48 protein-coding genes, 1 tRNA gene, 1 pseudogene and 1 riboswitch (1 of these 51 running past the window's edge) are annotated in these 56,585 nt (G+C 73.3%); of the genes and pseudogenes, 25 read left to right on the top strand and 25 right to left on the bottom strand.

Annotated elements, in window-relative coordinates; genetic code table 11:
• Window positions 1–100 precede the first annotated feature (100 nt).
• Both ACFVIM_RS03100 and ACFVIM_RS03105 read right to left on the bottom strand, forming a co-directional pair.
• Window positions 101–1,318, bottom strand: a complete 1,218-nt coding sequence (locus ACFVIM_RS03100; RefSeq protein ID WP_384297663.1) for an MAB_1171c family putative transporter — start codon at window positions 1,316–1,318, stop codon at window positions 101–103.
• Entirely contained in the window at window positions 1,311–1,883 is a 573-nt protein-coding gene (locus tag ACFVIM_RS03105) for a ParH-like protein (RefSeq protein ID WP_384297666.1), read from the bottom strand. The genes ACFVIM_RS03100 and ACFVIM_RS03105 overlap by 8 nt, the downstream gene beginning before the upstream one ends.
• Window positions 1,884–2,485: 602 nt before the next feature.
• Here ACFVIM_RS03105 and ACFVIM_RS03110 point away from each other — a divergent pair.
• Both ACFVIM_RS03110 and ACFVIM_RS03115 read left to right on the top strand, forming a co-directional pair.
• Window positions 2,486–5,269, top strand: a complete 2,784-nt coding sequence (locus tag ACFVIM_RS03110) for a hypothetical protein (RefSeq protein WP_384297669.1) — start codon at window positions 2,486–2,488, stop codon at window positions 5,267–5,269.
• A 233-nt stretch (window positions 5,270–5,502) separates the two neighbouring features.
• Window positions 5,503–5,988: a GNAT family N-acetyltransferase gene (locus ACFVIM_RS03115; RefSeq protein ID WP_384297671.1), complete on the top strand. Its 486-nt coding sequence runs from the start codon at window positions 5,503–5,505 to the stop codon at window positions 5,986–5,988.
• Here ACFVIM_RS03115 and ACFVIM_RS03120 read toward each other — a convergent pair.
• Both ACFVIM_RS03120 and ACFVIM_RS03125 read right to left on the bottom strand, forming a co-directional pair.
• On the bottom strand, window positions 5,958–7,226 hold the full coding sequence (locus ACFVIM_RS03120; protein ID WP_384297674.1) for an FAD-dependent monooxygenase: 1,269 nt from the start codon (window positions 7,224–7,226) through the stop codon (window positions 5,958–5,960). The genes ACFVIM_RS03115 and ACFVIM_RS03120 overlap by 31 nt on opposite strands.
• A complete protein-coding gene (locus ACFVIM_RS03125) occupies window positions 7,223–8,620 on the bottom strand; it encodes an MFS transporter (RefSeq protein WP_384297675.1) in 1,398 nt (465 codons plus the stop codon). The genes ACFVIM_RS03120 and ACFVIM_RS03125 overlap by 4 nt, the downstream gene beginning before the upstream one ends.
• Window positions 8,621–8,797: 177 nt before the next feature.
• On the opposite strand from ACFVIM_RS03125, the gene ACFVIM_RS03130 reads away from it, so the two are divergent.
• Window positions 8,798–9,442: a TetR/AcrR family transcriptional regulator gene (locus ACFVIM_RS03130; RefSeq protein ID WP_384297677.1), complete on the top strand. Its 645-nt coding sequence runs from the start codon at window positions 8,798–8,800 to the stop codon at window positions 9,440–9,442.
• Window positions 9,443–9,562: 120 nt separating this feature from the next.
• On the opposite strand, the gene ACFVIM_RS03135 is transcribed toward ACFVIM_RS03130, so the two are convergent.
• Entirely contained in the window at window positions 9,563–10,948 is a 1,386-nt protein-coding gene (locus ACFVIM_RS03135; RefSeq protein WP_384297679.1) for an MFS transporter, read from the bottom strand.
• Between the two features lie 353 nt (window positions 10,949–11,301).
• On the bottom strand, window positions 11,302–11,883 hold the full coding sequence (locus tag ACFVIM_RS03140) for a TetR/AcrR family transcriptional regulator (protein WP_384297681.1): 582 nt from the start codon (window positions 11,881–11,883) through the stop codon (window positions 11,302–11,304).
• Window positions 11,884–12,337: 454 nt separating this feature from the next.
• Here ACFVIM_RS03140 and ACFVIM_RS03145 point away from each other — a divergent pair, with 454 nt between their 5' ends.
• Window positions 12,338–13,525, top strand: coding sequence for an agmatine deiminase family protein (locus ACFVIM_RS03145; protein WP_384297682.1), 1,188 nt, complete (start codon window positions 12,338–12,340; stop codon window positions 13,523–13,525).
• A gap of 67 nt (window positions 13,526–13,592) precedes the next feature.
• Here the strand turns inward: ACFVIM_RS03145 and ACFVIM_RS03150 are convergent, their stop codons facing one another.
• The gene (locus ACFVIM_RS03150) at window positions 13,593–14,429 is read right to left on the bottom strand and encodes an alpha/beta fold hydrolase (RefSeq protein ID WP_384297684.1); all 837 of its coding nucleotides are present in this window, start codon (window positions 14,427–14,429) and stop codon (window positions 13,593–13,595) included.
• 57 nt (window positions 14,430–14,486) lie between these two features.
• Between ACFVIM_RS03150 and ACFVIM_RS03155 the strand changes: the two genes are divergently transcribed.
• Both ACFVIM_RS03155 and ACFVIM_RS03160 read left to right on the top strand, forming a co-directional pair.
• Window positions 14,487–14,981 (top strand): MarR family winged helix-turn-helix transcriptional regulator, encoded by a 495-nt coding sequence (locus ACFVIM_RS03155; RefSeq protein WP_384297686.1) that lies wholly within the window; start codon window positions 14,487–14,489, stop codon window positions 14,979–14,981.
• Window positions 14,982–15,408: 427 nt separating this feature from the next.
• Window positions 15,409–16,038, top strand: a complete 630-nt coding sequence (locus ACFVIM_RS03160; protein WP_384297689.1) for a hypothetical protein — start codon at window positions 15,409–15,411, stop codon at window positions 16,036–16,038.
• Window positions 16,039–16,534: 496 nt separating this feature from the next.
• On the opposite strand, the gene ACFVIM_RS03165 is transcribed toward ACFVIM_RS03160, so the two are convergent.
• Window positions 16,535–19,054: an ATP-binding protein gene (locus tag ACFVIM_RS03165; protein ID WP_384297691.1), complete on the bottom strand. Its 2,520-nt coding sequence runs from the start codon at window positions 19,052–19,054 to the stop codon at window positions 16,535–16,537.
• Window positions 19,055–19,233: 179 nt separating this feature from the next.
• On the opposite strand from ACFVIM_RS03165, the gene ACFVIM_RS03170 reads away from it, so the two are divergent.
• Both ACFVIM_RS03170 and ACFVIM_RS03175 read left to right on the top strand, forming a co-directional pair.
• Window positions 19,234–20,118: a GNAT family N-acetyltransferase gene (locus ACFVIM_RS03170; RefSeq protein ID WP_384297692.1), complete on the top strand. Its 885-nt coding sequence runs from the start codon at window positions 19,234–19,236 to the stop codon at window positions 20,116–20,118.
• A 292-nt stretch (window positions 20,119–20,410) separates the two neighbouring features.
• Window positions 20,411–20,779, top strand: a complete 369-nt coding sequence (locus ACFVIM_RS03175; RefSeq protein WP_384297695.1) for a cupin domain-containing protein — start codon at window positions 20,411–20,413, stop codon at window positions 20,777–20,779.
• An 86-nt stretch (window positions 20,780–20,865) separates the two neighbouring features.
• Here the strand turns inward: ACFVIM_RS03175 and ACFVIM_RS03180 are convergent, their stop codons facing one another.
• Window positions 20,866–21,642, bottom strand: coding sequence for a S1 family peptidase (locus ACFVIM_RS03180; RefSeq protein ID WP_384297697.1), 777 nt, complete (start codon window positions 21,640–21,642; stop codon window positions 20,866–20,868).
• Between the two features lie 533 nt (window positions 21,643–22,175).
• A complete protein-coding gene (locus ACFVIM_RS03185; RefSeq protein WP_384297698.1) occupies window positions 22,176–24,113 on the bottom strand; it encodes a BTAD domain-containing putative transcriptional regulator in 1,938 nt (645 codons plus the stop codon).
• A 113-nt stretch (window positions 24,114–24,226) separates the two neighbouring features.
• Here ACFVIM_RS03185 and ACFVIM_RS03190 point away from each other — a divergent pair, with 113 nt between their 5' ends.
• The 9 genes from ACFVIM_RS03190 (at window position 24,227) to ACFVIM_RS03230 (ending at window position 33,623) form a co-directional block, all read left to right on the top strand.
• Window positions 24,227–25,105 carry an alpha/beta fold hydrolase gene (locus ACFVIM_RS03190; protein ID WP_384297701.1) on the top strand — a complete coding sequence of 293 codons (879 nt, stop codon included), beginning with the start codon at window positions 24,227–24,229 and terminating at the stop codon, window positions 25,103–25,105.
• 243 nt (window positions 25,106–25,348) lie between these two features.
• On the top strand, window positions 25,349–26,023 hold the full coding sequence (locus ACFVIM_RS03195) for a hypothetical protein (RefSeq protein WP_384297703.1): 675 nt from the start codon (window positions 25,349–25,351) through the stop codon (window positions 26,021–26,023).
• Window positions 26,024–26,444: 421 nt separating this feature from the next.
• The gene (gene sigK / locus ACFVIM_RS03200) at window positions 26,445–27,038 is read left to right on the top strand and encodes an ECF RNA polymerase sigma factor SigK (protein WP_384297704.1); all 594 of its coding nucleotides are present in this window, start codon (window positions 26,445–26,447) and stop codon (window positions 27,036–27,038) included.
• Window positions 27,035–27,784, top strand: a complete 750-nt coding sequence (locus ACFVIM_RS03205) for an anti-sigma factor (protein WP_384297707.1) — start codon at window positions 27,035–27,037, stop codon at window positions 27,782–27,784. The genes sigK and ACFVIM_RS03205 overlap by 4 nt, the downstream gene beginning before the upstream one ends.
• Before the next feature lie 344 nt (window positions 27,785–28,128).
• Window positions 28,129–29,391 carry an NAD(P)/FAD-dependent oxidoreductase gene (locus tag ACFVIM_RS03210; RefSeq protein WP_384297709.1) on the top strand — a complete coding sequence of 421 codons (1,263 nt, stop codon included), beginning with the start codon at window positions 28,129–28,131 and terminating at the stop codon, window positions 29,389–29,391.
• A gap of 68 nt (window positions 29,392–29,459) precedes the next feature.
• Window positions 29,460–30,182, top strand: coding sequence for a DUF1365 domain-containing protein (locus ACFVIM_RS03215; protein ID WP_384297710.1), 723 nt, complete (start codon window positions 29,460–29,462; stop codon window positions 30,180–30,182).
• Window positions 30,179–31,507, top strand: coding sequence for a class I SAM-dependent methyltransferase (locus ACFVIM_RS03220; RefSeq protein WP_384297713.1), 1,329 nt, complete (start codon window positions 30,179–30,181; stop codon window positions 31,505–31,507). Before ACFVIM_RS03215 ends, ACFVIM_RS03220 begins: the two co-directional genes overlap by 4 nt.
• Window positions 31,504–32,796: a class I SAM-dependent methyltransferase gene (locus ACFVIM_RS03225; RefSeq protein ID WP_384297715.1), complete on the top strand. Its 1,293-nt coding sequence runs from the start codon at window positions 31,504–31,506 to the stop codon at window positions 32,794–32,796. The genes ACFVIM_RS03220 and ACFVIM_RS03225 overlap by 4 nt, the downstream gene beginning before the upstream one ends.
• Entirely contained in the window at window positions 32,793–33,623 is an 831-nt protein-coding gene (locus tag ACFVIM_RS03230; protein ID WP_384297716.1) for a DUF1295 domain-containing protein, read from the top strand. The genes ACFVIM_RS03225 and ACFVIM_RS03230 overlap by 4 nt, the downstream gene beginning before the upstream one ends.
• Window positions 33,624–33,739: 116 nt before the next feature.
• Here ACFVIM_RS03230 and ACFVIM_RS03235 read toward each other — a convergent pair whose 3' ends face one another.
• Both ACFVIM_RS03235 and ACFVIM_RS03240 read right to left on the bottom strand, forming a co-directional pair.
• Entirely contained in the window at window positions 33,740–34,681 is a 942-nt protein-coding gene (locus ACFVIM_RS03235) for a sensor histidine kinase (RefSeq protein ID WP_384297719.1), read from the bottom strand.
• A gap of 226 nt (window positions 34,682–34,907) precedes the next feature.
• Window positions 34,908–34,984: transfer RNA gene (locus tag ACFVIM_RS03240), tRNA-Pro, on the bottom strand.
• A gap of 755 nt (window positions 34,985–35,739) precedes the next feature.
• Between ACFVIM_RS03240 and ACFVIM_RS03245 the strand changes: the two genes are divergently transcribed.
• The gene (locus ACFVIM_RS03245; protein ID WP_384297721.1) at window positions 35,740–36,228 is read left to right on the top strand and encodes a hypothetical protein; all 489 of its coding nucleotides are present in this window, start codon (window positions 35,740–35,742) and stop codon (window positions 36,226–36,228) included.
• A gap of 24 nt (window positions 36,229–36,252) precedes the next feature.
• Here the strand turns inward: ACFVIM_RS03245 and ACFVIM_RS03250 are convergent, their stop codons facing one another.
• The 3 genes from ACFVIM_RS03250 to ACFVIM_RS03260 form a co-directional block, all read right to left on the bottom strand.
• Window positions 36,253–37,272 (bottom strand): ABC transporter ATP-binding protein, encoded by a 1,020-nt coding sequence (locus ACFVIM_RS03250; RefSeq protein ID WP_384297724.1) that lies wholly within the window; start codon window positions 37,270–37,272, stop codon window positions 36,253–36,255.
• Between the two features lie 2 nt (window positions 37,273–37,274).
• A complete protein-coding gene (locus ACFVIM_RS03255; RefSeq protein ID WP_384297726.1) occupies window positions 37,275–38,303 on the bottom strand; it encodes an ABC transporter substrate-binding protein in 1,029 nt (342 codons plus the stop codon).
• Window positions 38,304–38,411: 108 nt separating this feature from the next.
• Entirely contained in the window at window positions 38,412–39,269 is an 858-nt protein-coding gene (locus tag ACFVIM_RS03260) for an ABC transporter permease (RefSeq protein WP_384297727.1), read from the bottom strand.
• 540 nt (window positions 39,270–39,809) lie between these two features.
• Between ACFVIM_RS03260 and ACFVIM_RS03265 the strand changes: the two genes are divergently transcribed.
• Together ACFVIM_RS03265 and ACFVIM_RS03270 are read left to right on the top strand one after the other, a co-directional pair.
• Entirely contained in the window at window positions 39,810–40,268 is a 459-nt protein-coding gene (locus ACFVIM_RS03265; protein WP_384297730.1) for a hypothetical protein, read from the top strand.
• 497 nt (window positions 40,269–40,765) lie between these two features.
• A complete protein-coding gene (locus ACFVIM_RS03270) occupies window positions 40,766–41,962 on the top strand; it encodes an acyl-CoA dehydrogenase family protein (protein ID WP_384297732.1) in 1,197 nt (398 codons plus the stop codon).
• Between the two features lie 397 nt (window positions 41,963–42,359).
• Here the strand turns inward: ACFVIM_RS03270 and ACFVIM_RS03275 are convergent, their stop codons facing one another.
• From ACFVIM_RS03275 to ACFVIM_RS03300, 6 genes are all read right to left on the bottom strand, one after another.
• The gene (locus tag ACFVIM_RS03275; protein WP_384297735.1) at window positions 42,360–42,932 is read right to left on the bottom strand and encodes a GAF domain-containing protein; all 573 of its coding nucleotides are present in this window, start codon (window positions 42,930–42,932) and stop codon (window positions 42,360–42,362) included.
• A complete protein-coding gene (locus ACFVIM_RS03280; RefSeq protein ID WP_384297736.1) occupies window positions 42,929–43,690 on the bottom strand; it encodes an ATP/GTP-binding protein in 762 nt (253 codons plus the stop codon). Before ACFVIM_RS03280 ends, ACFVIM_RS03275 begins: the two co-directional genes overlap by 4 nt.
• Window positions 43,668–44,036, bottom strand: coding sequence for a DUF742 domain-containing protein (locus tag ACFVIM_RS03285; RefSeq protein WP_384297738.1), 369 nt, complete (start codon window positions 44,034–44,036; stop codon window positions 43,668–43,670). Before ACFVIM_RS03285 ends, ACFVIM_RS03280 begins: the two co-directional genes overlap by 23 nt.
• 3 nt (window positions 44,037–44,039) lie before the next feature.
• Window positions 44,040–44,477 carry a roadblock/LC7 domain-containing protein gene (locus tag ACFVIM_RS03290; protein WP_384297740.1) on the bottom strand — a complete coding sequence of 146 codons (438 nt, stop codon included), beginning with the start codon at window positions 44,475–44,477 and terminating at the stop codon, window positions 44,040–44,042.
• A 7-nt stretch (window positions 44,478–44,484) separates the two neighbouring features.
• The gene (locus ACFVIM_RS03295) at window positions 44,485–46,371 is read right to left on the bottom strand and encodes an ATP-binding protein (protein WP_384297742.1); all 1,887 of its coding nucleotides are present in this window, start codon (window positions 46,369–46,371) and stop codon (window positions 44,485–44,487) included.
• A 734-nt stretch (window positions 46,372–47,105) separates the two neighbouring features.
• Window positions 47,106–48,305 (bottom strand): MBL fold metallo-hydrolase, encoded by a 1,200-nt coding sequence (locus ACFVIM_RS03300; protein WP_384297743.1) that lies wholly within the window; start codon window positions 48,303–48,305, stop codon window positions 47,106–47,108.
• Window positions 48,306–48,770: 465 nt separating this feature from the next.
• On the opposite strand from ACFVIM_RS03300, the gene ACFVIM_RS03305 reads away from it, so the two are divergent.
• Together ACFVIM_RS03305 and ACFVIM_RS03310 are read left to right on the top strand one after the other, a co-directional pair.
• Window positions 48,771–49,049, top strand: coding sequence for an acyl-CoA dehydrogenase family protein (locus ACFVIM_RS03305; protein WP_384297745.1), 279 nt, complete (start codon window positions 48,771–48,773; stop codon window positions 49,047–49,049).
• 506 nt (window positions 49,050–49,555) lie between these two features.
• A complete protein-coding gene (locus ACFVIM_RS03310; RefSeq protein WP_384297748.1) occupies window positions 49,556–50,734 on the top strand; it encodes a Glu/Leu/Phe/Val dehydrogenase dimerization domain-containing protein in 1,179 nt (392 codons plus the stop codon).
• A 236-nt stretch (window positions 50,735–50,970) separates the two neighbouring features.
• On the opposite strand, the gene ACFVIM_RS03315 is transcribed toward ACFVIM_RS03310, so the two are convergent.
• Window positions 50,971–51,303 carry a hypothetical protein gene (locus tag ACFVIM_RS03315; protein WP_384297750.1) on the bottom strand — a complete coding sequence of 111 codons (333 nt, stop codon included), beginning with the start codon at window positions 51,301–51,303 and terminating at the stop codon, window positions 50,971–50,973.
• A gap of 130 nt (window positions 51,304–51,433) precedes the next feature.
• Here ACFVIM_RS03315 and ACFVIM_RS03320 point away from each other — a divergent pair, with 130 nt between their 5' ends.
• The 3 genes and pseudogenes from ACFVIM_RS03320 to ACFVIM_RS03330 form a co-directional block, all read left to right on the top strand.
• On the top strand, window positions 51,434–52,096 hold the full coding sequence (locus ACFVIM_RS03320; RefSeq protein ID WP_384297752.1) for an acetate--CoA ligase family protein: 663 nt from the start codon (window positions 51,434–51,436) through the stop codon (window positions 52,094–52,096).
• 55 nt (window positions 52,097–52,151) lie between these two features.
• The gene (locus tag ACFVIM_RS03325) at window positions 52,152–52,772 is read left to right on the top strand and encodes a TetR/AcrR family transcriptional regulator (protein ID WP_384297754.1); all 621 of its coding nucleotides are present in this window, start codon (window positions 52,152–52,154) and stop codon (window positions 52,770–52,772) included.
• Between the two features lie 61 nt (window positions 52,773–52,833).
• A pseudogene (locus ACFVIM_RS03330) lies at window positions 52,834–53,139 on the top strand (carbohydrate kinase family protein); the annotation flags it as partial.
• A 91-nt stretch (window positions 53,140–53,230) separates the two neighbouring features.
• Here the strand turns inward: ACFVIM_RS03330 and ACFVIM_RS03335 are convergent.
• The 3 genes from ACFVIM_RS03335 to ACFVIM_RS03345 all read right to left on the bottom strand — a co-directional run.
• Window positions 53,231–54,022, bottom strand: a complete 792-nt coding sequence (locus ACFVIM_RS03335) for an SGNH/GDSL hydrolase family protein (protein ID WP_384297756.1) — start codon at window positions 54,020–54,022, stop codon at window positions 53,231–53,233.
• Between the two features lie 208 nt (window positions 54,023–54,230).
• A complete protein-coding gene (locus tag ACFVIM_RS03340; protein ID WP_384297757.1) occupies window positions 54,231–55,151 on the bottom strand; it encodes a peptidoglycan DD-metalloendopeptidase family protein in 921 nt (306 codons plus the stop codon).
• 4 nt (window positions 55,152–55,155) lie between these two features.
• A riboswitch (cyclic di-AMP (ydaO/yuaA leader) is annotated at window positions 55,156–55,316 on the bottom strand.
• A gap of 341 nt (window positions 55,317–55,657) precedes the next feature.
• Window positions 55,658–56,585: the end of an alpha-galactosidase gene (locus tag ACFVIM_RS03345; protein WP_384297760.1), read on the bottom strand. The gene runs 1,172 nt beyond the window's last position; 928 of the gene's 2,100 nt are visible here — the last part of the coding sequence; its start codon lies off the right edge, out of view; it ends in the stop codon at window positions 55,658–55,660.

A 56,585-nucleotide genomic window follows, 5' to 3' on the forward strand; every position in this document is an offset into this window, starting at 1 on the left:
CCTCCGTACCCGCCCCCCGCGGGCGGGTCGACGGGCTCGCCCGCCGTACGTACGCGCCCGGCGCGCGTCCATGACGGCCATGGCGCCCATGTCCCGGCCGTCATGGGCGCGCGAACTCCTTGCGCGCCTGGCGCCGGGTGTCCTCCACCGCGCAGGCGCGGGCGAAGGCGGCGGAGACATGGATCAGCCAGGCGGCCTCCGCGTCCATGGTGTCCCCGGCGGGGGACGAGACGGGCGCGGGGCCCGCGCGGTCCCCGTAGCGGCGTCCGGCGCGCGCGGCCTCCAGCGCCGCCGCGAGGGTGGCGGCCTCGACCGTGGCCCGCTCACAGGACGGGGAGTCGGGGTAGCGCCTCAGCGCGACCTCGACCCAGAGATGGGCCCGGGGGTCGACGTACGGGCGCAGCGTGAGATAGCCGTCGCGGATCTCGACCACCCTGCGGTAGAGCGCGAACTCCGCGAGCCCCGGCGCGATCGGCCCCGCCTCCCGCCACGAGACGCCCAGCACGGCGTCGGGTACGACCGCGTGCATCGCGGACCAGAGCGGCTCCAGCGCCCGGAAGTCGCGGTAGAGCCGGACCCAGCGGGCGGGCGCGGCGACGGCGGGGCGCCACCGTGCGGCGGTGGCGCCGAGCACGGCCAGCACCAGCGTGCACGTGCCCAGGGTCACGCCGACCGGCTGGAGCCCCGCCACCTGGCGGTGTCCCCGGACGACCTCGATAACCGCCTCGTACCCCCAGGCGCCCCAGAGCGCCCCGACCACGGCGGCGGCGCTGATCAGCCGCAGGCCGAGCCGGAGCGGCCCGGGTTCGAGACCGTTCACCCGGACATGGACGGGCAGCGCGAACAGCGCCAGACAGACGAGCGTGTACGTGGTGAACACCGCGCCCGAGGCGGCGAGCAGCGGCCACCGTCCCGGCGCGGGCACCAGACCGCCGTCGAACGCGCGGGGCCAGGCGGCGGTGAAGAGGCCCGCGCAGACCAGCAGCGCGCCGCCGGTGATCCACGCGAGCCGGCGCGGGCCGACGGTCCACCGGCCCCGCGAGGCCAGATGGCCCGCCGCGGCGGGCAGAAACGCCAGGGCGACCATCTCCAGGAGCCGGCCCCCGAGGTGGAGGGCGGGGACCACGGCGGGGACCACCCGGTGCGCGGCGTCCACGGTGGTCGGCGCGAGCAGCATCATGCCGGTGCCCATGGCGACGCCGAACCAGCCGAGCAGCCGGACGGCGGGCGCCGCGCCACCGCGCCGCGCCACCGTCAGCTGGTACCCGCCGAACCCGAGGGCGAGGACGGTCGGGAGGTAGGCGAGGACCTCACCCATCGCCGGGTACCACGGCGCCGACGAGCCAGCCCGCCTCACCGTGCTCCGGGCCGTCCCAGCTCGGCCGCGCCCCGTCGCGGGCCGCGCGGTGCAGGATCAGCGAGGCCAGCAGCTCCGCCTCGCGCTCCTGCGGTTCGGAGTAGACGGTCCGGCCCAGCACCCGGCGCACCAGCGCGTCGGAGAGCCCGGGCAGCAGCGCCCGGTGGGCCGACGCGTACACGGTCTCCCCCGCCCTGCGGTCGTGCCCGCACAACAGGTGCGCGGCCTCGTGCAGCAGGATGTGCTGGCGGTGGAAGGCGGTGGTGTCGGCGGCGCAGAGGATGTAGTCGGCGCGGTCGGTGGTCATCAGCAGCCCGCAGGGCAGGGTGTGCCCCACATCGACGGGGAGCACCTCGATGGGCCTGCCCCGCCGCTCGGCGAGCGCGGCGATGAAGGACTCGGAGGTGAACGGCCGGGGCAGCGCCAGCGCTTCGGCGATCCGGCGGGTCCGCCGCCACATACGCCGGCGAGGTCTGCCGCCCGGGACGTCCACGGCCGGGGTACGAGGGGATAAGTGGGCCTTCATGCGCTCGGTTCAACTCCCTTGTGACGGGGGCGGGCCGCGGTGGGGGCGCCCCGGTCACATTGTCCGGGACGCCCGCCGCCTGTGTCCCTCATCCCGGGCGGACCCGGCGGCGGGATGACGCCGCGCCCCTCCCTCGCCCCCGATGGCGGTACATCACCATGAAGGCGCCGCGCGCTCGCCCCGTCAACGCCACACAGGGGGCCGGTTTCGGGCGTCATGAGGGGCGCGTTCGCGCCATGACGAGCGCTGGTGCTGTCCGGACACGGAACGGCGACACCATCCGGCCGCGGAAGACCACGCCACACACACCGTCCCCGGCCACACCTGGCCCGGCCCGCCAAGCGGAGGGAGGCAAGGCCGCCCAAGAGGCTCCAAGCGGAGGGAACCGGGGGCGCGCGGGTCACGGCGGACGGCGGCGGCGGAGCCCGCACGGCGCCGCGGGCACGCGCCTTCTCGCAGATCAGCCGCATGGTGACCGGTTCATGCGCGGAGGCAACCGATCATGCCGGGGCGCCATCTCCCGGTACGGAAAGGCGCCCCCGCGCACACCGGGGCGCCCCGGCACATCCATCGACATCAGCGAGGAGACAACCATCGTGAGAATGGCCTCACGCGCGCTCACGGCCGCCCTGGCGGCCGTCGCGCTGACGGCGGGCGCCGCGCCAGGGCTGGCCCAGGCGCGGCCGGCCACCGAGTCCATACCCGGCACGCTCACCGGAACGGCCACGGCCGCCGGCGAGCGGTTGCCGAAGGGGTGGCGCGTCGACGGCGGCGAGCTGGTCTGGAGTTCCCCGGAAGCGGTGGGCATGGGCGCCTCCCGGGTCGAGTTCCGCTCCGGGGACCGCTTCCTCGGCTTCCCGGCCGCCTCCGAGGACCACCGCACCTTCCGGCTGAGCCTCGCCGGGGTGAAGGTCGGCGCGGTGAGCGAGCTCCAGGTGGTCGCCGGTCAGCGACGGCTGGACGCCGCGGGGGCGGACCAGGCGCCCGGCCAGCGGCGCGCACCGGCCGCGGCCGTGCCGCAGGACCCGCTGCCGCCGAACCCGGTCGATCCGGGCGTCGCGGGGAAGTACCGCACCACCAGCGGTGAGTACACCCTGAAGTCGGTGAAGCTGCCGGGTTACGCCGCGCCGATCGAGATGAAGGCCACCGTCGTCGGACCGACGGACGCGCCGGGCAAACGGCCGCTGGCGCTCTTCCTCCACGGCCGTCACGCCACGTGCTACAAGCCGGGTTCGGACGAACCGGGCATGGAGTGGCCGTGCCCGACGGGCCAGAAGGCGATCCCGAGCTACCGGGGCTATCTGCACGACCAGAAGCGCCTCGCCTCGCAGGGCTATGTCACGGTCTCCATCTCCGCGAACGGGGTGAACGCGCAGGACGCGATGACCGCCGACGCGGGGGCGCAGGCCCGCTCCTCCCTGGTGCGCCAGCACCTCGGCCGCTGGGCCCAGTGGGGCAAGGACCCGGCGAAGGCCCCCAAGGCCGTGCGCGCCGCCGACCCCGCCGACCTGAACCAGGTGCTCCTGGTCGGCCACTCCCGTGGTGGCGAGGGCGTCAACCGGGCGGCCCTCGACAGTGTCTCCCCGCCACCGTCCGCCGAGGAGGGCTACCGGGGCCCGGTGGAGTGGCGGATCCGGGGCACGGTCCTGATCGGCCCCACCATCTTCGGGCAGAACCCCGCCGACGGGGTCCCCTCCATGACCATCCTGCCGGGCTGTGACGGCGATGTGAGCGACCTCCAGGGCCAGATGTACCTGGACGCGACGCGTGGCGTGGGCAAGAGCCGCGCCCTGCACAGCGCGGTCTACATGGTCGGCGCGAACCACAACTTCTTCAACACCGAGTGGACGCCCGGCCAGGCCGAGGCCCCGGCCAACGACGACTTCTGGGACGACGAGGACAACCCGGACGCGGTCTGCTCCGCCAAGGCCAAGACCCGGCTGACCGCCCGGCAGCAGCAGCAGGCGGGCACCACCTACATCGCCGCCGCCGCGCGGCTCTTCCTCGCGGGTGACGACCGGGTCCGTCCGCTCCTCGACGGCTCGGACCGCAGCGCCCCCTCGGCGGGCAAGGCCCGGGTGTACACCCACGCCGTCGGCGGGCACCGCACCCCGGCGATCTCGCCGGACGGTCCCCTCACGGTGACGAACGCCCGGGTGTGCGAGCAGATCACGTCCAGCAACGCGCGGGCCTGCCTCAAGCGGTCCGAGTCCGGTCTGTCGCCGCACTTCGCGTCCTGGGGCGGTGTCTCCGACGAGCCGGGCCGCAACGCGGTCCTGGCCCGCTGGACGAAGCCGGGCACCCCGGTCACGCTGACGCCCCAGCGCTCCTTCTCCCTGGCCGGCTCGGACTCGCTCGCGCTGCGGGTGATCGTGCCGCCGAACACCCGGGGCACCCAGCTCGACGTGGCCCTGACGGACGCGTCCGGCAAGCGGGCGAAGCTCGGTCAGGTCACCGTCGACGGCCTTCCCGGCACCGACATCACGACCGCCCACTGGGCCCGTGAGGTCCGCGTTCCGCTGAAGGCGGCCGTCACCGCCGGTCTGGACCTCAAGCGGGCGAAGGCGCTGGAGCTGACCCCGCGCACCACCTCCGGCCGGTTCTGGCTGGTGGACGCCTCGGGCTGGCGCCCGGGCACCGCGGCGGTGCGCCCCGGCACGCTCCCGCGCGTCGACATCGGCCAGCTCGCGGTGCGGGAGGGCGACTCCGGCACCCGTACCTACACGGTGCCGGTGAAGGTCACCGGCAAGGGCACCGGCACGGTCAAGCTGGCGGTGATGGACCCGGCGACGTACAAGAGCACGGTCCGCACGGTGGCCGTCCGGGCGGGCGCCCCCGTGGACGTGTCGATCGCGGTCAAGGGCAACAACCGCTACAACTACGACCTTCTGCACGAGGTCGCGGCCAAGGCCGTCACCGGCACGGCGATCGGCGGCGCCACCGGCGGGGTGCTCGTCCAGAACGACGACGCCAAGCCGACCATCACCGTGACCCCGGTCGCCGACTCGGTCACCGAGGGCCAGAAGCTCACCTGGAAGGCCACGCTCTCCCGGCCCGCCGACACCTATGTGGAGGCGGCGTTCGCGCTGCTGCCGGTGCGCGAGGGCACCGAGCTGTCGACGAAGGACGTCGACGCGAACTGGCTGGCCGAGCACATCGGCGAGCCCGACCCGGTCCGGCCGCTCTCCGACGGTGACAGCTCTGTGTGGACCTACATCGAGCCGGGCACGAAGAGCACCGAGGTGTCCGTGCCCACCATCACCGACACCCTGGCCGAGTCGGAGGAGTCCCTGCGGATGCGGGTGTACACCTACGACGAGAACGGCGACAAGGTGAAGGGCCCGCTGCTGACGGGCAAGGTCAAGGACGCGGCGCGCCAGCGCTGACGACCGGACACCTCCCCCGTACGCGCCAGTGCTGCCGACCCGCAGCACTCCCGTACATGTCGGCGCTGACAACCGGACACCATCCTCGTCCGCACCGGCGCTGACGGCCGGGCAGCACTCCCGTACCACCTGATCGATGGCACCGGTCCCCGCGGGGGCCGGTGCCATCGGCATGAGCGGCGGCGGCCGAAACCCGGGTGCGCCCCGCCGCCCACCGTGCTACCCACGGCCCCATGGACGACCTCATGACACCCCGGCTCACCCTGCGTCCGCTGACCGTCGCCGACGTCATGGCGCTGATCGCCCGCGCCCCGGCACCGGGGAGCCGCTGGGCACCCGGCTATCCCCTGGACGGCGACATCACGGCGGCGCGGCGCCTGCTGGACCACCCCGGGGAGCATCCGGGGGTCTACGAGATCCGCCACCGCGCGGACGGGTCGGCGATCGGCGGGGTCGGTTTCCACGGCCCCGCCGACCCGTGCGGAGCCCTCACGGTCGGCTATGGGCTGATCCCCTCGGCCCGTGGCCGGGGCTACGCCGCCGAGGCCCTGCGCGCCGTCCTGGCCTCCGCCCGCGAGCGCGGCTTCACCCGGGTGCGGGGCGACGCCGACCACGACAACCCGGCCTCGCACCGCGTGATGGTGTCGGCGGGGATGCGCCGGGTCTCGGCCGACGAGCGCGTGGCGTACTACGAGACCTCCTGGCACCGGCCGTCCTGACACCCGCGCCCCGCGCTCCCGGCGTCGCTCGCGGAGGTGAACTCCGGCAGGGTGAGGGCCGCGTGGGCCGCGGTTCCCGCCGTGGCGGGCCGGGCGCCGAGCCCGCGCAGTCGGGCGTTGCGCCGCTCCAGGTCCCGCGCGGTGGCCGGGACGAGCGCGGCGCCGCCCTCCCGGACCAGGTCCTGGTTCGCGGTCACGAACGCGCGGGTGGTCCGTTCGTAGGCGGCGAACCCGGCGGTGTGGTCCCGGTCGGCGAGGGAACCGGCGAGCATATACGCGCCGACGAGCGCGAGGCTGGTGCCCTGTCCGGTGAGGAACGAGGGCGCGTACGCGGCGTCGCCCACCAGCGCGACCCTGCCCCGGGACCAGCGGGGCATACGGATCTGGCCGACGGTGTCGGCGTACAGGTCGTCCGCGTCGCGCAGGGCGGCGAGCAGGCCGGGGAGCTCCCATCCCGCGTCGGCGAAGACCGAGGCGACCAGGTCCCGCTGGGCCTGCGGGTGACGGGACACCTCGTACGACGGCTCCGGGTGGGCGAAGGTCAGGAGGGCGTGGACCGCGTCGCCGTCCCCCACGGAGTAGAGGGCGGCGGCCCGGCCGGGGGCGTTCCACAGCACCACCTCGCGGCAGCGGCCGAGGGGGGCGGGCAGGGTGAACCCGGCGAAGCGGTAGCCGAGGTAGCGGTGGAATTGCTCCTCCGGTCCGAACACGGACGCCCGGGTGCGGGAGTGCAGCCCGTCCGCGCCGATCACCATGTCGAACGTCCGCGTACCGCCGCCGTGGAAGGTGACGTCGGCCCCGTGACCGGACTGGTCCAGGGTCGCGACGGAGTCGCCGAACACGAACTCCACGTCGTCACGGACGGCGGTGTACAGGGCCTCGGTCAGCTCTCCGCGCCGTACCTCCAGGTCTCCGGCGACCCCGCCGGTGACGAGGTGCGGGTCGACCGAGGCCACCTCGTCGCCGTCCCCTTCGAGGAAGGTCAGCGCGCGCAGCTCGATATGCGCGCCCTGGAGGCGCGGCAGGATGCCCATCCTGCGGACGACCTCCCGTGCGGTGCCGCGGATGTCGACGGGGTACCCGCCGTTCCGCGGCGCGCCCGCCTTCTCCACCACCGTGACGGCGAACCCGTAGCGGTCCAACCAGTACGCGAGGGCGGTCCCCGCGACACCGGCCCCGGATATCAGGACGGTGCGCGGCGCCGTACGGCTGTCTCGCACCGCGTCGGTACGGGTCATTTCATGGCTCCTCTGGTCAGGGTGCGGGCGACGGGCAGGGAGAGCGCCGTGAGGGCGCCCGCGATGACGAAGCCGGTGATGAAGGCCGACGCGGCCGGGACATCGGACCCGGAGGGGGTGGCGGCGGTGAGGATCGCCCCGCTGATCTGCACCCCCACGGCGTAGCCGACCACACGCGTCACCAGGACCAGGCCGGTGGCGATGCCCGTCTCACGCCGGTCGACGGCCATCGCGGTGCCGGTCACCAACGCCGTCACACACAGGCCGTTGGCGAGCGCGATCAGCGCCTTGGCGACGACGAGGTGCCAGACCTCGGTGTGGGCGGCCGCCAGGGCGAACAGGGCGGCGGTCATGAGGACGGCCCCGCCGGTGACCACGGCGCGCGAACCGAGGCGCCGGACCCCGATCCCGCTCAGCGGCCCCGCCAGCGAGGCGGCCACGGCGCCGGGCAGCAGGAAGAACCCGATCTCGGTGGCACCGGCCCCGAAGCCATGGGCTTCACCGTCCACCGCGAACAGCTGCGGGATGAGATGCACCGCCATCGCGGTACCGGCGCACAGGGTGAACGTCAGTACGCACGACCTCCACACCGCAGGGCGTGCCAGCAGGCGCGGATCGACCATCGGCGCGGGCGCACGGCGCTCCACGGCGACCCATCCGGTCGCGAGGGCGGCCAGGACCAGCACGAGGGCGAGCAGTACGAGGGGCCGCGCGCCGATGTCGGGCGCCAGCGCGAGGACGAGCATCAGCGTGACCAGCGTCCCGCTCAGCAGGGCCAGACCGGGCCAGTCGACGCCGTACCCCTGGGGACGGCCCGGCGGATCGTCCGGTAGCAGGGCGTTGACCAGCAGGGTCGACCCGATGACCGCGATCGTCGGCAGCGCGAACATCCAGTGCCGGGAGAGCCCTTCGGCCACCGGCCCGGCCGCGAGCGTCCCCGCCATCCCGCCGCCCACGAACAGTCCGCTGACCGTGCCGATGGCCACCTGGGACGCCCTGGCCGGGAGGTGTTCGCGCACCAGGATGAAGGACAGGGGCAGCGCGCCCACCATCGCGCCCTGGAGTATCTGACCGAGCAGCAGCACCGGCAGGTTCGGTGCCAGGGCGGAGACCAGACCACCGGCGCACACCACCGCCATCAGCCGGATCAGGACCCGTTTCCCGCCGTAGCGGTCGCCTAACGAGCCCGCGACCGGGGTGATGAGCGCGCCGGTGACGAGGAGGACGATGCTGAGCAACGCGCCTTCGGCGGGGCTCATGTCCAGTTCGCGCTGGAGCAGCGGGAGTGTCGGTGTCACCACCGACTCCAGGGCGCCGGTGGCGACCGCCAGCGCGCCGAGGGCGCCGACGGCGGCCTTCCCGGCGCGGACCGGGGGAGCCAGAGTCTCGGTCATACAGGCCCTTTCCGTCATGGCCGGGCGCGGATCGGTCCGGCCGTACGCGTGACGCGCCGCCCCAGGCAGGGGGGTTCCTCAACCGGGGCCGCGGCCGTCCGGCGCGGGGACACCCATGGCTCGCCCGCAACAGAAATTACACTACACCGTGCAGTGTAGGACGGCTACGATAGGACCATGCCGACCACGAAGACGACCACGAAGCCCCTGCGCGAGGGAGCCACCCCGAAGCGGGCCGCCATCCTCACGGCAGCCCGCGAACTCTTCCTCGCCGACGGGTTCGACCGGTCCAGCGTCGACGCGGTCGCCGCCCGCGCGGGAGTGTCCAAGCGGACGGTCTACGACTACTTCGGCGACAAGCGGACCCTGCTGCGCGCGGTCGTCGACGCGGTGGGCCAGTCCCTGGTCACCACCATCCGGCGCACCCTCGACGAGACCCTCAGTGACGTCACCCGGGACGCCGAACTCGAGGAAGCGCTGGTCACGTTCTCGATGCGGATCGCGACCGACATGCTCGACTCGGCGGAGTACGCGACCCTGCGGCGGCTGGTCGGGGCGGAGTCCGGTCATCTGCCGCACCGGGGCTACAACCCCATGGCCGACACCCCCGACGAGGTGATCGCCGCACGGTTCGCCGCCCTCACCACGGCCGGGCTGCTCGACGCTCCCGACCCCCGGCTCGCGGCCGACCAGTTCACCGCGCTGACCTTCGGTGTCGCGCTGGACCGGCTCGGTTCCGCGAACGCCGCGGCGGACTCCCGGGTGCGGCCGCTGATCGTCGAGGGCGTGCGGACCTTCCTCCGCGCGTACCGACCGCGCTGAGGCCGTACGAGGAGAACGCCCCCGATCCGTACGAGGGGAACGCCCGGCGCCCCTCCCCCACGGAGCCCCCGGACGGATACGGAGCCGCCCGCACCGGCACCTGACCGGGCGGGCGCGGGCTCACCCGGCGCGGACCCGCCCGGAGAGCAGCAAGGGCAGCGAGCCCGGTACGAGCAGCAGCGCGAAGGCGAGGGCGTAACCGGTCATATCGTCGACCCCGGCGGCGAGGCCCACATTCAGCGCGGCCGCGAAGAGACCGAGGACGGTGATCTGACCCAGGTTCATCGTGGTCTGCATCGCCCCGCTGGCGTAACCCCGTCGGCCCGGCGGGCTGTGGGAGAGCGACAGCACGACCAGGGACGGCTCCAGCACGCCCATGCCCGCGGCGGCCACCAGCATGGCGGCGCCCGCGGTGAGCCGGGGCACCTCGGGCAGGGTGCCGACGACGGCGATGGCCACCGCCAGCGCCAGCAGCACCGAGCCGATGGCGACCAGCCGGTGCCGGGGCCAGTGCTCCAGCAGCCGCCCCTGGACGAAGGAGGCGGCGGCCCAGATCACCGCGGCGCCCGTGAAGAAGAGTCCCACCGTCACGGCGGGTGCCCCGCGTGCGTCGATGAGCATCAGGGGGACGAACGCCTCGATGGTGAAGAAGGTGCCCGAACCCATGCCGCGCAGCAGCACGGTGGCGGGCAGTCCCCGGGCGGCGCGCCAGGTGCCCGGGGGCAGCAGCCGGGGCGCCAGGACCGCCAGGAGGGCGAGCGCCCCGAGCGCGAAGATCCCGTGCTGCGGGCTCCAGCCGGAGACACCGTACTGCCCGAGGGCCGCGCCGACGCTCACCACGGCCGCGGTGAACAGCGCCGGGCGCGGCGCCTTCTCGTCCACCGGGGCGTCGCCGCCCGCCCAGGCGCGCTTGCGCACCACGACCACCAGCGCGAGTGAGGGCAGCACGGTCAGAGCGGCGAGGACGTAGAACACGGCCCGCCAGGACCACCACTCGGTGACCAGCCCGGCCAGCGGGGGTCCGGTCAGGGACGGGATGACCCAGCTGGTGCTCATCAGGGCCATGGCGCGCGGGCGCAGCCGGTCCGGGTACGCCTCGCCGATCGCGGTGTTGATGGAGACCGCGACCATCCCGGCGGCGAGACCGTCCAGGAACCGTCCGGCGACGAGTTGCCAGATGGTGGTGCTGGAGGCGGCGACGAGCAGGGTCACGACGGTCAGCGCCATGCCCGCCGCGAGGGGACGGCGGGCTCCGGCCCGGTCCGCCCAGTTGCCGCCGAGGACGCCCCCGAGCAGGCTCGCCGCCACGAAGGACCCCGCCACCAGCGGGAACAGGGAGACGCCGTCGAGTTCTCTGGCCGCCGTGGGCAGGGTGGGCACCACCGCGAGCGCGGCGAACCCGGTGAGGAACATGGTGGCGGAGAAGCAGATGGTCGCCACCGCGTAGGGCCGGGAGAAGAGGCCGTCCTGGGGCTTCCCGGGCGGCGCCAGTGTGCCGTCAGCCATCAGGCGGTGCCGCCGGTCATCAGAGGAACACCCTTCGCTCGGTCATGTCAGCACAGGAGGAAGGGCGTTGGCGCGCCCTGCCCTCGAAGCACCCCGAACGTGCCCGGCGCGTCGGCCGCCGCGCCGGTCCAGGGTCGCTGGAGCAACTTAGAAGACCCCTTCGAGTCGGTCAAACAGATTTTCGACCGGCGGTCTGGGCCACGGCGGGTCCGGTGGCGAGGTCCATCGCGTCAGCGCGGCGGATGCCGGGCGACCCGCGCGGGCGGAAGGCGTCGAGGTGCGTACGCGCCCGGTCCCAGCAGGCGCCGATCCCAGCAGGCGCTGATCCCAGCGGGCGCCGATCCCAGCGGGCGTCAGTCCCGCTGGAGCCCGGCCAGTTCGGCGTCGATCGCCCCGCGCATCAACTGCCGCGCGTGACCGATCCGGACGCCTCCGCTCAGCCAGCGGACACTCAGCCCCTCCAGGAGCGCGGTCAGCCGTTCGGCGGCGTCGGCGAGAGCCGAGGCCGGTGCCAGCGGCTCCACCCGGCCCAGCAGCGCGGCGATCTCCTGGACCCAGACCAGCGTGGCCTTGGCCAGGTCCTCCCGCAGCACCTCGTCGAAGACGGCGCTCGCCCTCAGTTCGCCCCAGGCCGAGCTGTTCTCCCGTACCTCCGCGGTGTCCTGGAGCTCCAGCAGCAGGGCCTCCTCCAGCTCCTCGCGGGCGGTGGGCGGCGGGGCGTCCGGGTCACGCCCGGTGGTGTAGCGCTCGGCACGGTCGTTGATGTACTCCAGGGTCTGGCGCAGCACCCCGGTGCGGTCCTTGAAGTGGTAGTAGATCAGGGCGGTGGACACACCGGCCTCGGCCGCCAGCTCCTCCACCCGCAGTCCGCGGACCCCGCGCCGGGCGATCACCCGGGCGGCCGCTTCGAGGATCTGAGTGCTGCGTGACGCCATGACCCGCACCCTACCCGGGCGTTTCGGCCGCGGCGCACACGGTGTGTCCCGGCCAGGGGCGGCCGCCACCAGGGAGAACCGTCCTGGGAGGCGGGCCGGGGCGCTCTGGCCCACCTCCCGAAGCAGCTCCTCAAGATCCTGACTACTTTTTCAGTCCAGGATTCCGGCAGATCCAGCAGATTCCACCTGGGTGGATCTCACTTTCACCCGATATCGCCGCCATCAAGCGCTCGACAGGAGAACCCAGGATCCTGCGCCAGTGACACCACCTCCTCATTTGACTGAAAATTCAGTCAGTGTCAGAGTGAGGACACGGCCGCATCGCTTCCCCGCCCCGTACCGGTCGTTCACGCGGCGGAAAGCGCACCGTTGTCCCCAGGGAGCACAGGGCCCGTCCGCCCGCGTCGCTCCCGGCCGGAGGCATGTGCCCGGCCAGCCCACGAACGGAGTTCCCGTGTCCTTCTTCCGCCCCACCCGTCGGACCACCCGCCGGACCGTCCTGCGCGCGCTCGGCGGGCTCGGCGCCCTCACCTTCGGCGCCGCGGCCTGCGGACCCGCCAAGCCCGCCGAACTCACCGCGCGGTCCGGCGCGGCCTCCCGCCCCCCGGAGCCCTCCCCGGCCGGCCGGAAGCGGCGGCTGGGCGCGGAGTGGGAGAGCCACACCCGTACGTTCATGGCCTGGCCCGCCCTGGCCGCCGGGGTGTGGGAGGAGGACCTGCGGTACGTACGCCAGGACATCGCGCGGATCGCGCGGGCGATCGGCGAGTACGAGGAGGTCGTGATGATGGCGCGGCCCGCCCAGGTGGCCGCCGCCCAGCGCGCCTGCGGCTCCCAGGTCGAGGTCATCCCGCTGGCCGTCGACGACCTCTGGGCCCGTGACACCGTCCCCGTCTTCGTCGAGGAGGAGGGCAAGGTGATCGGGGTCGACTTCAACTTCAACGGCTGGGGCGGCAAACAGGAGCACACCAACGACGCTCGGGTCGGCCGGCGGCTGCTCCAGGAGTACCGGATCCCCCGGATCCAGGCGCCCCTCGTCTCGGAGGGCGGCTCCTTCGAGTGCGATGGCGAGGGCACCCTGCTGATCACCGAGAGCTCGATCGTCAACGACAACCGCAATCCGGGGAAGTCGCGCGACACCATCGAGGCGGAGCTGAAGCGGAGCCTGGGCGTCGAGAAGGTGATCTGGCTGGCCGGTGTGCGGGGGCAGGACATCACCGACGCGCATGTGGACAGCCTCGTACGCTTCACCGAGCCCGGTGTGGTCCTGCTGGACCGCGCGCACCCCGGCACCCCGCCGGACTCCTGGTCCCGCTCCGCCGACCAGGCGAAGTCGGTCCTGTCCCGGACGACCGACGCCCGTGGCCGACGCTTCGAGATCATCGACCTGCCCCAGCCCGATCCGGACCGGATCGAGGGCGAGGGCGATGACTTCCTCTCCTCGTACGCCAACTTCTACATCGCCAACGACGCGGTGTTCCTGCCCAGGTTCGGCGACCGGAAGGCGGACGGCCGCGCCCGGGGAATCCTCCAGGAGCACTTCCCCGACCGGGATGTCGTGCCGATCGTGATCGACACGATCGCCTCGGGCGGCGGAGGCATCCACTGCGCGACGCACGACCAGCCGGGCAGGCCCGCCGCCTGAGCCCCCGGCCGCCCGGGGGCTCCCTGCCACGCGGGGCTCCCGGCCACGCGGGGGCTCCCGCCTCGCCTCAGCCGACCGGGGGAAGACCCTCCAGGAACTCCGCGAGGATCGCGTCGAAGACCTCCGGCCGTTCCATGTTCGGATAGTGGGCGGTCCGCTCGACCACCGCCGTCCGCCCGTCCGGCACCTCACGCACCAGGCGTCCCGCCATCCGCAGATGGTCCTCCGAGTCGATCCCGCCGTTGACGGCGAGCACCGGCACGGTGATCTCCGACAGCCGCTCCCAGGTCCGGGACACCGGCGTCGGCCGCGTACCCCCGCCCACGCCGGGTGTGGCGAGGGTACGCCAGACCATGGCCCGCAGGGCGTCCACCACCGCGGAGCCGACCTCGGCGAGGCTACGGCGCGGACCGGCCGCGAAGTCCAGGAACCGCTCGACCGCGCCCGGGGCGTCACCCGCCCCCAGCAGCCGCTGGAACTCCGCCAGCACCCCGGTGGTCCAGGGGTCACGGAAGTCGGGCTCACTGGTCCCCACCCCGCTCACCACCAGGGCCCGCACCAGCGAGGGGTGCTCCAGGGCGGTGTCGGTGGCGATCCCGCCACCCAGGGAGACCCCGGCCACCACGGCGGGGCCGCAGCCGAGGTGGCGCAGGAGCGCGGCGACGTCGTCGGCGTGCCGGAAGGGGGCGCTCGGGCCGGCCGAGCCACCGTGCCCCCGGACATCCAGGGCGATCACCCGGTGGGTCCGGGCGAAGCGGTCGATCTGCGCCTCCCACATCGTGTGGTCCAGGAGGCCGCCGTGGAGCAGGACCAGCGGCTCCCCCGTACCGCGGTCGCGATAGGCGAGGGGGCCGCCGCCGGTCGGGAACACGCACGGGCCGTCGAGGGGAATCCGATCACTCATGACAACCAAGGTGTCATTTCCCCGCCGAGATGACAACCAAGGTGTCAAAATGGCACGGTGACCGAGACGCGCGGAGAACCGCTGCCCCCCGATGACCTCGCCGACCGCCTCACCGAGGTACTCGGCCTGACCGGCCTCCTCTACCGGCGGGTCCTGCGCGCGGTGGAACGGACGGCCCCGGCGCAGGGGCTCTCCGTCGGCGTACGGACCGTGCTCGACCTGCTGCGTGGACAGGGCCCCCTGACCGTCCCGCAGATGAGCCACCACCAGGCCCTCAGCAGACAGTTCCTCCAGCGGATGGTGCACGAAGCGGCGGGCCTGAGGTTCGTCGAGATCCGGCCCAACCCGGCCCATCGGCGGTCGCCGCTGATCCATCTGACGGACGAGGGGCTCGCGGCGATCACCGCGGTCACCGCACGCGAGCGGGCGGCCCTGCGCGAGACGGGCGGCGACCTCACCGAGGCCGAGGTGGCCGCGTGCGTCCGGGTGCTCGACCAGATGCTCACACTCTTCGACGACGGCCGGGGACCCGAGGGAACCGGCCCCGCCTAGGCCCGGCGGTACCCCTTACCCCAGGGCGTAGCGGTGGCCCCGGAGGCGGACGGCGCGCCGCCGCACGGACACGACCGGGAACGTCTCCGCCGCGGAGCCGGACCCGGCCGGGCGGGGCCGCGTCGCCACCGGCTCACCCGCGCACCACGCACCACGCACCACGCACCGGCAGAAGTACGGCGAGCCCACTTCTGCCGGTGGGACTGCCTGGCCAGGCAGCGGCCCGTCGCGGTTGGATCGGGCGTGTTCGGATCTGGGAGGGATCGGGGGCCCTCCCATGTCCGACCGTTCGCCGCCCGCCGCCGCGCTCGACGAAGAGCCGCGCGGCGGGTGACGGCGCGCACGTCCGCGCCCGGCTCTTCCGACCGTACGGCCGAACGGACCGGCCGCCCGGCGGGCGCTCCCTCACTCAAGGGAGGAACCTCTCGTGCAGGTCACCGCACTGCTCCCACGCCGGATACGGAAGCGCCGCAGGAACCTGTGCGCCATCCTGACGGGGCTGTGCTCCGCGGGGATGATCATGGGCGCCCAGACGGTCGCCCCGGAGCGGGACGGGACCCGGAGCCCGGCCCAGGACCGGGCACAGGTACAGAGCCGACAGAGCCACACACCTACGGATCCACGGCGGGACACGGGCGGCGGGGTCCAGCCCATCAGACCAGCCGCACCAGCCGCACCCGTCCCGGCGGCCTCCGGCTTCCGGCTGCGGGACCCGCTGTGGACGACATCGCACATCAGGACCGGCGATCGGGACGAGCCGCACAACATGGGACTGGTGGTCGGCTATCTCACCCCGCCCGGACACAATCCCTACACCCGGGGCGACTGGATCGGCATCCACCCGGTACGGGCCGGGGCGACCCCGGACAACCGTGTCTTCTGGGAGTGGGTGTGCCCGAACGCGGAGAACCGCTGCACCTCCTTCGGCGCGGCGGCGATCGGGGTCGGCGACAACCGGATCGCCTCCGGCCAGACCTACACGATCGCCTACTGGAAGGGCGGGACGCGGACCGGCGGAAGACCGGCCGCGACGATCGAGTGGGTGGTTCCGTGGTAGCCACCACCCCGGGTGATCCCCCGCGACGGCGCGCCCTCCGTCACGTACCACGGGCGCCGTCGCGTCCACCCGGCATATCCCCGCCCTCCCTCAGGCGCTGACTTCCACCACCACGCCGCCGCATCCCGGGGCAGGTGCGGACGCGGCGGCTCCGGAGCCACGAGGTGCGACTCGTCGGCTCGCGTACCCGGTTCCGTGGCGGCCTCCCCAAGCCGCCCGGAACCGGGTACGGCGCGTCTCCGCCCGGAACCGGGCCGGGGGCGCCTCCGACGGATCGTGCCGGGCTCGCGTGCCTCCCCCTGGGCCTGGCGGCCCGGGCGGTACCCCCACCCCTGGACCAGACGCCCGGAGCGGTACCCCCACCCCTGGACCTGGCGGAGGGAGCGGTACCCCCGCCCCTGGTCCTGGCGGAGGGAGCGGTACCCCCGCCCCTGGTCCTGGCGGCCGGTACAGGACGTGCTCCCTGCACTGGCCCGGCCCGGCGGAGCACCCGCGCTCATCCCAGGGGCGCCCGGTCGTCGGCGGACGGCGGGCGCCCGTCGAGTTCGCTCAGGGCGAGGACGGCCTCGGCGTGCCGGGGGTGGTTGACGGCGCCGAGCGCGGCCTGGGCGGCGCTCAGGGTCTCCCGGGCCTCCGGGTGCCCCAGCGCGAGCAGCACATGGGCCAGATCGAGCCGGGCGGTCGCGGTCCAGGAGAGCGCCCGCGCGGTGTCGAAGTGGAGCAGCGCCGCCCGTACCAGGGCCTCCGCCTCGCCCCACCGGCCCAGCGCGGCGAGGTCGTTGCCCTTCTGCTGCTGGGCGAAGGCGTGGTAGAAGGCGACGAGTTCGGCCGACTGTCCCGGCACCCCGGCACCGGAGATCGCCTCGCTGCGCTCATGGATGGCGAGGGCCTCCTCCGCCCGGCCCGCCCGGCGCAGATGGCTCCCCAGGATGTTGAGGGTGGTGAGTTCCGCGAGGCGGGCCTCGCCCGAGGGCTCGGCGCCGAGCCGGGCCGCCGCCTCACGGAACCGTACGAAGGACTCCTCGACCCGGCCCAGCCGGTGCAGGGCGCCCGCCCCGTATCCGAGACCCCAGCCCTCCTGGAGTCCGTCACCGATCTCGCGCGCCACGGCGAGTGCGGCGTCGGCCCAGGTCAGCCCGGTGGCGGGGGAACGCAGACAGACATTGTGGGCCCAGGCGAGATAGTTCAGATGGACGGCCTCGTCCGGTCTGCTGCCCAGGGCGCGGGCGGCGTCGACGGAGGTCTGGAAGACCTCCGCCCACATCTCCCAGTGCTGGGTGATGTCGGAGAACCAGTGCATGGCCCGTGCCGTGTCGAGGACCCGCCGGTATGCGCCCCGCCCGTGGGCGTGGTGCAGGGCGGCGAGCCACTGGGCCCGCTCCGCCTCCAGCCAGAGCTGGGCCGAGGGGCGGTCGGCGGGAGCGCTCGGCGGATCGGGGTCACCCTCCGGCGTACGGGCCGGTCCGCCACGGTCCCGGGCCCGGGTGTCGCGACGGGGGTCACGGGCACCACGCTGGTGGTCACGCCCCGGGTCACGCTCGCGGTGGTCCTGCTCGCGGTCACGGTCGGACCCGCTGGTGGCGCCGTCACCGTCCGATCCCCCGGCCCCATGGTCGGCGTGGAAGCGCAGCGCGGCCGCGGTGGCGCGGCGCAGTATCCAGTGGGTGGCCCGGTCCTGGGCGGCGTCGCACTCCCCGGTCCCGTCCTCCTCCGCCGCCCGCTCGGCGGCGAAGAGCCGGATCAGATCGTGGAAGCGGTACCGCTCGGCGACGGGATCGGGGTGCAGCAGCCCGGCGTCGGTCAGTTCCTCCGCGTACCGGGCCGCCGCCGCGAGCGGCAGATCCGCCAGCAGGGCGGCGGTCTCGGGGCTGAAGTCGGGACCCCAGGCGAGGGAGGCCCGGCGGAACAGGGTGCGCGCGCCGGGGCCGAGATGCTCGTACGAGAGCGCGAAGGCGGCCCGCACCCTCAGCTCTCCGGCGCTGAGGGCGTCCAGACGGCGTCCGCGCCGGGCGAGTTGGGCGACCAGTTTGGACAGGCGCTCCTCCGGCCGTGCGGCGAGCCGCTGTCCGGCGATGCGGACCGCCAGCGGCAACTGCCCGCACAGATCCACGAGATCACGCGCGGCCTGGGCCTCCCGCTGGACGCGCGGGAGGCCGACGATACGGGTGAGCAGCGCGACGCCCTCCTCCCGGCGGAGCAGGCCCAGCCGGGCGCGGTGCACCGCTTCGAGACCGGCCAGCGCCTGCCGGCTGGTGACGATGGTCAGCGAGGTCCCGGTCCCGGGGAGCAGCGGCCGGACCTGGGCCTCGTCGGCCGCGTTGTCCAGCAGGAGCAGGAGCCGCCGCGCGCCGGTCAGCGACCGCAGCAGGCCCGACCGTTCCTCGGTCCCGGCCGGGATGGCGCCCTCGGCGACGCCCAGGGCCCGCAGTAACCGGGCCAGCGCCTCTCGTACGGGGAGGGGCCTGGGATCCATCCCCCGCAGGTCCAGGGCGAACTGCCCGTCGGGGAAGCGCGGCACCAGCTGGTGCGCGGCGTGCACGGCGAAGGAGGTCTTGCCGAGACCCGGCTGACCGCAGACCAGGACCACCGGCGGCTGGGTGCGGTCGGTGTCCGCCGCCAGCGTCAGCAGCTCGGCGAGGGCGGGTCCGCGGGCGGTGAAGTCCCCGAGGTCACGCGGCAAGGCCAGGCCGCTGGCGGCCGGGCGGGCGTCCGCGGTACGGGTATCGGCCGGGCGGGTGTCCGCGGTACGGGTGTCGGCCGTACGGGGCCGGGCACGCCCACGGTGCGCGGCCCGCTCCAGCCGCTGGGCCTCGGGGGGCTCCAGCCCCAGGGCGTCGGCCAGCGCCCGCAGGGTCCGCCGCTGGGGGCCACGGGAACGCCCGCGTTCCATGTCCGCCAGCGCGCGCACACTCACCCCGGAGGCATGGGCGAGCTCTTCCTGGCTGAGGCCCGCGCGCTGGCGTGCCTCCCGTAGGAGCCGCGCGAGCTCCCCCATCGCGGATGCGTCCGCCGTCATCGTCATATCCCCTGGTCAGCGCGGTCCAGCCGGACCGATGGCGCGGGGGAAGTATGCGGAGGGGATATCGGCCGCGACAAGGCCGTCCCATCCTCCGGACGCCGTATGGCCCGCCTTCGGACACCTCCGGCGCACCGGTGCACCGGGGTCGGTGCTGCTTGGATGCCCCCATGACACCTATGGATCTTGACGACTCCGCCGTCCACCGTGCCGGGGAGCCGGGGAACTCCGTGGAAGCCCACCGGGAGACGCACGTGGAGACGTACTTCGACGCCGTGCCCCGGACCCTCGGCCGCGCCGAGGAGTTCGGGTCGCTGACCCTCTTCGTCTGCGGGACCGAGGGCGGGACCTGGCCGCACTTCGCCCGCCCCAGCCGGGGCGTGCCGGATGGCGTCACCGCCGCCGATGTGGCCCGGGTCCGCGCGCGCCAGCGCCAGCTGGGTGTGGCCGAACGGTTCGAGTGGGTCGCCGAGACCACACCCACCCTGCGGGGTGCCGCGGAGGAGGCCGGACTGGCCGTCCAGGAGTACCCGCTGATGACCCTGGACCCGGCGGACGCCACCGCTCCGGAACGGCCGGACGGGCTGCGGATCCGGGCCCTGTCCCCGGGCGACCCCGACCTCCCGGGGGCCCTGGCCGTACCCCGGCTGGTCTTCGGCGCCCCGGCTCCGGACGGTACGGCGGAGGAGGAGGCGGCGCTCGCCGCCGCGATCGACGGGGTACGGGAGGACGGCACCCTGGCCCGGTCCGAGGACCGGATCCGGGCCGGACTGCTGCGGGTGGTCGCCGCCGTGACCCCGGACGGCGAGGTCGTCTGCTCCGGCCAGCATCTGCCCGCCGGGGACAGCAGCGAGATCGTCGGTGTGGCCACCCTGCCGTCGGCCCGCCGCCGGGGCATCGGGCTGGCCGTCACCGCCGCGCTGGTCGCCGACGCCCAGGCCCGGGGGGTGCGGAACGTGGTGCTGTCGGCCGCCGACGACGGCGTCGCCCGGCTCTACGCACGACTCGGATTCCGGTGGGCCGGAACCGTTCTGATCGGCGAGCCCCCGAGGCGGGAGGGATAGCGGACGCCCGTGGCTCCCGGGCCACCACGGACCCGGCCGCTGTCCCCTCGTGAGCCCGCTCCCCACGGGGCGCACCCCGGGAGAAGCAGCGCCGGGGAGTCGGGGACGGGCCGGGTCGCGGTGCGCGGCGGCCGGGCCGTATCCGTACCCCGTATCCGTAGGGGTATCCGGGCGACCCCCTCGGCGTCGCCCGGCCCGCGCCCGTCGCCACGGCACCGCCTCGTACCCCGCTCTCTCCCGGTCTACGCTGGAGATGGGCCCGGAGCCATCACTGACCGGGAGGCGGTTGACGATGACGGGACTGGTGATCCGGAGCTTTGACTCCGCCGACGAGACCAGGCCGTTCCCCAGGGAGTCGGGCCGGCTGGATCTCCTCGACACCACGGGCGGACCGGTCGGCCGGGCGGTCTTCGCCCCGGGCTGGCGCTGGTCGACCCACATCAAGGAACTCGCTGGCACCGAGAGCTGCCAGGAGGCTCATACCGGCTATGTCGTGAGCGGCCGGATCAAAATCGTCATGGACGACGGCGAGACCGCGGAGGCGGGCCCGGGAGACTTCCTCTCGGTGGCACCCGGGCATGACGCCTGGGTGGTGGGCGATGAGCCCTGTGTGGCCGTGGACTGGACCGGCTACGGCGACTACGCGAAGCCGCCCGCCTGACCGGCCCCGCCCCCTGAGACCCGCACGGGCCCGCGGCGGCGGGCGGCACCCCGTACACCGGGACGGGCCGCCGCCCGCACCCGGTCTCAGCCGACCGGCAGACCCAGCCCGGCGGCCACGGCACCGGTCCGGGTGAACACCGACTTCGGATGTTCCGTGTCGCAGTACTTGTTACCGGTCGAGACCACGCCGATCACCCGGCCACCGGCGATCAGCGGGCCACCGGAGTCACCGCGGCAGACACTGTCCTGGGTACCGGCCCCGGGCAGACCGCAGACCTTGAGCGTCCGGGAGTCCCCGGGCTCGGCGAACGGCGCGCACTTCGCGAGCGATCCCACGGTGAGCACGGCCGACTTGAGCCGGGTGGCGTTGGTGTCCCGGGCGGTCATACCCCAGCCGACCGTCTTCGCCGTCTTACCGAGGGCGTACGGCGCCGACTCCTTGGGGCCCGCCACCGGGAGGGTGGCGTACGGCATCCGGCCGCTGAGCGTGATCACGGCGGCGTCGTACGCGAACGTGGCCCGGTCGTACTTCGCGTGGAGCTTGACGGAGGAGACGCCCCGTACCGTGCCCTGGGTGCTCTTGATCGCGGTCCTGCCGCCGATCACCTTGAAATCACGCGCCGCCGGGCCCTCGACGCAGTGGGCCGCGGTCAGCACCTTCGTGGGCGCCACCAGCGTGCCCCCGCACACATGGCCACCGTCCTGGGCGACGATCCGCATCGCGTACGGATGGTCGGTGACGGTGGTGTTCTGCCCGCCGTGGACAGCGCTGGCGGGAGTCGCGACGGCGACGGTACCCACCGCCGCGAGCAGGGTCGCGGTGAACACGGCGGCGGTCGCACGGCTGTCGGTCCTGAGCATGGAAGCCTCTCCGGAAGCGGGCGTACGACCCGGTCGGCCGTCGGTCCCCCCAGCAGGACGGCGAACCCGGCCACCGGGTTCTCGCCGCCCCCTCACCCGTGGGGTTCCTCTCATCCCGGCGTACGGGGGAACCATTCGGCCAGGGCGGGGAGTTGACCGGCGGCGGCGAGCCGTGGCTGATCGCGCGGAGACCCGGGGCCCGGGGGCCGGTCAGCCCGGTGCCGGGGCGCCGCGCCCGCCTGCCGGGCGGGCCAGGGGTCGCGAGACCCCTCAGCGCCTGCCTTGTCCCCTCCGTGCCGTGTGGTCCCCACCTGGTCCCCGAGTAGGCGGCCAGCAACCGGTCAGATCAGAAAGGGTGCGAAGGCCGCCGTCACCGCAGCGGCAAGGGTGATCACAACGGTGAAGGCGGTGGCGCCGCGCCGTGAACGGCCGGTTCGGGACTCGGACCGTGCGGCGCGCGCTGACAGGCCCCGGGGCAGTCGCGTCCCGGCCGAGGGGCGCAACGACAGAAGGAGCTCACGGACCGCGGTCGCCTACCCCGCTCCGGCGCATGCTTCCGCGTCTGCCAGGTAGCGCGCCACCGGGCCCAGGGTCAGCATTCCGCTGGCGGCGCCGGCGTGTTCGGCGCGGGCATCGCGCAGGGCGGCCGCGGCACGCGCGGCGATTCCTCGCTCGCCGAGGCGTACGGCGGCGCGGGCGGTCAGGCACCACATGGCTTCCTGCATGTGGTCACGCGGTGGTTCGGGCACCGCGGCGAGGGTGGCACGGGCCTCCTCGCCCCGGTCCTGGGCGAGCAGCACGAGGGGTCGGGCCCAGAGTCGGTACGGGCCCCAGTCGAGCTGTGGGTCGGTGGGCGCGGGCCGGTCGTGCAGCAGGCGCAGTCCCAGGAGGGCGAGCGGGAACAGGCCGCGGTGCAGCCCCGGCATTCCGGCCGTCCGGAGGGCGTCCTCGGCGGCGCGGTAGTGGGCCGCGGCCGTGGCGGCGGTCGGTCCGCCGGGTTCGGTGCTGCGGGCGGCCGTGGCCCGGGCCCTGAACCACCCGGTGAGGACGGAGACGAGGGGCGCTTCGGTGGTGGCGGCGAGCTGTTCGGCTGCCTCGGCGTGCGAGGTCGCGGAGTCGAGGTCGCCGAGGGCCGAGGCGGATTGCAGGCGGACGAGTCGACCGAGTACGGCGAAGTTCGGCAGCTCGTGCCGGGTGCCCAGGTCGAGGATCTCGGCGCCGATCCGGTCTCTTGCCGCCGCGAGCCCGGGGCGGGTGAAGGACTGCAGGAACACCCCGTTGAGGGCGAAGGCCAGCAGGGCGGGATCGGCCAGGTCCCGTGCCAGTGCCTCGGCCCGCAGCGCCGCCTGCCGCGCGCGCTTCAGCTCGGTCCTGGACAGATCGGCGCTGCGGCTTTCGACGGCGATCGTGGCCAGGAGGCGGGCGGACAGGTCGGCGGGGCCGTCGGGGCCGAGTGCGGTGAGGGTGCGCTCGGCAGCCGCGACGACGGCGCGGGACTGCTCGGGGTTATCGGCCCGGCTCCAGAGGGCGGGCACGTCGTAGGCGCCGATGATCCGGGCGGTCAGGGAGAGGTCTCCCGTGCGTTCCGCCGCCTGGACGGCGGCGAGGCGGTCGCGCCGCGAGTGGACGAGGGCGTCGCCGCCCGCCAGTGCGAGGGTGCGGGCCAGATCCACGGTGGTGCGCGGGCCGAGCCGGACGCCGGGGCCGGTCCACGCAGTAGGTGCTCCTTCGGGGGTCACGGCCCCGTTGAGGATGTCCGTCTCCAGGCGCTGGAGGTCGGCACCGGGGTCGAGTCCGAGTCGGTCGACGAGCATCGTGCGGGCGCGGCGGAGGGTGGCGAGCGCGTCGGCCCGGCGGCCCGCGCGGTACAGCGCGCGGGCAAGCAGCCCCCAGGCAGGCTCGCGCCACGGGTGTTCGGCGACATGGGCAGCCAGTTCGGCGACGAGGTCGGCGCCTTCCCCGCGGTCGAGGAGGATGCGGGCGCGCAGTTCCGCTCCCTCCAGCCTCAGCTCCTCCAGCCGGGTCCGCTCGCGCTGCGCCCATGGGGAGCCGGTCACATCGGCGTAGGCGGGTCCACGCCATTCCGCGAGTACCGTGCCGAGGTCGTTCACCACGGCGGCGTGGCGGCGGGCGCGGGCCAGCGTGTCCTGGAACCGATGGACGTCCACGTCCTCGCGCGGCAGGCGCAGCGCGTAGCCTGGACCCTCGGTCACGATGACGCGCGGCGGACTGCGGGGCGGCCGGTCGGGTTCGAGCGCGCGGCGCAGCGCGGCGACGAACGTACGCAAAGCGCCCACGGCGCGGGCCGGCGGGTCGGCCCACAGGTCATGGACGAGGGTGTCGGTGGTGACCATCCGTCCCTCGGCGGCGACGAGCCGGGCGAGTACCTCGCGATGGCGGGGTCCGCCCAGGTCAACCGGACTGCCGTCGTCCCGGAAAGCCCGGACCGCACCGAGCACGTCGATTCGCATGACCCCATCCTCCGTGCCAGGGGTCGGCTGCGCCCAACCGTACTGATCGGCTGCTGATCGCTGTCGCCCAAGCTGATCCGGTCCGGTTCCCCGACCCGAAAGGGTGGTCCTTCATGACGCTCACCATTCCCGGCTTCGATCACATCCGCCTGCCCGGTGCGGACGGTGTGGAGCTGGCCGCGGTTGTCGGCGGCAGCGGCAGCCCGGTCGTGCTGTTGCACGGTTTCCCCCAAACCCACCTGATGTGGCGACACGTCGCCGGGCGGCTCGCCGACGAGCACACGGTGATCTGTCCTGACCTGCGGGGCTACGGCGCCAGCGACAAGCCGGCGGCCACCGACCCCGAGGTGTACGCCAAGCGCGCCATGGCCGCCGACGTCGTGACCCTGGCGGCGGCCCTCGGTCACGAGCGCTTCGCCCTCGTCGGTCACGACCGGGGCGCTCTGGTCGCCTTCCGGGCGGGTCTTGACCACCCCGAGACCATCACGCACCTGGGCATCCTCGACATCGTGCCGACCCTCGACATGTGGAACGTCCTGCGCGGTGCCTCGGCGGCGGTCGGCTACCACCTCTTCCTCATGGCGCAGCCGCCGGGCCTGCCGGAGGCGATGATCGCGGGCAGCGCGGACGCGTTCTTCGGCTCGTTCCTCGACGCCTGGGCCAACGACCCCACCGCCATACCGGAGGATGTGCGTGCCGAGTATCTGCGGGCGAGCGCCGCGGCGGTGACATCGATCGTCGCGGACTACCGGGCCTCGGCGGACATCGACGTCACGCACGACCAGGCGGACCTGGACGCCGGGTCGCAGCTGGCCATGCCCGTGACGGTCGTCCAGCAGGACTGGGGCGCGCAGCTGGGCTATGACGCCGCCGCGGTATGGAAGGCGTGGGCGCCGGACCTGGACCACCGGCTGACCCCCGCCGGGCACTTCATGGCCGAGGAGGCACCCGACGAGATCGCCGAGGCGATCCAGGACCTGCTGGCCCGCTGAGCCCCCCGCATGCGGTCCGCGCCGCGCCGTAGATCGCTTCTGCTGGTGCAGGGACCGGCAGCTGAAGCGGTCCGGCGAGGGTACGAGGTGCTCTGCCATCACGCCGGTCCTCAACGAGGCCCCGGTGGCCTCAGGACGCGGTGCGCGCAGGACCGGAATCCCGAGTGCCGTTCGTGATCACCCCCACGTACGATGTCCCACTTCGAACAGGTGAAGGGGTGGGGCAGGGTGCGTGGGAGACACGTGCGTGCGGTGGTGGGGCTGGCGGTAGTAGCGGGGCTGCTGACCGGGTGCGGTGACGAGGAGAAGAAGAGCGCCCCGGCCGAGGAGACCCCGGTGCACGTGCCGCCGCCGGTCGCCGCGCCGCTGACCGCCGCGCTCGCCGCGAAGACACTGCCGAAGCTGACGGTGCCGGGCATTCCGAAGGAGAATCTGCGCACCATGGACGCCGCCGAGCTGCTGTGCTCAGACCATGGGGTGCCCGGGCAGCAGCCGGACTACTGGTGCGACGGGCTGCTGTATGGCGGTTCGGTGTGGTGGGTGAAGCAGTCTGAGGAGCCGAAGAAGAGCGTCAGGGTGACGGTCATGGCTTGGGCGTACCAGGATGCCCAAGCCGCCCGCGCGGCGTTCGACACATCGGTGGCCGAGTACGACAATTCGGAGCGCGGCGAGCAGCGGACCACGGTCTCGGAGGCGTCGGCGCTCGGAGGTGAGCAGCACGACCGTTTCCGTCGAGTGGATCCTGAGCACGGCCCGACGGATTCGAGCATGGTCCGGTCGGGTGCCGTCGTCATGCACATCACGGTAGAGGGCGCGGCGCGGGAGATCACGCCGCGCATTCCTGAGTACGGACAGGCGCTCGTGGCCGCGGCTCAGCGTGCCCAGTCCGAGGCGCTGGCCGCGAAGGCGACCGTATAGGGCTGACCGTTCACCGGGGCCGGACGGAGACCCGTCCGGCCCGGCGGGCTGGCGGGCTGGCGGGCTGGCGGGCTGGCGGGCTGGCGGGCTGGCGGGGTGAAGGTAGCGCCACCACAGGTCGGGGAAGCCGGGGTCGAAGACCTGCTGGGAGCCGACCCTTTCCCGGGTCGGGTCCCGGACGCCGTTCACCGTCTCGGCGGCGAACGCGTTCGCCCGGCTGACGAAGTGGGCTCCCATCCGCAGGCCCACCCGCTACGAAGAACAGGCGAATCACGCAGAGGTTTCCGGCCGGACCGCCCCCGGAGCAGTCCGGCCCCCTCGGCAGCGACGACACGAGGAACAACATGCGATGGACGCCCCGCCCCCCGACGGTCCGCCCAGGCCGTCCCTTCGCCCTCTCGGCCCGGCCGGAGCGGCACACGTGAACCACCCCATCCCCTTCACCACCGGCCGCCCCGGCGACCACGTCGGCAACGACCTCGCCGAGGTCATGCAGAAGGTGTCCCGCGGCGACAAACAGGCCTTCTCCGTCCTCTACGACGCCCTCGCCCCTCTGGTGTTCGGGATCGTGCTCAAGGTCGTGCGCGACCGGGCGCAGTCCGAGGAGGTGGCCCAGGAGGTCATGATCGACCTGTGGCGGCAGGCCGCCCGCTATCGCCCCGAGGCCGGGTCCGTGCGGACCTGGGCGGCCACGATCGCGCACCGCAGGGCGGTGGACCGGGTCCGCTCCGCCCAGGCAGCCTCCGACCGCGAACAGGCGCAGGCGGCCCGCGAGCACACCACGGCCTTCGACGAGGTCGCCGAACAGGTCGAGACCCGCCTGGAGTCCGAGCAGGTACGCCGCTGCCTGCGCGGCCTCACCGGACTGCAGCGACAGGCGGTGACGCTGGCTTACTACCAGGGGCTGACCTACCGTGAAGTCGCCGAAGCTCTGAGCACTCCTCTTCCCACCATCAAGACACGCATGCGCGACGGGCTCATCCGGCTCCGCGACTGCATGGGGGTGACCACATGAAACACCACGCCACCGACGCTCACACCCTCGCGGCCGCCTATGCCCTCGGTGCGCTCGACGACGCCGAACGCGGCGACTTCGAAGCCCACTTGCAGGTGTGCGAGGCCTGCCGGCAGGAGGCCGCCGAGTTCGCGGCGACCGCGGCCCGCCTGGCAGCTGCCGTCTCCCACACGCCGCCTGCCACGGCAAAGACCCAGGTCATGGCGGCCATCGAGGGTGTGCGTCAGGTGCCGCCGCGTATCCCCGCTTCCAGCACGGCGCCCGCCCTCGGGGGCTTCCTGCGCCGCCGCGCCGCTTCCCTGGCGCTGGCCGCCAGCGTGGCAGCCGTCGCCCTGGGCGGCGTCGCCGTGTGGCAGACGCTGCTTGGACAGGACCTCGAACAGCAGGCCCGCCAGAGCCGGCAGCAGCTCGACGCGGTCACCGGCATCCTGGCGGCCCCCGATGCCCGCACCGTCCACGGCAAGGCAAGCAACGGTGCCCTGACCACCGTGGTCACCTCCGAACGCCAGAACAGGGCCGCCTTCACCACCACCGGCCTGCCCGCCCCCGGTGCCGGGAAGACCTACCAGCTGTGGCTCGACCACGACGGCACCATGCGCCCCGCCGGCCTCATCGACCACGACGGCACGGTGATCCTTACCGGCGACCCCGCCGACGCGGGAGCTGTCGGCCTCTCCCTCGAACCCGCCGGAGGCTCCCCCCATCCCACCACCGACCCCCTGCTCCTGATGACCCTTCCCACCTGACCCGGCGCTCCTCATCGCAACCTCCGCGTGCCCCCCGCTGTCCGACCAAGGCCGCGCGGGGGCGAAGCCCTTCGGGATCACCACCCCCTGACCGGCCTGCGCCGCCCGGTGTTCATCCTCACCGCCACCGGCCGACCGCACGGGAAGCCGTCACCGCCGTAAGCGCCGCCCAGCCGCCGTCGGCACCCTGACCGCACAACACGCCCGTCTGACAGCCTGAACACACCCACGACGCCCGCGGCCAGGCACCAGCGCCGCGGATCTCCTCCAATCCGACCGCCGGGCCGCTGCGAAGTACGAGTGAACGCAACAGCCCAGCGGCGTGTCGAGTGGCAGGAGAGGTTATGGAGCAACACCGCAAAGCGGCCGTCGTGGGAAGCGGGGTGGCGGGCCTGACCGCCGCCTCCATCCTGGCCGCCTCGTACGAAGTCACCCTGTACGAGGCCGACGATCGCCTCGGCGGCCACGCCCACACCCGCGAACTGCCGGCCCCCGGCGGGCGCGCGGTGGCAGTGGACTCGGGATTCATCGTCCACAACGAGCGCACCTACCCCACCCTGCTCCGGCTCTTCCGCGAGCTGGGGATCGGCACGCAGGACGCCGAGATGAGCATGTCCGTCCGCTGCGACGGCTGCGGCCTGGAGTACGCGGGTACTCGCGGCCCGGGCGCTCTGTTCGCTTCTCGGGCCTCGCTACGAGGCCGCTACCTGCGGTTGCTGACCGAGGTTCCGGCCTTCCACCGAGGTGCCCGGCGTCTCCTGGCCCGACAGCCGCACACAAGCATCACCTTGGGGGACTTTCTGTGGCAAGGCGGGTTCTCCCCCTACTTCGTCAGCCATTTCGCCCTCCCGCTGGTCGCCGCGGTGTGGTCCTGCCCCGCGCGGACGGCCCTGTCCTACCCGGCCGCCTATCTGTTCACGTTCCTGCACCACCACGGGCTGCTCTCCGTCACCGGATCCCCGCGGTGGAAGACGGTCACCGGCGGCTCCGCCGCGTACGTCGCCGCCGCCGCCAAACACATCCAGCGCATCCGCACCTCCAGCCCGGTCGGCGCCATCCTGCGCACCAGCGGGGGTGCGCTGATCACCACCGGCGACGGTGCCACCGAGGGGTACGACGCCGTGGTCGTCGCCACCCACCCCGACCAGGCGTTGCGGATGCTCGCGGACCCCACCGCCGACGAAAAGCGGCTCCTGGGCGTCTTCAGGTACTCACGCAACCCCACGGTGCTGCACACCGACACCGACGTCCTGCCGCGCTCGCCGCGCGCCCGCGCCTCCTGGAACTACCGGATGGCCGACTGCGCGCCTTCCACCGCTCCCGTCCGCGTCAGCTACGACATGGAGCGCCTCCAGTGTCTGCCCGCGGGCTCCGGCTACGTCGTCACCCTCGGCGGTGACGACGGCATCGCGGCCGACCGGGTCGTGGAGCGGATGCTCTACGAGCATCCGGTGTACACCACCGCCTCGGTCGCGGCACAGAGGGAACTGCCACGCCTCAACACGGGCGTGACCGCGTATGCCGGTGCCTGGCACGGGTGGGGGTTCCATGAGGACGGCTGCCGTTCCGGCGTCGAGGCCGCCCGCTCCCTGGGGGCGGACTGGTGACCCGCGCCAGAAGCGGCGCCGTATCCGCGGCCCCCGCGAGCCGGGAGCCGGCGACGCTGTACGAGTGCGTGATCACGCACGTACGCCGGACGCCGCTGCGCCACGCGCTGCGCCACCGCACGTACCTGTGGTGCGTGGACATCGACCGGCTGCCGGTGCTGCCCCGGCCGCTGCGTCCGCTCGCACGTTTCGACGCCCGCGACCACTTCACCGGCACACCCGGGCCCCTGCGGGCCGGGCTCGACGCCTACCTCGCCGCGCACGGCGTCGACCTAGGCGGCGGGCGGGTGGTGATGCTGGCACACGCCCGGGTGTTCGGGTTCGTCTTCAACCCGCTGAGCGTGTTCTGGTGCCACGACTCCTCGGGGGCACTGGTGTGCGTCGTCGCCGAGGTCCACAACACCTACGGGCAGCGCCACTGCTACCTGCTGCGGGCGGACGAGGCGGGCGGGACGGGGCCGGCGGACGAGGTGGTGGTGGACAAGTCGTTCCACGTCTCACCGTTCTTCGCGGTCGAGGGCCGCTACCGGATGCGGCTGCCGCTGCCCGGTGAACGCCTCGGCCTGACCATCCATCTGGAGCACCACGGGGGCCGCGCGTTCACCGCCGTCGTCCGGGGGGTCCGCCGCCCCGCGAGCGTGCCCGCCCTGCTCTCCGCCGCCGTACGCAGGCCCTGGTCCACCGCCGCCGTCTGGGCGGGGATCCGCCGCCACGGCATCCACCTGCTGCTGCGCGGACTGCCCGTGCAGCCCCGTCCTCGTCCCACTCCGCAGAAAGGCATGCTGCCGTGACCCGCCCCGCCCTCACCTCCGAGCCCCGACCCCAGCCGGCCGACAGCCCGGTCGGGGCCTGTCTCCGGGGCCCGGCCGGCGCCCCCGCGGCCGCCGTCCGCCGCGCGGACGTCGACGCGGAGCGCTGGCCGGACGTGGCCCGGCTCCCCCCGCCCGGCCCGGTCCGCACGGCCGTCGCCCGGCATCTGGTGGGCCGGGCCCTGGAGCGGATGGCGCTGACCAGGCCCTCCCCCTGCGCCGACGTGACGGCCGCGGGTCCGCGGCTGACGCTCCACGACGCCGACGCCTTCCACCGGCGCGTCGGCCGGGACGGGCTCATCGGCTTCGGCGAGTCCTACCTGGCCGGCGAATGGGACAGCGACGATCTGGCGGGCGTCCTGACCGTCCTCGCCGGGCACGTCGACGAACTGGTCCCCGCTCCGCTGCGGCGGCTCCGCGACCTGTGGGTGACCGCCCGCCCCGCCGACGACCGGAACACCCGCGACGGGGCCCGGAGCAACATCCGGCACCACTACGACCTCTCCAACGACCTGTTCGCCACATTCCTCGACCCCACCCTCACCTACTCCTCCGCGGTCTTCACAGCCTTTCCCGCCCGCTTCGAGTCCCTCGCCTCCGCACAACACCGCAAGATCGACCGGCTCCTGGACCTCGTCGGCGCCGGCGAGGGCACCCGACTGCTGGAGATCGGCACGGGCTGGGGCGCACTCGCCCTGCGGGCCGCCGCCCGCGGCGCCCGGGTCACCACGCTGACCCTCTCCGCCGAGCAGGCCACCCTCGCCCGCGAGCGGGTCGCCGCGGCGAGACTCACCGACCGGGTGGACGTCCAACTACGCGACTACCGTGACGCCGAGGGGCGGTACGAAGCGGTCGTCAGCGTCGAGATGATCGAAGCGGTCGGCGCCGACTACTGGCCCGCCTACTTCACGGCCCTGCGCCGCACGCTCGCCCCCGGCGGCCGGATCGCCCTGCAGGCCATCACCATGGGCCACCAGCAGATGCTCCACACCGCCGCCACCCACACCTTCATCAGCAAGTACGTCTTCCCCGGCGGCCTCATCCCCTCCCGCGAGGCCATCGCCGAGCACTGCGCCGCCGCCGGCCTGCGCACGCTCGCCGACGACGGCTTCGGCGAGCACTACGCCGAGACGCTGCGCCTGTGGCGCGAACGGTTCACCGCCCACCGCCCCGCCGTCACGGCGCTCGGCTTCGACCCGGTCTTCCAGCGCATGTGGGAGTTCTACCTCGCCTACTCCGAAGCCGGATTCCGCTCCCGCTACCTCGACGTCCGCCAGCTCCTCCTCACCGAAGGAACCCACCGATGAGGCCTGTCGCCGACCGGCTCGCCCAGCTCCTCGGCCACTTCGTCTCCGGACCCCTTCCCGTACGCATCCGCGCCTGGGACGGAAGCGACACAGGCCCGGCCGACGCGCCCCTGGTCGTCCTCCGCTCCCCACGAGCTCTGCGCCGCCTGCTGTGGCAGCCCGGCGAGCTCGGGCTCGCGGAGGCGTACATCGCCGGAGACCTCGACGTCGAGGGCGACCTGGCCGACGCGCTCTCCCACGCGGGCCGGAGCGTCCGCGGTCGGCCGGGGGACCGCCCCGGCCCCAGGCCTACCGCCAAGGCCGCGGCCACCGCCCTGGCGGTGGGCCTGGGGGTCCTCGGCCCGCCCCCGAAGCGCCCCGACGGGCGGGCCCGCCTGACCGGCAGCCCGCACAGCGTCGCCCGGGACCGCGCGGGCATCAGCCACCACTACGACCTCTCCAACGACTTCTACGCCCTCCTCCTCGACAAGACGATGGCGTACTCCTGCGCCTACTGGACCCGGCCCGACGACCCGACCCGCACCCTGGCCGACGCGCAACGCGACAAGCTCGACCTGATCTGCCGCAAGCTGAACCTGAGCCCCGGGGACCGCCTGCTCGACGTCGGCTGCGGCTGGGGTTCCCTCACCGTCCACGCGGCCCGCGAACACAAAGCCCGCGTCACCGCGGTCACCCTCTCCCGCGCCCAGCACGAGTTCGTCACCGCACGGGCCGTTCGCGAGGGAGTGACCGACCTCGTGGACGTCCAGCTGCGGCACTGGCGCGCCCTCGACGGCGGTGGCTACGACGCGGCCGCCGCCGTAGAGATGGGCGAGCACGTCGGCGACGCCGAATACCCCGCCTTCGCCACCACGCTGCACGACGCGCTGCGCCCCGAAGGCCGGCTCCTGATCCAGCAGATGTCCCGCGGCGCCCACGCGCCCGGCGGAGGCGCCTTCATCGCGACATACATCGCCCCGGACATGCATATGCGCCCCCTCGGCCGCACCATCGACCTGCTGGAGGGCTCCGGCCTGGAGGCCCGCTCCACCGAGTCCCTGCGCGAGCACTACACGATCACCATCGACGCCTGGCGCGCCACCCTCGAACAGCGCTGGAGCGACATCGAGGCCCTCGTCGGGGCGACGACCGCCCGCGTCTGGCGCCTGTACCTCGCCGGTGCCTCGCTGGCCTTCTCCGAACGCCGTATGGGTGTCGACCAGATCCTCGCCGTACGGCCCACCCGCGAGGGAGCGTCCGGCATGCCGGCCACCCCCGCCGCCTGGTACGCCCCCGCGAGCACGGCGTGAACGGCACCGACTGGAGCGCCCTCGGCGCCAACCTCGCCGCCACCGCGGCCACGGCGCTGACGGTGCTCCTCGCCACCTTCGCCATCGCCGCACGCCGCGGACCGCACCGCATCGTCGACATCGCCTGGGGCCTCGCCTTCGCCGCCGTCGCCGCCGTCACCTGGCTGCTCTCCGCCGGGCACGGCGACGACGGCCGCCGCCTGCTCGTCACCGCGGCGACCGTCGTCTGGGGACTGCGGCTGGCGGCGCACATCGCCCACCGCTCCCGCGGACACGGCGAGGACCCCCGCTACACCGACCTCCTCGGCAAGGCCCCCGGCAACCGGACCCTTTACGCGCTCCGTACCGTCTACCTCGCCCAGGCGGCCCTCGTCTGGCTGATCTCCCTCCCCGTCCAGGCCGCCTCCTACAGCTCCGCGCCCCTGGACGCCCTGGCGTACTGCGGGCTCGCGCTGTGGGCGGCCGGGCTCGCCTTCGAGGCCGTCGGCGACCACCAGCTCGCACGTTTCAAGGCGGACCTGACCAACAGGGGGCGGATCATGGACCAGGGCCTGTGGGCATGGACCCGGCACCCCAACTACTTCGGGGACAGCCTTGTCTGGTGGGGCCTGTACCTCCTCGCCTGCACCGCCTGGCAGCCGGCCCTCGCCGTCCTCGTCTCCCCGTTCCTGATGACCCTGCTCCTCACCGTCGGCAGCGGCAAACGCCTCCTGGAGAAGCGCATGTCCGGGCGTCCCGGTTACGCCGCATACACCGCCCGCACCAGCGGCTTCATCCCCCTGCCACCCCGCAAAACCCCACACCGCGCCCGGGAGGAGCCGAAATGAGCGCCGTGGTGCCGCGGCCGGTGACCGGAAGTCCCGAAGCTCAAGGGCGGCGCGCGGTTCCGGCCCGGACACCTCGTGGCCGGCGTGTGCAGACTGCGGCTGATGGCGATGACACTTCAGGGGCGATGGGCGGGGAGGCGGACGACAAGGCGGGCCCCGGGAGCATGGTCCTCGATGTCAATGCTGCCGTGGTGGGCGGTGATGATGTCGCGGACGATGGCCAGTCCGAGTCCGCTGCCGCCGGTGTCTCTGGCGCGCGCGTCATCGAGGCGGGTGAAGCGGTCGAAGACGCGGCGTCGGTCGGGTTCGGGGATGCCGGGCCCGTCATCGGTGATGACCAGTTGCGCGGTGCCGCCGCAGGCACGGAGGCTCACCTCGATCCGCCGGAGGGCGTACCGGAGGGCGTTGTCCAGCAGGTTGCGTACGACGCGCGCGAGGGCGTCGGCGTCGCCATCCACGCGTGCCGCGCTGATGGCGTGCTGGTCGATGATGAGCTGCGTGCGCTCGCGGGCGCGGCTGACCTCGGCGAAGACGATCTCGTCCAGGTCTGTGGGTTGCTTGTCGAGTCGGGGGCGGGCGTCGAGGCGAGCCAGCCACACCAGGTCGTCGACAAGGCGGGCGAGCCGTTCGCAGTCCTCCACCAGTGCCGGGGCCAGCGTGCGCCAGTTGGCGGAATCGGGGTGCCGGGCGGCGATCTGGAGTCGGGTGTGCAGGCTGCTCAAGGGGCTACGCAGCTCGTGGGCGGCGTCCGCGATGAACTGGCGCTGCCTTTGCGTGGCAGCTTCCAGGCGTGCGAGCAGATCATTGAGTGTGGTGGCGAGCCGGCCCAGGGCGTCGGCCGAGGGGGGGACATCGAGGCGGCGGCTGAGATCGGAGGCGGTGATCTCGGCGGCTTGTGCGCGCAGCACCTCGACCGGGAACAGCGCCCGTCCGGTGAGTACCCATGCGACGCTGGTCAGCGCGGTGACGACCAGGGGCACGCCGATGGCCAGGCCGCCGGCGAACTGGGCCAGACTGGCGTCGACGTCCTCGGTGGGCACGGCCGCGTACACGGTCACCGGATCGTTTCGGGTGCCGGCCGGTACGGCTACGGCACGCCAGGTCGCGTTCTCGACGTGGGGCAGGTGCCGGAGGCTGCGGGCATGCGGGCACCGGTCACCCCGCCCGTGTCCCCGGCAGGACCCACCAGACGCCGCTGGACCCGCTGGTCCCCACCTGGTCCCCAAGAACGACGGAAAGGCGGTACCGGATGTCTCCGATACCGCCTGCGACCCGCGAAAACGCTGGTCGGGACGACAGGATTTGAACCTGCGACCCCTTGACCCCCAGTCAAGTGCGCTACCAAGCTGCGCCACGTCCCGATGCCCGTCTGACCTGGGGTTTCCCTCCCGGCCGAACGCGCATGAGAACCATACCGCACTCCGAGCGATGGTCACGAATCCCTTCCGGGCGGGGGTGGGCGCCGGGATCGGGCGCCATGTCGCACCCGGAGGCCGGAGCGGCACCGCCGAGCCCCGGCCGTGGACGGCACGAGACCCCACTCCCACCCCATCAACCCCTCCGTCACCCGCTGCCTACGCTGCGCGACGCGAACGAAAGCGCTTTCTCCCATCGGTTCCGCCCCGTCACCGGGAGCGCCATGAGCCGATCGCTCCGGTCCCGTCGCCCGGCCCGCGACAGCGGCGACCGTTCCCGCCACAGCTGAGGGTGCCCGCGCGCCACCCGGAACGGCGGGGCCGCCGAAGGGGCCGGACCAGGTGATCACGGGTGGCCGGACCAGGTCGGCGACGGTCACTCCGGCTCCTCGCGGTGCTCGCCGCCCTCGCTGTCCTCCTGGCGTCGCTCACCGGGCTCGGCGCCGGAGCGGCCGGGCCCGGAGGTCCGGCCGCTCCCCTACCGCCAGCGGGGAGCGCGCTCCGCGCGGCCACGCTTGGTTCCGTCGTCTTGTCCGGAAGGGCTGACGCGAGGGCGAGCGGGAGGGGGAGCGGGTACCGTCCTGGTCATGTCCGGTGATCTCCACGACGGTGGCCCGTGCCGTGACGGTGCGGCGGCGGGCGGGCGGCTGATCCGGGGCGGCTGTTGAACGCCGGCCCGGGGCAGATCCTGGCGGCACCGGATGCCTGAGCCGTTCGAGATCTCCTTCCTGGACAGCCTGTCGTGGGATGAACTGCGCACGGCGCTGTCGAAGCACTTGCGGACGCCGGTCGACAACGTGGTCCTGCTCGGCGACTGGCTGGATCTCCCGCCCAAGAGGCAGGGCGAAACGACAAGCCTGGACATCATCCGGCAGGAAGGCGGGTACCGGACGCTTGTCGACGGCTCGTCCCCGCTGTGTGTCAGTGGCGAGGAACTCGGTTTCCTCGCGGCGGCGCTGGCCATGGAGTTCTCGACGAGCGTCGCGATCGGCGACTTCACACATGACTGCGGATACGCCTGCGGGCGATTCATCGTCTACCAGCCCCAGGGGAGAGCCTTCTCCGCCCAGGAGAAGTCCGACCACGCGTTCTGGGATCTGGAACGCCGGTCGCACGGGACCGGGTGGGACGGCGGCGATCCGCTCCCAGGCGATGGGCGGAAGGACGGCTGTCGCGGGCCGGGAGCGTGACCCCTGCCGTTGCGCGCCGCTGGGTCAGTTCCCGCGCGCCCCGCCCAGCAGCGCCCGGACACGGCTCGTGGCACGGGCGAACTCCGGGCGCCCCATCGTCTGTGTGTAGTCGCGCTCGGGGGCCAGTCCCATCTCGATGACCTCGGTCACCGTGCCGGGGCGCGGGCTCATCACCACGACCCGGTCGGCGAGGTAGCACGCCTCCGAGATGGAGTGGGTGACCAGCAGCACCGTCGTCCCGGTCTCCCGCCAGACCCGGTTCAGCTCCCGGTTCATCTGCTCCCGGGTCAGGGCGTCGAGGGCGCCGAAGGGCTCGTCCATCAGCAGCACCGGCGGCTGATGGAGCAGGGCCCGGCAGAGGGCTACCCGCTGCTGCATCCCGCCGGAGAGTTCATGGGGGTAGGCGTCCTCGAACCCGGCGAGCCCGGTCATGGCGATCAGCTCGTCGGCGCGGCGGCGCGCCCGGCCGCCGGGCATCCTGCGCATCTCGGCCTGGAGCAGGATGTTCCGCCGGGCCGAGCGCCACTCCAGCAGGGCGGCGCGCTGGAAGACGAATCCGATGTCATGGCGGGGACCACGGACCGGCTCACCGTGCAGAAGCACCTCACCGGAGGTGGGCGTGAGCAGTCCGGCGAGGAGTTTGAGGAGGGTGGACTTACCGCAGCCGGAGGGGCCGACGATGGCGATGAACTCGCCCGCCGCGACGTCGAGGGAGACGTCCGTGAGCGCGGTGACCTCACGCTGGCGGGAACGGAAGCGGACGCGGACGCCCCGCAGTCCGACCGCGGGCGGCGAGCCGCGGCGCCGCCCGTCCTCCCGTGGCGCGTCACGGCGCTCGCCATCGCCGGATGGCCCGCCGTGGCTACTCCCCCCGCCCGTCGGATCCGCGCGCCCGTGCCCGCCCGGTGACGCCGAGCCGCTTGGCTTCCCCCCGTACTCGCGTTTCCCACCGTCCCCGCGTACGCGGGCTTCCGGCAGGCCCCGGCGCTCCCCGTCGCCGTCCTCCCCCACCGCGCGCACTCCGGCTCCCGTGTCGTCCCGCATGGTCATCCCTTCAGCGCGGTGGCGCCGTCCCAGTAGGCGGAGACGGCCCGCGCCCGGGTGACCAGGCCCGCCTCGGTGAAGACGTCGAGGGTGCGCCGCCAGTCCGCCTCGGTGTTCACCCCGGGGGCCTTGCCCTGGGTGGCGGGCGTGTGCAGCAGGGTGAGGGTGGTACCGAACTGTTCGGCGAGGACCCGCCGGGGTGGCAGTTGCCCGCTCGCACCGTCCATGGCGGCGATGGCGGGGCCGGGGGCCTCACGGGCCGCGGCGAAGGACTCGCTGACGGCCCTGACCATCCGCCGGGACAGTTCCTTCCGCTCCTGAAGGGTGCGCTGGGCGGCGATCAGGCCGTTGGAGTAGAAGTTGAGGCCGTGCTCGGAGAAGCGCAGATAGCCGACGTCCCTGCCGGACTTCTCCTTCATGGTCGGCCCTTGGTCGCTGGCGTATCCGAGCAGTCCGTCCGTCTTCCCGGAGATCACCGCGGCGATCTTCCCGGCGGGGTCGGTGTTCTGGACGGTGACGTCGGACTCGGCGAGTCCGTTCTTCTTCAGGAAGACCGGGAAGGTGCGGGAGAGCGCGTCCCCGGCCGTGCCCGCGACCGTCTTCCCCCTGAGGTCGGCGGGGGTGGCGATCTTCCGGGAGGCGAAGAACTGCACGGACGACGGGGTGGTCTGGAGGAAGACCCCGAGGCTGCGGACCCTCACCCCGGATTCCACCCCGGAGAGCAGGGCGGGGGTGTCGGCCCAGCCGAAGTCCGAGTGTCCCGCGCCGGTGGCCAGGACGGTCTTCTGGGAGCCCTGTCCGGCCCGGATGGTCAGCTCGATCCCGTGCTTCTCGAAGAGCCCCTGCCGCTTTCCGTAGTAGAAGGGCGCGTGTTCTCCGTACGGGTACCAGTTGAGCGTCAGCGTCACCTTGTCGAGCTTCCGTCCCGACGGGCCGGTGGTCTTCTCCGTTCCGTCCGCACCGCAGGCCGTGGCGGTGAGCAGTAACGGAAGGAGGGCGGTGACGGTCAGGAGTCTGCGCGGGGCGGTCATGGTCGTCCTTCACATCGGCGGGGAGGGGCCCGTGGGGCCTTGCGGTGCCCGGGACCGGCGGCCGGTCCACCGGTGGTGGTGACGGGTCGGCGGGCGTTCGGCTGCTGGTCAGTGGGCGGTGGTGACGCCCGACTCGCGGCGGCTGGCGTGCCAGGGGAGCAGCACCCGTTCGGCGGTCTCGACCAGGGCGAAGAGGATCAGACCGATCAGGGACAGCACGATGAGTCCCGCGAAGAGCATGGGGGCGTCGAAGTTCCCGCCGGCCTGGAGAAGCACCTGGCCGAGCCCTTCGTTGCCGCCGACGAACTCCCCCACGACAGCACCGGTCACGGCGAGGGTGACGGCGACCTTCAGCCCGGCGAAGAGATGCGGCAGCGAGGCGGGGAAGCGGATCTTGACGAAGGTCTGCCAGGCGCTCGCGCCCATCGTCGCGGAGAGCTGGAGCATCTCCGGATCGACCGCCTTGAGCCCGGTCACCATCGAGATCACCACCGGGAAGAAGGCGATCAGCACGGCGATCAGGATCTTGGGTTCGATGCCATACCCCAGCCAGGCGCCGAAGAGCGGGGCGATGGCGATCTTGGGGATCACCTGGGCGAAGAGCAGGACCGGATAGAGCGTGCGCTCGATGGTCGTGGAGGAGACCATGACCACCGCCGCGGCCACCCCGGCGCCGACGGCGATGACAAAGCCCAGCAGGGTCTCGTACAGGGTGACCCAGGTGTGTTCGGCGAGATAGCCGGCCTTCCCGGTGAGGACGTCGAGGGTGGCGCCGGGCGAGGGGACCAGATAGGGCTCGACCAGTTCGGCCGCGGCGATCACCCACCACGCGCCGAGGCAGCCGAGCAGCAGCGCCAGAGGGCGCCAGCTCCGTTCCAGGGCGCCGCGCGCGCGTTCCCGGGCCCCCGGGCGACGGCGGTCGGCCTCCGTCGGTGGCGCGCCGATCCCGATGGCGCTCTGACTCATCGTCCATTCCTCCGGTGGCCGGAGCCGTCGTCGTCGCGCGGCGGTCCGCCCGCGCTGCCGCCCGGCCGGGCGGCGGAGGGTGGGAAGAGGGGCGGGGAAACCGCTGGAGAAAGCGCTTTCTGATACCGTAGCGCCACGCTAATGAGTGGCTGTACGCACGGTCAATAGGTCGTCCCGAACTTCCCCCGGCGGCCGGACCGGCACCCCCGCGCCCGCCCGGAACCGCGCAGCGCCACCCGGCGACGACCCCGCCGGGGCACCGGGCGCCACCCGAGCGGCACGCCCCTCGGAGCCTCCCACTTTCCGCGACTCACCCCCGCCTCCCTCACGACGCCGAGCACCCGCGCCCACACACACCGGAAGGGCCCCACCAGCGGGTGTCGGGACCTTCGCCGTGGCACTGCCCACCCGGCGTTCCTCCGGCGTCTTCGGGGGCGCGGTGGCCGTCGCGGGCAGACCGTCGATCCGGGTTCTCATGAAGGTGTCGGCGGACGGGGCGTAACTCCGGGGGCAGGCGCCCCCGATCCCGGCCCGGCCCGGATGTACGAGACCGCCGAGTCGATCGTCACCACCATCGGCCGCCGGCTCGCCCCGGCCGTCCTCGGCCCGCCGGGCCGACATCTGGACGCGGTCGGCCGGGCCTTCGAGCGGGCGATCGGCCGGGGCTCTCCAACGGCGCCCCCTCGCCATGGTGCGGCGCGGCGGCGGGCTCACCCTCTCCCGCCGTCGCGCCGGCTCGCGCGGGACCGGGGCCCCTCCGAGGGGATCGGGGCCGACCGACCCGGATCTGCCGCCTCGCCGCATCCGTTCTCCGCGTACGGGATCGCCACCCCGGTCGAGCCGAACGGACGCCGGTCCATCGAGTCGCCGTCTACGGGTCCGACCGTCCGGGTCGAGCACGCAATGGCCGAAACACCCCCCTCCCCAGGGCTCGGCGTCGCGGCGGACGAGGCGACCGTCAGGGGGCTGGCGAGGGATGTGCTGGAGCGCGCGAAGTGAAAAAGGCGGGCGTGAACAGCCCCGCGCGCCCCGGAACATGCCGGGAGGACCCCCGGCACTCCCCGGCATTATCCGTCAAACCATGACATAGATCAGGAGGGTCGCCTCCTCGGAGACCCGGCGCCCGGCCCCGGCCGTGCTTCCTCGCGCGCCCCGCACCCCTCGCGCTGTTCCGCGCTCCGGACCGTGCACCCAAGCGCGGTGACGGCCGGTGGTAGGTCTCAATCGATCGGTTCCACCCGGCGGGATTCAGCGCACGTCTATGCCGTATCGGTTCTTCACAGATGCCCCTCCCGGACGGCGCAGGGGTGGTGAACCGCGCCATCGTGTCTCATGCCCGAGAAACCTTTGCCATTGGCATGTGGCAGACCCAAACGCGGGGGGAATGCCGTACGGCAGAACGAAGGCGGCCGAATCGCCACTCACGGGAGAGCCGCCTACGCACGACCTGCTCGAACAATCGCACGGGCAGGCGCTTCACAGAGGAAGGCTCGCGAATGGACGGGTACTTCGCCAGTCACCTTCACCACCAGCTCCGCCGCCGGGTCAGGGACTTCGCCGAGCGCGAGGTCCGGCCACGGATCCCCGCGATGGAGGACTCACGATCAGCCCATACCGAACTCTCACGCTTGATAGCCAGGCAGGGCTGGCTGGGCGCCACCATCGGCCGCGACCACGGCGGCATGGGCGCCGGACATCTGGCCAAGACCATCATCATCGAGGAACTCTCCCGGGTCAGCGGGGCGATGGGCGCCATGGTGCAGGCGTCCCAGCTCGGTGTCGCCAAGATCCTCCACTTCGGCGACGAGCGGCAGAAGAACACCTGGCTGCCCGCCATCGCGGCCGGGGAGTGTCTGCCCACCATCGCGGTCACCGAGCCGGAATCGGGGGGACATGTCCTCGGGATGACGGCGTCCGCCGTCCGCGACGGCGACGACTACGTCCTCAACGGCCGCAAGATCTACGTCGGCAACAGCCATGTGGGCGATCTCCACGGTGTCGTGGTCAGGACCGCTCCCGGCTCCCGTGGTCTGACCGCCTTCCTCGTCGAGTCCGGACGCCCCGGCTTCTCCCTCGGGCTCCAGCGGCCCTCGATGGGGCTGCACGGCTTCAGCTTCGGCGAGTTGTTCTTCCGTGACTGCCGGGTCCCGGCCAGCAGCCGCCTCGGCGCGGAGGGCGATGGACTGGCGGTGGCCTATTCCTCCAGCGTGCTCTACGGGCGGGCCAATCTCACCGCTGTCTCGCTCGGCATCCACCAGGCGATCCTGGAGGAGACCACCGCCTTCTGCGCCCAGCGCCACCGCTATGGCAAACCCCTGCACGATCTGCCGTCCGTCAAACTCAAGCTCGGCAAGGTCCAGTCCCGGCTGATGACGGCCCGGCTCGCCGCGTACCACGCCGTCCACCTGCTCGACCAGGGGCTTCCCTGCGACGCGGAACTCATGAACGCCAAACTGATCAATGTCGAGTCCACCATCGACTCCGCGCGGGAGGCGATGGAGATCCACGCCGCCGCCGGGCTCTTCACCGACCGGCCCATCGAACGCTATCTGCGGGACGCGCTCCATATGTTCGCCCCCGCCGGGACCTCCGACGTCCAGTTGCTCCGGCTGGCGGAGGTGGCGCTCGGGGCGGAGAAGGGACAGTGGTCCCAGCGGCTCTCCGCTTCCCTCAAACTCCAGCCCGCCGTCTGAACCAACCCCGGCCGGGGCCGTCTGCCCGGGCACCCCCTCGGCCGGAATCCCACCTCCAGGCGAGACCCGGCGAACGGACGAACCGCCACGCCGACGAACCGCCACGCCGACGAACCGAGGAGCCGGTAGCCGGTAGCCGGTAGCCGGTAGCCGGTAGCCGGTAGCCAAGGATCCGAGGAGCCAGGTAACCGGGCGGCCGACAGCCGAGGATCCGAGTCAGCGCACAACCGGTCAGCACATAAGTCAGCACATAAGTCAGCACATAACCGAGGCACCCCGGCCATCAGGCCCGCCACAGCCGGAGGTTCCGCCACCGGCGACAGGAGGCGCCGGGCGGGGCGCCGCCACATCACAGAACCCGGAGGCCACAGGGCGCCGACCGCACCGAACCCGGAGGTCACATGGCGCCGGCCTCCCGGCGGTGGATCTGGTCCATCAGCTCCGCCGCGAGCCCCTTGATCGTCTCCAGCCCCGGTCTCCCCCACGGCCGGGGCTCCGTGTCGACCACACAGATCGTCCCCAGCGCGACCCCGGTCCGGTCGATCAGCGGCGCCCCCAGATAGGAGCGGATCCCGATCTCGTCCACGACCGGGTTGCCCGCGAACCGGGGGTAGTCGCAGACGTCCTCCAGGACCAGCGCCTTACGCCGGACCACCACGTGCGGGCAGTAGCCATGATCCCGGGCCATGAAGCGGCTGACCTCACCGGTCGCGGCGGCCACCGCCGTCAGATCACTTCCGTGGTACTCCCCGGTGGGCGTGTGCAGCCCGGCGAAGAACTGGCGGTTCTCGTCGATGAAGTTGACCATCGAGTAGGGAGCCGCCGTCACCTCCGCCAGACGGTGGGCGAACTCGTCGAACGCGGGGTCGGGCCGGTCCCCGAACCCCAGCTCCCGTAGCCGCCGCACCCTCAGCGGCGCCTCCCGGTCGACCGGGGTCAGCAGAAGGTGTCCGGTCGGGTCGAAGGTCATGATGCCGGCGCTCCGTAGCCCGGCGCCGCCACGGGCGCCGTTGTGGTGTCGAGAAGGTGCTGGACGAGCGTGACCAGGATGCCGATGCCCGAGCTGGAGATCCGCGCGTCACACATGACCACGGGCACCTCGGGCTTGAGATCGAGCGCCACCCGCACCTCGTCCGCCCGGTAGCGGTAGGCGCCGTCGAACTCGTTCACGGCGACCACGAAGGGGATCTCCCGCCCCTCGAAGAAGTCGACGGCGCTGAAGGAGTCCTGGAGCCTGCGGGTGTCGGCGAGGACGACGGCGCCGAGCGCGCCCTCCGACAGCTCGTCCCACATGAACCAGAACCGCTCCTGGCCCGGGGTGCCGAAGAGATAGAGGACATGGCGGTCGTCCAGGGTGAGCCGCCCGAAGTCCATGGCGACGGTGGTGGCGATCTTGGACTCCACCCCGTCCAGCGGATCGGTGGCCACACTGACCTGGGTGAGCAGTTCCTCGGTGCTGAGTGGTTCGATCTCGCTGACCGCGCCGACGAAGGTGGTCTTGCCCACCCCGAAGCCACCGGCGACCAGGATCTTCAGGGCGGTGGGGAAACCCCCATCAGGCGCGCGGGCCGCGGCGAACGCGGTGGGCCCGCCGCGCGGTGCGGGGATCCGTCCGCCGCCGCCGTGGTCGGCGTCATGGCCGGTCGCCCCACCGTCGGGGGACCCGCCGCGGTCGAGGGACCCGTCGGCTTCGGGACCCGTGGTGTCAGAGCCGTTGTCGTAGGCCATCGAGCACTGCCTCCAGCAAGGAGCGGTCGGTCGTTGTGTCATGACTACGGGGCGCCCGTGCGAGCAGCGCGCCGCAGTCCACGAGGTCGGAGAGCAGTACCTTGGTCACGGCCGCGGGGAACCCCAGGTGCGCCGAGACCTCGGCGACCGTGATCGGCCCCTGGCAGAGGGCCAGCGCCTGTGTGTGATCCGTACCGAGCCCCGGGGGTACCGTCCCGGTGGCCACCATCAGGGTGAGCAGATCGAGCGTGGCCGTCGGACGGGTGCGGCCACCGCTCACCGTGTAAGGGCGGGTGAGCGGGCCGGCGGCACCGTCGAGCAGCGGCCCGTCCTGGGGGGCCGGCACGCCTCACTGCCCCGCACTGCCCGGAGCGGCCCCGGCCGACTGCCTGGCCGGGGTGGTGAGATAGGGACGTACGCTCTTGACCAGCATCGCCATCTCGTAGCCGAGGACGGCGGCGTCGGCCTCCCGGTCGGCGAGCACGGCCAGACAGGTGCCGGAGCCCGCCGTGGAGACGAACAGCAGGGTGGCGTCCAGCTCCACCACCACCTGGCGCACCTCGCCCGTGTCACCGAACCGGGCGCCGGCGCTCCGTCCGAGGGAGTAGAGCCCGGACGCCAGGGCGGCCATATGGTCGGCGGCGTCGGGCTCCAGCCCGTGCAGGGACTTCACCAGCCCGTCGGAGGAGAGCAGTACCGCGCTTCGGGTGTACGGCACCCGCTGGACCAGGCCGCTCAGCAGCCAGTCGAGGTCCGAGACCTGACCGTTCGTCGCGTCGGTCACCATGGTGCATCTACTCCTTGGAAGTCAGGTCGTGGCGGGCTGGTCCGGGGCGGGAGCCCGTTCCCCGGGCGGGGAGCCTCGCGGCGGCGGCCTGCGGCAGGGGCTGTGCCTCGGCCAGTCCGACACCGCGCCGGAAGGCGGCCATCAGCCCCGGGTCATGGAGGGCGTACTCCTCCTCCTGGCGGGGCGAGGGCCCCCTCCTGAGCTGCGGGACGAGGTGCTCCTGGGCCCGGCGCCGCGGCAGTTGCGGCCGTACGGCCGGGCCCCGGACCACCTCCGCGCGCACCCCGAGGGGGGTGGCGATCGGGATCAGGGGGAGCCCGGCGGCCGACTCGTCCCGGGTATGGGTGGCCCCGGGCCGCGCGGCGGCGGGATTGGGCCGGTTGGCCCGGTTCGTACGTACCGGCAGCGGCGCGAGACGGCGCTGACCGGACCGCGCGGGCGACGGCTCGACCGGGGTGCGGGGAGGGACCGGCTCGACCGGGGTGCGCGCGGGCTTCGGTTCGACGGGTGTCCGTACCGAGGTCGGCTGGAGCTGCGGTGTCACCGGCCGGGGAATCGACGGCGGTACGGAGGTGGGGTTCCCGGTCAGCGGGGCCCGGTCGCGCGGCCGCTGCCCCAGCCGGTCGCTCCCCTCGCCCTCCCCCTGGTGGAGTCCGGCGGAGTCCGTGCCGAGGAGCACGTGCGGCAGTACGAGGACGGCCTGGACCCCTCCGTAGATATTGGACTGGAGCCGGACGGCGATCCCATGACGGCGGGCGAGGGCGGCGACGACGAACAGGCCGATCCGTCCGTCCTGGAGGAGATGGGCGACGTTCACCTGGTCGGGGTCGGTGAGCAGCTCGTTCATCCGGTTCTGCTCGGCCGTGGGCATCCCCAGACCCCGGTCCTCGACCTCCACCGCGAGCCCCGCGGTGACATGCTGGGCGCGCAGCAGCACCTGGGTGTGCGGGGCGGAGAAGACGGTGGCGTTCTCCACGAGTTCGGCCAGCAGATGGATCACATCGGCGACGGCGTGTCCGCGCAGGGTGCCGTCGACCGGGGGGACCAGTTTGACCCGGGGGTACTGCTCGACCTCGGCGATGGAGGAGCGCAGCACCTCGGTCATGGTGACGGGGTGGGACCACTGGCGCCGGGAGATCGCGCCGCCGAGGACGGCGAGGTTCTCCGCGTGGCGGCGGATACGGGTGGCCAGATGGTCGACATGGAAGAGGCCCTTCAGCAGTTCGGGGTCCTCGACCTCCTTCTCCAGATCGTCCAGCAGCTGGATCTCCCGGTGGACCAGGGACTGGAGGCGCCGGGCGAGATTGACGAACACCTCGACCTTCTGCTCGTTGCCGACCCGGCTGGAGAGCTGGGACGCCTGCACCACGGCCGCGAGCGCGACCTCGTGGGAGCGGGCCAGCTCCTGGGAGAGGAGGTCGAGTTCATCGCCGGGGGCCGGGGCGGGCAGCGGGGTGCGGGGAGCGGGCGGGGCCTCACCGCGCCGGAGCCGCTCGACGACGGTCCGCAGGTCGACCTGACCGCGCTCGGTGGAGCGCCGCAGCGCGGCACAGCGGTTCAGCAGGGCGGTGGCGGTACGGTCGGCGCCCATCGCGGCCGTCGCGACGGCCGCCATGCAGAGCACCGCCATCCCGATGAGTACGGCGGCGAGCGCGGCGTCGGCGCGGGGCGCGGCGGCATGGACGGTGAAGGCGACCCCGGCACCGCCGCTGAGCGAGGCGACCAGGGCCGGGAGGACCGAGGTCCGCAGCAGTCGGGGGCGGAGGCGGGGGTCCGGGGTCGGCGCCACGGAACGGGCGCGGCCCGCCACCGACGGTGGCCGGTCGTCCGTGCGTCCGTGGCCCCCGTCGTCACGGCGGTCGGGCCGTGTGGCGGGTGCGCGTAAGGGAGACATCGGCGTCCTTGGTACGGGGTCCCGGGTGGGCGTACTGCGAGGTGTCGCGAGGGGTGGGGGTTGCGACGGGATGGCTGCGGGTGGGGGCTGCGAGTCTGCGGGTCCTGCGAGGGTGGTGGTACGACGGGATGCGACGGTGCTCCGGCGCGGCGGATATGAGCCCACCGTTGACCACTGGACACACACCGTAGTCGCCAGCCGAGCACATCCGACGGACAGTTGACAAAGTTCCCCGCCATTCGTCCCGCTCTGGTATGAGGCTTCGCACTGCCGCCCGACAACGCGGCGTTGATTCCCCGTGGGAGGGGTTTGTCCGATCGGACGAACGATTCACCCGAGGGGTGGAGGGCGTGCCGCGCGGGGGACGCACAGCTTTCCGACGGGCGGCGGAGGGGGAGTGCGACCGGCGGATCGCGGCTCTTCCGGGGGCGCCCGCGTTCCCGGACCGAGCGCCCCCAGGCAGGGACATCGCCCACCTTCCCCATCGAACGCCTCCGGGCAGGGGCATCGCCCGCCCCCTGACCGGGCGCCTCCGGGCAGGGGCATCGCCCGCCCCCTGACCGGGCGCCCCTCGCCCGCCCGGAGCACAGACCGCCGCGAGAGCCCTCAGGTCCCCAGGGACCCCGCGGGCCCCTCCGCGCCAAGGGGCCGCCGGCTCACCGGCGCTCCGGGGCGTCAAGGCCCCTCAGGTGACGTTCCGTAACCGCCGCGCGGAGATCGGCGTTCTTACTCCCTCACCCCTCGACCGCGAGGTCAGGAGATCGCTCCTCGGCGGCAGGGTTCAGGGGCGCTCCCGGCTTCCGCCAGGGTCGGGTGATCGGCTGGGCCACGGCCCGCCACCAGGGATCGGTCGGGAGAGATCCCGCGGGCTCGAAGGGCTCGCCGGGCCGGGGCGACGCGACCACTTGCCCGGCTTCACGCGCCGCGTCCCGCGTCCACTCGCCCGGTTCAGCCCACGGGTGCGGGGCGAGGTTGAAGGTGCCCCAGTGAATCGGCAGCAGCACTCCGGCGGGCCGCCCTCCTTGCAGGTCGAGGTGGGCCCGGATGCCCTCGTCCGGAGTCATATGGATGTCAGGCCAGTACTCGCTGTACGCGCCGATCTGGATCATCGTCGCGTCGAAGGGCCCGTGCTCGGCGCCGATGTCCCGGAAGCCGGGGAAGTACCCGGTGTCCCCGCTGTGGAAGATCCGGTGCTCGGGACCGGCGACCACCCAGGAGGCCCAGAGGGTGTGCTGCTGGTTGCGCAGGCCCCGGCCGCAGAAATGGCGCGCGGGGGTGGCGGTGAGCCGTACCCCGCCGACCTCGGTGGACTCCCGCCAGTCCAGTTCGCGCAGCCGCTCCGGCGCCACGCCCCAGCGCTCCAGATGGGCTCCGACGCCGAGGGGTACGGCGAAGACGGTGTCGGTGGCGGCCAGCGCCTTGATGGTGGGCAGGTCCAGGTGGTCATAGTGATCATGGGAGATCACGACCACATCGACCGGTCCGAGAGCGGCGAGGGGCGCGGGCACGGGGTGCAGCCGCTTGGGCCCGACGAAGGAGAACGGGGAGCAGCGCTCGCCCCAGACCGGGTCGAGGAGGACCCGCAGTCCATCGATCTCGGCGAGGACGCTGGAGTGCCCCATCCAGGTGAGCCTCAGCCCGGTGTGGGGCGGTGTGGCCAGGTCGGTGGTGGTGCCGGGGTGGAGCGGCACCCGGCCGGCGGGGACCCGGCGGGCGCGCGTCTCCTTCTGGAAGTAGATCTTGGCGAACTCCAGCATGGAGGCGCCCGACGGCCGGGTCCGGGCGCCCACGGGGTTCTGGAAGACCCCGTCGGCGAAGTTCGGCGAGTTGCGGATGCGCTCCCATCTGGCCCCGGTGGGGTCCGCTCCGAACGCCTCGGCGCGCAGGGAACGCAACCGGGATCTCAGTGTCTGCGGGGAGCCAGCGCCCGTCACGGCACCTCCAGTGGTCGGGTCTTCTCATTATGTGTGCGCGAGGGGGGCGGCGCGGGCCAAAGCGGTACGGCCGGGTGGCCGCCGCCCGAGAGGGAGAACGTCCGCGCTGGTGACGGTGTTCCGGCGCGGCCCGTACGGTCGCGCGCCCGGCACGCGCGCCCTTCTGCTCCCCTGCGTTCCCGTCCGCTTCCGGCTGTTCCCGGCTGTTTCCGGCTGTTCCCGGCTGTTTCCGCGGTTCTCCGGCTCCTCGTGGCTCCTCGTGGCTCCTCGCGGTCCCTCCGGGCGCCTCCGAGTCCCTTCCGGAGCCCCGCTCCCCCTCCGGCAGCACCACGGCCGACCCTCCCGTACGACGGGTTCCGGACGGATCGGGCGCACGGTGGCGCAGGGGGGCGGGGGCGCGTTGACAGTGTGCGCCCATCGTTCCGATACTGACCGACGGTTCAGTTTCCTGGCGCAGGAGGAGCGATGTCGGAGCCATCCGTCGAGCTGCCCGTCGAGCTGGTCGCCTGGCGGGCCGCGAAACGGCTGGACGCCGGGCTGGACGCGACGGCCGAGGCGGCGATGGCCAAGCTGACGGCCTCCGGGACGGCGGCCTACTGCACCTGGGCGGCGGTCCAGACGCTCGGCGGCTGGGGCTACTCGCGCGAGCATCCGGTGGAGCGGTGGATGCGGGACGCGAAGCTGGAGGAAATCGAGGAGGGCACCTCGGACATCATGCGGCTGATCATCTCCCGGAGGTTATGACGCTCGGTCCGCCGCTAAGACGCTCGGTCCGCCGCCGGGACGGAAGGCGGCTTCCGTGGGCGGGGGCTCACCACGGGGACGGAGACCGTCGACCGGGACAGAGCCGACCGTTCAAGGGACGGAGACCGCCCACGGGGACGGAACCATCCGCCCCGAACAGCACCCCCCCGCCGGGAGCGGAGACCATCCGCCGGACCGGAACCACCCGCCCGGGACCAGAGCCGTCCCGCGGCCGATACCCCACCCCCGGCCAGTACCCCACCCCCGGGACGCCTGGTGGCCCCGCCGGGAGACGTGATGGCCTCCGCCGCGCCCGGCGGTCCGCCATCAGCCCGGCGACCAGCCGTGTTACGGCCACCCCCGCCCCCGGCGGAACCCGTTGACCTTCCGTCAACACGGCGCCTCTACCGTGACCACGGCGCCGCCGTCACGGCCACCTCCGTGGCGCGCCGCACACCCGGGGCGTCCACCGCGCCCGGCCCCACCCTCTGCGAGGAGACCTCCCGATGACCGCTCCCCTGCTCTCCCTCACCTGGACCGATCATGTCACCGGCCGCCAGGGGCACCTGGTGATCGACCGGCTGGTGCGCGGTGTCTCCAGCGGCGGACTGAGAATGCGGGAGGGCTGCACCCTGGAGGAGGTCACCGGGCTGGCGCGCGGGATGACCATGAAGGAGGCCCTGCACTACAACCCCGCCGGGAAGTACGTTCCGCTCGGCGGCGCCAAGGGCGGCATCGACTGCGATCCGCAGGACCCGCGCGCCTACGGCGTCCTGGTGCGCTATCTGAGCGCGATGCGCCCGTACATCGAGTCCGTCTGGACCACCGGGGAGGACCTCGGGCTCACCCAGGACATGGTCGACCGGGCCGCCGCCGAGGCCGGGCTCGTCTCGTCGGTGCAGGCCGTCTACCGGCTGCTGGACGACGAGGGCTCCGCGCGGCGGCGGCTCGCGGACGCGTTCGCGATCGAGGTCGACGGGCTGGGTCTGGACGAGCTGGTCGGGGGGTGCGGGGTGGCCGAGTCGGTGCTGGCGGCGCTGGACCGGGCCGGGGTGGAGTACCCGGGGACCCGCGTCTCCCTCCAGGGGCTGGGCACCATGGGCGGCGCGACGGCCCGTTTCCTCGCCCGCGCCGGGCTGCGGATCGTCGCCGTCGCCGACATCAAGGGCACCATCGCCAATCCACGCGGGCTGGAGGTCGAGGCGCTGCTCGCGGCCCGCGACGGCTACGGCACCGTGGACCGCGCCGCGCTGCGGCCGGACGATCTGGAGCTGCCGGGTGACGCGTGGCTGTCGGCCGAGGCGGAGGTGCTGGTCCCGGCGGCCGTCTCGTACGCGATCGACGCCGCCAACCAGGACCGCATCACGGCGCGATGGATCGTGGAGGCGGCCAATATGCCGGTGCTCCCGGAGGCGGAGACCCTGCTGGCGCGGCGCGGGGTGACGGTCCTGCCGGACGTCGTCGTCAACTCGGGCACCAACGCCTGGTGGTGGTGGACGCTCTTCGGGGACATCGAGGCCGACGCGGACGCGGCCTTCGCCTACACCCGGCGCTCGATGCGGGAGCTGGTCGGCCAGATGCTGGGCCGCGCGGAGCGGGACGGCACCACCCCGCGCGCCGCCGCGCACGCGATCGTCGCCGACCGGCTGCCGGTCATATCCGAGCGCTTCGGCTGGTACCGGTGACCACGGCCCCGTTATCCGGTGACCCGCTCGCGGGCCTCTTCGACCCGGCGTCCCACCGGGGGGCTGTCCGGCGCCGCCCTCCACGCCGCCTCCAGCGGCCCTCACGCCGCCGTCGGCCAGGACTCGCGCCCGGCTCGGGGGCGTCCCGAGCCCGCCGTCACCGGCCATGGCGCCGGCCTTGTCGTCCTCCCCCGCCCGGGTCCGCCGCGGGTCGCTGTCGTCGCGGACAGCGGGGGTCAGGGCGCTCTCGCGGCCGACGCGCTGGAGGCGCGCGGGGTCCGCGTCCCGGTCCTCTCCCCGACGACGGCGGCTGTGCTGGCGCGGCTGCTGCCCCCGGGTGCCGGACACCGCAACCCGGTGGACCTGGCGGGCGCCGGGAGGCCGACCTCGGCGCCTACGCGCGGATCGGCGGGGTCCTGCTCGGCTGCGGCGAGGTCGACACCGTGCTGCTCACCGGCTACTTCGGCGACTACGCCGCCACCGATCCGGCACTCGCGGGTCCCGAGCGGATCGTGGCCGCCGAACTGGCCGCCGCCGCCCGGGACTCCGGGCGCGGGCTCGTCGTCCACACCATGGCCCGCGCCACCCCCGCCCTCAGGGAGCTGCGCGCGGGCGGGATCCCGGTGTACGAGCGGATCGAGCAGGCGGCGACGGCGCTGGCGGGGGTGGCGCGGCGGCCGAACGCGTCCGGTGCCGCCGGTGCCGCCGCCGTCGCCGTCGCCCGCGCCGGACGGCGGCTATCCGGCCGTGCGCGCGCTGCTCTCCTCGTACGGGCTGCGCTTCCCGCCCGCCGCGTTCGTCACCGACGCGGACACCGCCGTCACCGAGGCCCGCCGGATCGGTCCCCCGGTCGTGCTGAAGGCGATGGGGCTCGCCCACAGGACCGGGGCGGGCGGGGTGGCCCTGCGCATCGGCGGCGAACGCGAACTCCGCGCCGCCTTCGCGCGGATGGCGGCGGCGACCGGGGCGCGGTCCTACGCGGTGGAGGCGATGGCCGCCCCGCCGTACGCGGTGGAGCTGATGATCGGGGTCCGCCGCGATCCGGCGTTCGGCCCGGTCGCGCTGGCGGGTCTGGGCGGTGTACGGGCGGAACTGACCCCGGACACCGCGCTCGGCCTCGCCCCGCTCACCCGGGAGCACGCGCGTGACCTGCTGCTCTCCCTGCGGGGCGCGCCCCTGCTCCGGGGGTGGCGCGGGGCGCCGCCGGTGGATCTGGCGGGCGCCGCCGAGGCGCTGCGGGCGCTCTCCCTCGCGGCGGCGGAGCATCCGGAGTTCACCGCGCTGGAGGTGAACCCGCTCCTCGTCCACCCCTCGGGCGCCCTCGCGCTGGACGCGCACGGGGTGGTCGGCGCGAACGGCTGATTCAGCCCTCACGTACCCATCGCTTCTGTGAAGATCGGATGTGTAGGGTGAGCGCGTGGCACGAGTCCGGTTGAGCGTCGCGGAGCGGCGCGAGGAGCTTCTGAACGCCGCCGTCGCGCAGATCCAGCAGCGCGGGGTCGCGGCGGTTCGGATCGCCGATGTCGCGGCGGCGCTGGGGGTGAGCAACGCCCTTGTCCTCTACCACTTCTCCACCAAGGAGAAGCTGGTGGCGGCCGCCTTCACCCATGCCGCCGACGGCGACCTGGCCCATCTGCGCAAACTGCTGGGCCGTCGTACCTCGGCGCTGCGGCGGCTGCGGGCGGCGGTGCGGTGGTACGCGCCGACGGGCAGTGCCAAGGGCTGGCGGCTCTGGATCGAGAGCTGGGCCGCCGCGCTGCGCGAGCCCGCGCTGCGGGAGGTCGCCGGGGAGCTGGACCAGCAGTGGAAGGCGGCGCTGACCGAGGTCATCGCGGAGGGCGCGGCGGCGGGCGAGTTCCCCTGCCCGGACCCGAAGGCGGCGGCCTGGCGGCTGACCGCGTTCCTGGACGGGCTGGCCGTGCAGATGACCTCCTACAGCGGCTCGCTCTCCCGGTCCACCATGCTGACCTGGACCGATGACGCGCTCGCCCGTGAGCTGGGCCTGGAGCGGGCCCAGTTGACGGCGTCCTCGCGCTGAGTCCGCGTAGGGCGGAGCCCCCGGGGGCGGGCCGGTACCGGCCCGGCCATACTGGGCGGCCATGTCCCCGCGTACTGAGCGAGAACCGCTCCACGATGTGATCGTCATCGGCGGCGGGGTGGACACGGTGGTCCGTGTCGACGCGCTGCCCGTTCCCCTCGCCGACTCCCATGGGGTCGGCCCGGTGCGGGAGTGGCCCGGTCAGACCGGTGGCCATGTGGCGCTGGGCTGCCGGGCGCTCGGGCTGAGGACCCTGATGCTGGACTTCGTCGGCGATGACTGGGCGGGACGGCTGGTGCGGGAGCGACTGCGGGAGGGCGGGGTCGACTTCGCGCCACTCATCTCCCCCGCCGGGACCCGGCGCGCGTCACCCCCGCGCCCGGGACGTGTCCACTCGGCGCCGCCCGGTCGCCGGGCCCACCCCTCGCGCAGGGGATCCGGTCACCGGGCCCGCCGGTTCAGAGCGGCAGCAGGTCCGGGCGCTTCGCCGCCACGTGGTCGCCGGAGCTCTGGCCGCGCAGCCGTCGTCCGATCCACGGCGCCAGGTACTCCCGGGCCCAGTGGATGTCGTCGCGCCGTACTTCGAGGGTGCCGCGCGGCGGGAGCGGCGGCCAGGGCTGGTCGGGGTCGGCGGGCACGTCGAGGCCGAGCACCTGCGCGGCGCGCAGGGCGACCCGGGCGTGTCCCTCGGAGGAGAGGTGGAGCCGGTCGGAGTCCCAGGCCCGCCGGTCCTGGACCGAGCGCAGCGACCAGAGGTCGAGCACCGGGCAGTCATAGCGGTCGGCGATGGCCCGGACATGGGCGCTGTAGGTGGCGATCTTGCCGCGCAGATGGCGCAGGACCGGCACGCCCCGGGTGTCGAAGCCGGTCGTCACCATCACCGTGCCGACCGCCCCGGTCAGCTCGGCCACCGCGCGCTCGAAGCGTTCGGCCACGTCGTCGGGGTCGCTGCCGGGCCGGATGATGTCGTTGCCACCCGCACAGAACGACACCAGTTCGGGGGCGAGCTCCCTCGCCCGGGGAACCTGTTCCGCCACGATCTGGTCGAGGAGCCGTCCCCGGACCGCGAGATTGGCGTAACGGAAGGACTCCGCCGGTACGCGCTCGCTCAGCAGCACCGCGAAGCGGTCCGCCCATCCCACATAGGACCCGTCCGGGCCCGGGTCTCCGACGCCCTCGGTGAAACTGTCACCGATCGCCGCGTACGACCCGATTCCGCCCGTGCTCTCTGTTCTCGAATGGTCAGCCACCCACTCATCTTGTCCTTACAGGTGTGACCTACGCGACCGTAAGGAGGGGTTGACGGGTGGTGATCTATCCCACCGGTTCAGTTCGCGTGATGAGGAATAGACCGCGATCCCCATGGTCCGCCGGGGGCGGGCCATGGGGATCCAGGAGGGTCACCGCAGGACGCGGTGAGCCCGGGTGTCCACCACCGGGAAGGGGACGGCGGCGACCTTAGAGGGTCACGCCCTTCTGCTGGAGGTAGGCGACCGGGTCGATGTCGGAGCCGTACCCGGGGCCGGTGCGGACCTCCAGGTGGAGGTGGGGTCCGGTGGAGTTGCCGGTGGAACCGACGAGGCCGATCTCGTCGCCGCCGCTCACACCCTGCCCGGCGGAGACGGAGAGGGCGGAGAGATGGGCGTACTGGGAGTAGGTGCCGTCGGTGTGCTGGATGACGACCTCGTTGCCGTACGAACCGTTCCATCCGGCGGAGACGACGGTGCCCGGGCCGATGGAGCGTACGGGGGTGCCGCCGGCCGCGGAGAAGTCGACGCCGGTGTGGTAGCCGCTGGACCACATCGCGCCGGAGGCACGGTAGGCGGTGCTGACGGAGACCCCTTCCAGCGGGGTGGTGTAACCGCCGGAGGGCGTCACGGCGGAGGCCGGGGTGACCTCGGCCGGGGCGGCGGGCTCGGCGACAGCCTCGACACTGGTCTCGGCACTGGTCTCGGCCACCGGCTCGGCGGCGGGCTCGGTCCGCGCGCTCTGCTGCGGCGCCGCCTCGGCGGACTTCGCGCCGAGGGTGAGCGTGAGACCCGGGCGGATCAGCGAGGGGTCCGCGCCGACGGCGTCACGGTTGTCGGCGTAGAGCCGCTCCCAGCCGCCGTTCACCCCGTGCTCGGCGGCGATGGCGGACAGGCAGTCGCCCGCGACGACCTGATAGGTGACGGTCTCGGCGGACTTCTGCTTCGCGAACGCGACGCTCTCAGCGCTGGCACTGACACTGGCGCTCGGGGCGGCGAGCGGCTGTGCGGCCTGCGCACCGGTGGCGCCGATCAGCGGGAGCGCGAGGGCCGCGCCTCCCGTTCCGGCGATGGCGAATCGCCGGGTGATAACGCTGGTCCTGGTACGGCGGTGCTTACCCTTTCCGGGCATGGCGCTGTCCTCTCCGGCGCCTGCGAGGTGAGCTGTCGGGTTCGGGCTGGAGCTGCCCGGCCGCGCGGACGCGCGACTTCACCCCGAGCCGCCCGGATCTCTCCGGCCGGCGCTGTACCTGGGTCCCCCGCTCCTGCCACGCGTGGATGTCGACGGTGGGTCCGGGCGGCGGCAGGATTCGGCGGGCCGTCCGGATGGCCGTGACCGTAGACGAGCCACAAGGAACGGAACAAGCCGTTCCGACGTCTCCGCAAAGATCGATTTATTCGCAGTCGGGAAGATCCGATCACCCTGTGTGCACCGTCGCCGGTCAACTCCGGAACGGGGTCCGGAGTTGACGCCGCCCCAGTCAGCACGGACCGTCACCACTATGATCCCGGTCACCAGCGGTGCGCCATCTCCCGCCGAACCAGGGCAGGTAAGAGGTAATGCCGCATATCCGCTAGATACCGCTGAAATACCTGTGAATACCGATTAAATCGGTCAGGCTTGATGCGTACTGCCCCTCACTGACGGCGCAGCCGGACCACCGTGGCATCGAGGTCGCCGGTGAGGCCGGTGTCGAGCCCGTGGTGGAGCAGGACCGCGCCCCGGTGGACGGCCCCGGTGTCCTGACAGACATAGCCGGCCGCGGGGTCCAGGGCGCGCAGCCGCAGCCGGGGCGGGCGTTCGCCGTGGTGCTGGGCCTGGAGCCAGACCAGGACGGCGCTCTCCCCGTCCCGTACGTACTGCACCGCGCTCAGCCCGCCACCGGGCGGGCGCAGCCGGTACTGGGCGCCGTGCTGCACCAGCGGCCGGATCGCCTTGTACCGCTCCACCCAGTCACGGGCCTGGGTCAGCTCCTCCTCGCTCCAGGCGGTGAGGTCACCGCCGACCCCGAGCACCCCGGCCATCGCGCTGACGAAGCGGAACCGCAGCGAGCTGCGGCGGCCGTTGAGCTGGACGTTGGGGCTGTCGGTGACCCAGGCCGCCATCACCCGCGCGGGATGGAGCTGGCTGAAGCCGTGCTGGATGGCGAGCCGGTCCAGCGGATCGGTGTTGTCGGAGGTCCACACCTGGTCGGTACGGGAGAGGATGCCCAGGTCGATCCGGCCGCCGCCGCCCGAGCAGGACTCGAACGCCACCCCCGGGTGCGCCGCGCGCAACCGGTCCAGCAGGGCGTACAGCGCGCGGACATGGTCCACCCACAGGCGCTGCGGATACTCCTCGCCCGGCCAGCCCGGGTCCGTGAAGCAGCGGTTGAAGTCCCACTTCACATAGTCGACGGCGGCGCTGCGCAGCAGGGTGTCCAGAGAGTCCCAGAGGTACTCCTGGACATCGGGACGGGCGAGGTTGAGCACGAGCTGGTTGCGGAACTCGGTGCGGCGCCGGCCCGGGTGGTGCTGCACCCAGTCGGGGTGGGCCCGGTACAGCTCGCTGTCGGGGTTGACCATC

This window comes from Streptomyces sp. NPDC057638, from assembly GCF_042800315.1.
Taxonomy (GTDB): Bacteria; Actinomycetota; Actinomycetes; order Streptomycetales; family Streptomycetaceae; genus Streptomyces.

Bases quoted from the DNA above. Each gene is read 5' to 3' on its own strand.
- ACFVIM_RS03100 (WP_384297663.1), bottom strand. From the start codon at position 1,318: ATGGGTGAGGTCCTCGCCTACCTCCCGACCGTCCTCGCCCTCGGGTTC.
- ACFVIM_RS03105 (WP_384297666.1), bottom strand. From the start codon at position 1,883: ATGAAGGCCCACTTATCCCCTCGTACCCCGGCCGTGGACGTCCCGGGC.
- ACFVIM_RS03110 (WP_384297669.1), top strand. From the start codon at position 2,486: ATGGCCTCACGCGCGCTCACGGCCGCCCTGGCGGCCGTCGCGCTGACG.
- ACFVIM_RS03115 (WP_384297671.1), top strand. From the start codon at position 5,503: ATGGACGACCTCATGACACCCCGGCTCACCCTGCGTCCGCTGACCGTC.
- ACFVIM_RS03120 (WP_384297674.1), bottom strand. From the start codon at position 7,226: ATGACCCGTACCGACGCGGTGCGAGACAGCCGTACGGCGCCGCGCACC.
- ACFVIM_RS03125 (WP_384297675.1), bottom strand. From the start codon at position 8,620: ATGACCGAGACTCTGGCTCCCCCGGTCCGCGCCGGGAAGGCCGCCGTC.
- ACFVIM_RS03130 (WP_384297677.1), top strand. From the start codon at position 8,798: ATGCCGACCACGAAGACGACCACGAAGCCCCTGCGCGAGGGAGCCACC.
- ACFVIM_RS03135 (WP_384297679.1), bottom strand. From the start codon at position 10,948: ATGGCTGACGGCACACTGGCGCCGCCCGGGAAGCCCCAGGACGGCCTC.
- ACFVIM_RS03140 (WP_384297681.1), bottom strand. From the start codon at position 11,883: ATGGCGTCACGCAGCACTCAGATCCTCGAAGCGGCCGCCCGGGTGATC.
- ACFVIM_RS03150 (WP_384297684.1), bottom strand. From the start codon at position 14,429: ATGAGTGATCGGATTCCCCTCGACGGCCCGTGCGTGTTCCCGACCGGC.
- ACFVIM_RS03165 (WP_384297691.1), bottom strand. From the start codon at position 19,054: ATGACGGCGGACGCATCCGCGATGGGGGAGCTCGCGCGGCTCCTACGG.
- ACFVIM_RS03170 (WP_384297692.1), top strand. From the start codon at position 19,234: ATGGATCTTGACGACTCCGCCGTCCACCGTGCCGGGGAGCCGGGGAAC.
- ACFVIM_RS03175 (WP_384297695.1), top strand. From the start codon at position 20,411: ATGACGGGACTGGTGATCCGGAGCTTTGACTCCGCCGACGAGACCAGG.
- ACFVIM_RS03180 (WP_384297697.1), bottom strand. From the start codon at position 21,642: ATGCTCAGGACCGACAGCCGTGCGACCGCCGCCGTGTTCACCGCGACC.
- ACFVIM_RS03185 (WP_384297698.1), bottom strand. From the start codon at position 24,113: ATGCGAATCGACGTGCTCGGTGCGGTCCGGGCTTTCCGGGACGACGGC.
- ACFVIM_RS03190 (WP_384297701.1), top strand. From the start codon at position 24,227: ATGACGCTCACCATTCCCGGCTTCGATCACATCCGCCTGCCCGGTGCG.
- ACFVIM_RS03205 (WP_384297707.1), top strand. From the start codon at position 27,035: ATGAAACACCACGCCACCGACGCTCACACCCTCGCGGCCGCCTATGCC.
- ACFVIM_RS03210 (WP_384297709.1), top strand. From the start codon at position 28,129: ATGGAGCAACACCGCAAAGCGGCCGTCGTGGGAAGCGGGGTGGCGGGC.
- ACFVIM_RS03225 (WP_384297715.1), top strand. From the start codon at position 31,504: ATGAGGCCTGTCGCCGACCGGCTCGCCCAGCTCCTCGGCCACTTCGTC.
- ACFVIM_RS03245 (WP_384297721.1), top strand. From the start codon at position 35,740: ATGCCTGAGCCGTTCGAGATCTCCTTCCTGGACAGCCTGTCGTGGGAT.
- ACFVIM_RS03250 (WP_384297724.1), bottom strand. From the start codon at position 37,272: ATGCGGGACGACACGGGAGCCGGAGTGCGCGCGGTGGGGGAGGACGGC.
- ACFVIM_RS03255 (WP_384297726.1), bottom strand. From the start codon at position 38,303: ATGACCGCCCCGCGCAGACTCCTGACCGTCACCGCCCTCCTTCCGTTA.
- ACFVIM_RS03260 (WP_384297727.1), bottom strand. From the start codon at position 39,269: ATGAGTCAGAGCGCCATCGGGATCGGCGCGCCACCGACGGAGGCCGAC.
- ACFVIM_RS03265 (WP_384297730.1), top strand. From the start codon at position 39,810: ATGTACGAGACCGCCGAGTCGATCGTCACCACCATCGGCCGCCGGCTC.
- ACFVIM_RS03270 (WP_384297732.1), top strand. From the start codon at position 40,766: ATGGACGGGTACTTCGCCAGTCACCTTCACCACCAGCTCCGCCGCCGG.
- ACFVIM_RS03275 (WP_384297735.1), bottom strand. From the start codon at position 42,932: ATGACCTTCGACCCGACCGGACACCTTCTGCTGACCCCGGTCGACCGG.
- ACFVIM_RS03280 (WP_384297736.1), bottom strand. From the start codon at position 43,690: ATGGCCTACGACAACGGCTCTGACACCACGGGTCCCGAAGCCGACGGG.
- ACFVIM_RS03290 (WP_384297740.1), bottom strand. From the start codon at position 44,477: ATGGTGACCGACGCGACGAACGGTCAGGTCTCGGACCTCGACTGGCTG.
- ACFVIM_RS03295 (WP_384297742.1), bottom strand. From the start codon at position 46,371: ATGTCTCCCTTACGCGCACCCGCCACACGGCCCGACCGCCGTGACGAC.
- ACFVIM_RS03305 (WP_384297745.1), top strand. From the start codon at position 48,771: ATGTCGGAGCCATCCGTCGAGCTGCCCGTCGAGCTGGTCGCCTGGCGG.
- ACFVIM_RS03310 (WP_384297748.1), top strand. From the start codon at position 49,556: ATGACCGCTCCCCTGCTCTCCCTCACCTGGACCGATCATGTCACCGGC.
- ACFVIM_RS03340 (WP_384297757.1), bottom strand. From the start codon at position 55,151: ATGCCCGGAAAGGGTAAGCACCGCCGTACCAGGACCAGCGTTATCACC.